The 57,671-nt window shown below is 62.4% G+C and carries 48 protein-coding genes and 1 pseudogene (2 of these 49 running past the window's edge); 32 read left to right on the top strand and 17 right to left on the bottom strand.

Annotated features, from left to right (window positions below):
* The 12 genes from IPM84_25175 to IPM84_25120 all read left to right on the top strand — a co-directional run.
* On the top strand, positions 1-474 hold the 3' portion of the coding sequence (locus IPM84_25175) for a polyphosphate kinase 2 family protein (GenBank protein MBK9095987.1). 417 nt of this gene lie to the left of the window's left edge; 474 of the gene's 891 nt are visible here — the last part of the coding sequence; its start codon lies off the left edge, out of view; its stop codon occupies positions 472-474.
* A gap of 20 nt (positions 475-494) precedes the next feature.
* Entirely contained in the window at positions 495-965 is a 471-nt protein-coding gene (locus IPM84_25170) for a ClbS/DfsB family four-helix bundle protein (GenBank protein MBK9095986.1), read from the top strand.
* 45 nt (positions 966-1,010) lie between these two features.
* Positions 1,011-1,508, top strand: a complete 498-nt coding sequence (locus tag IPM84_25165; GenBank protein MBK9095985.1) for an ASCH domain-containing protein — start codon at positions 1,011-1,013, stop codon at positions 1,506-1,508.
* Between the two features lie 172 nt (positions 1,509-1,680).
* Positions 1,681-11,625 (top strand): lamin tail domain-containing protein, encoded by a 9,945-nt coding sequence (locus tag IPM84_25160; protein MBK9095984.1) that lies wholly within the window; start codon positions 1,681-1,683, stop codon positions 11,623-11,625.
* Between the two features lie 345 nt (positions 11,626-11,970).
* Entirely contained in the window at positions 11,971-12,561 is a 591-nt protein-coding gene (locus tag IPM84_25155; GenBank protein ID MBK9095983.1) for a hypothetical protein, read from the top strand.
* Between the two features lie 156 nt (positions 12,562-12,717).
* Positions 12,718-13,323: a hypothetical protein gene (locus IPM84_25150; protein ID MBK9095982.1), complete on the top strand. Its 606-nt coding sequence runs from the start codon at positions 12,718-12,720 to the stop codon at positions 13,321-13,323.
* A gap of 255 nt (positions 13,324-13,578) precedes the next feature.
* Positions 13,579-14,046 (top strand): hypothetical protein, encoded by a 468-nt coding sequence (locus IPM84_25145; protein ID MBK9095981.1) that lies wholly within the window; start codon positions 13,579-13,581, stop codon positions 14,044-14,046.
* A 571-nt stretch (positions 14,047-14,617) separates the two neighbouring features.
* Complete coding sequence (locus IPM84_25140) at positions 14,618-14,995, top strand: hypothetical protein (GenBank protein MBK9095980.1); 378 nt, start codon at positions 14,618-14,620, stop codon at positions 14,993-14,995.
* Positions 14,996-15,245: 250 nt separating this feature from the next.
* Positions 15,246-15,515 (top strand): hypothetical protein, encoded by a 270-nt coding sequence (locus IPM84_25135; GenBank protein ID MBK9095979.1) that lies wholly within the window; start codon positions 15,246-15,248, stop codon positions 15,513-15,515.
* 932 nt (positions 15,516-16,447) lie between these two features.
* On the top strand, positions 16,448-16,798 hold the full coding sequence (locus IPM84_25130; protein MBK9095978.1) for a DUF2442 domain-containing protein: 351 nt from the start codon (positions 16,448-16,450) through the stop codon (positions 16,796-16,798).
* Between the two features lie 111 nt (positions 16,799-16,909).
* Positions 16,910-17,407, top strand: a complete 498-nt coding sequence (locus IPM84_25125) for a hypothetical protein (protein MBK9095977.1) — start codon at positions 16,910-16,912, stop codon at positions 17,405-17,407.
* Between the two features lie 177 nt (positions 17,408-17,584).
* Complete coding sequence (locus IPM84_25120; protein MBK9095976.1) at positions 17,585-17,803, top strand: hypothetical protein; 219 nt, start codon at positions 17,585-17,587, stop codon at positions 17,801-17,803.
* 88 nt (positions 17,804-17,891) lie between these two features.
* Here IPM84_25120 and IPM84_25115 read toward each other — a convergent pair whose 3' ends face one another.
* Positions 17,892-18,053, bottom strand: a complete 162-nt coding sequence (locus IPM84_25115; GenBank protein MBK9095975.1) for a hypothetical protein — start codon at positions 18,051-18,053, stop codon at positions 17,892-17,894.
* Between the two features lie 162 nt (positions 18,054-18,215).
* Between IPM84_25115 and gpmA the strand changes: the two genes are divergently transcribed.
* Together gpmA and ettA are read left to right on the top strand one after the other, a co-directional pair.
* Positions 18,216-18,971 carry a 2,3-diphosphoglycerate-dependent phosphoglycerate mutase gene (gene gpmA / locus IPM84_25110; protein MBK9095974.1) on the top strand — a complete coding sequence of 252 codons (756 nt, stop codon included), beginning with the start codon at positions 18,216-18,218 and terminating at the stop codon, positions 18,969-18,971.
* Positions 18,972-18,973: 2 nt separating this feature from the next.
* The gene (ettA, locus tag IPM84_25105; protein ID MBK9095973.1) at positions 18,974-20,653 is read left to right on the top strand and encodes an energy-dependent translational throttle protein EttA; all 1,680 of its coding nucleotides are present in this window, start codon (positions 18,974-18,976) and stop codon (positions 20,651-20,653) included.
* A gap of 237 nt (positions 20,654-20,890) precedes the next feature.
* Here the strand turns inward: ettA and IPM84_25100 are convergent, their stop codons facing one another.
* From IPM84_25100 to IPM84_25080, 5 genes are all read right to left on the bottom strand, one after another.
* The gene (locus tag IPM84_25100) at positions 20,891-22,759 is read right to left on the bottom strand and encodes an ABC transporter ATP-binding protein (GenBank protein MBK9095972.1); all 1,869 of its coding nucleotides are present in this window, start codon (positions 22,757-22,759) and stop codon (positions 20,891-20,893) included.
* A 127-nt stretch (positions 22,760-22,886) separates the two neighbouring features.
* On the bottom strand, positions 22,887-23,732 hold the full coding sequence (locus tag IPM84_25095; protein ID MBK9095971.1) for a restriction endonuclease: 846 nt from the start codon (positions 23,730-23,732) through the stop codon (positions 22,887-22,889).
* A gap of 63 nt (positions 23,733-23,795) precedes the next feature.
* Positions 23,796-24,632: a hypothetical protein gene (locus tag IPM84_25090; GenBank protein MBK9095970.1), complete on the bottom strand. Its 837-nt coding sequence runs from the start codon at positions 24,630-24,632 to the stop codon at positions 23,796-23,798.
* On the bottom strand, positions 24,632-25,147 hold the full coding sequence (locus tag IPM84_25085) for a site-specific DNA-methyltransferase (protein MBK9095969.1): 516 nt from the start codon (positions 25,145-25,147) through the stop codon (positions 24,632-24,634). Before IPM84_25085 ends, IPM84_25090 begins: the two co-directional genes overlap by 1 nt.
* Before the next feature lie 114 nt (positions 25,148-25,261).
* The gene (locus IPM84_25080) at positions 25,262-27,016 is read right to left on the bottom strand and encodes an ABC transporter ATP-binding protein (protein MBK9095968.1); all 1,755 of its coding nucleotides are present in this window, start codon (positions 27,014-27,016) and stop codon (positions 25,262-25,264) included.
* A gap of 272 nt (positions 27,017-27,288) precedes the next feature.
* Between IPM84_25080 and IPM84_25075 the strand changes: the two genes are divergently transcribed.
* The 18 genes and pseudogenes from IPM84_25075 (at position 27,289) to IPM84_24990 (ending at position 48,273) form a co-directional block, all read left to right on the top strand.
* Positions 27,289-27,819, top strand: a complete 531-nt coding sequence (locus IPM84_25075; protein ID MBK9095967.1) for a flavin reductase family protein — start codon at positions 27,289-27,291, stop codon at positions 27,817-27,819.
* A gap of 21 nt (positions 27,820-27,840) precedes the next feature.
* Positions 27,841-28,623 carry an enoyl-CoA hydratase/isomerase family protein gene (locus IPM84_25070; GenBank protein MBK9095966.1) on the top strand — a complete coding sequence of 261 codons (783 nt, stop codon included), beginning with the start codon at positions 27,841-27,843 and terminating at the stop codon, positions 28,621-28,623.
* A gap of 32 nt (positions 28,624-28,655) precedes the next feature.
* The gene (locus tag IPM84_25065; protein MBK9095965.1) at positions 28,656-29,237 is read left to right on the top strand and encodes a hypothetical protein; all 582 of its coding nucleotides are present in this window, start codon (positions 28,656-28,658) and stop codon (positions 29,235-29,237) included.
* Between the two features lie 10 nt (positions 29,238-29,247).
* Positions 29,248-30,033: an SDR family oxidoreductase gene (locus IPM84_25060; GenBank protein MBK9095964.1), complete on the top strand. Its 786-nt coding sequence runs from the start codon at positions 29,248-29,250 to the stop codon at positions 30,031-30,033.
* A 204-nt stretch (positions 30,034-30,237) separates the two neighbouring features.
* Complete coding sequence (locus tag IPM84_25055; protein ID MBK9095963.1) at positions 30,238-32,403, top strand: substrate-binding domain-containing protein; 2,166 nt, start codon at positions 30,238-30,240, stop codon at positions 32,401-32,403.
* Positions 32,404-32,433: 30 nt separating this feature from the next.
* Positions 32,434-33,978, top strand: a complete 1,545-nt coding sequence (locus tag IPM84_25050) for a sugar ABC transporter ATP-binding protein (GenBank protein MBK9095962.1) — start codon at positions 32,434-32,436, stop codon at positions 33,976-33,978.
* 3 nt (positions 33,979-33,981) lie between these two features.
* Positions 33,982-34,983, top strand: coding sequence for an ABC transporter permease (locus IPM84_25045; protein ID MBK9095961.1), 1,002 nt, complete (start codon positions 33,982-33,984; stop codon positions 34,981-34,983).
* Positions 34,984-35,127: 144 nt separating this feature from the next.
* The gene (locus tag IPM84_25040; GenBank protein ID MBK9095960.1) at positions 35,128-36,093 is read left to right on the top strand and encodes an ABC transporter substrate-binding protein; all 966 of its coding nucleotides are present in this window, start codon (positions 35,128-35,130) and stop codon (positions 36,091-36,093) included.
* Between the two features lie 485 nt (positions 36,094-36,578).
* A complete protein-coding gene (locus tag IPM84_25035) occupies positions 36,579-38,297 on the top strand; it encodes a hypothetical protein (GenBank protein ID MBK9095959.1) in 1,719 nt (572 codons plus the stop codon).
* Positions 38,298-38,366: 69 nt separating this feature from the next.
* Complete coding sequence (locus tag IPM84_25030) at positions 38,367-39,860, top strand: rhamnulokinase (GenBank protein MBK9095958.1); 1,494 nt, start codon at positions 38,367-38,369, stop codon at positions 39,858-39,860.
* Positions 39,857-40,952: pseudogene (locus IPM84_25025) on the top strand (DUF4432 family protein). Before IPM84_25030 ends, IPM84_25025 begins: the two are co-directional and overlap by 4 nt.
* Positions 40,942-41,766, top strand: a complete 825-nt coding sequence (locus IPM84_25020; protein ID MBK9095957.1) for a class II aldolase/adducin family protein — start codon at positions 40,942-40,944, stop codon at positions 41,764-41,766. Before IPM84_25025 ends, IPM84_25020 begins: the two are co-directional and overlap by 11 nt.
* 29 nt (positions 41,767-41,795) lie before the next feature.
* Complete coding sequence (locus tag IPM84_25015) at positions 41,796-43,580, top strand: aldehyde ferredoxin oxidoreductase family protein (protein MBK9095956.1); 1,785 nt, start codon at positions 41,796-41,798, stop codon at positions 43,578-43,580.
* 81 nt (positions 43,581-43,661) lie between these two features.
* Positions 43,662-44,258 (top strand): aldolase, encoded by a 597-nt coding sequence (locus IPM84_25010; protein ID MBK9095955.1) that lies wholly within the window; start codon positions 43,662-43,664, stop codon positions 44,256-44,258.
* Positions 44,259-44,277: 19 nt separating this feature from the next.
* Positions 44,278-45,942, top strand: coding sequence for a ribulokinase (locus IPM84_25005; protein ID MBK9095954.1), 1,665 nt, complete (start codon positions 44,278-44,280; stop codon positions 45,940-45,942).
* A gap of 146 nt (positions 45,943-46,088) precedes the next feature.
* Positions 46,089-46,496: a GNAT family N-acetyltransferase gene (locus IPM84_25000; protein MBK9095953.1), complete on the top strand. Its 408-nt coding sequence runs from the start codon at positions 46,089-46,091 to the stop codon at positions 46,494-46,496.
* A 1,086-nt stretch (positions 46,497-47,582) separates the two neighbouring features.
* The gene (locus tag IPM84_24995; protein MBK9095952.1) at positions 47,583-47,828 is read left to right on the top strand and encodes a hypothetical protein; all 246 of its coding nucleotides are present in this window, start codon (positions 47,583-47,585) and stop codon (positions 47,826-47,828) included.
* Positions 47,818-48,273, top strand: a complete 456-nt coding sequence (locus tag IPM84_24990) for a hypothetical protein (GenBank protein MBK9095951.1) — start codon at positions 47,818-47,820, stop codon at positions 48,271-48,273. The genes IPM84_24995 and IPM84_24990 overlap by 11 nt, the downstream gene beginning before the upstream one ends.
* On the opposite strand, the gene IPM84_24985 is transcribed toward IPM84_24990, so the two are convergent.
* The 11 genes from IPM84_24985 to IPM84_24935 form a co-directional block, all read right to left on the bottom strand.
* Positions 48,251-48,442, bottom strand: coding sequence for a hypothetical protein (locus IPM84_24985; GenBank protein ID MBK9095950.1), 192 nt, complete (start codon positions 48,440-48,442; stop codon positions 48,251-48,253). The two genes, IPM84_24990 and IPM84_24985, sit on opposite strands and share 23 nt — an antisense overlap.
* A gap of 185 nt (positions 48,443-48,627) precedes the next feature.
* Positions 48,628-50,064 carry a hypothetical protein gene (locus tag IPM84_24980; GenBank protein MBK9095949.1) on the bottom strand — a complete coding sequence of 479 codons (1,437 nt, stop codon included), beginning with the start codon at positions 50,062-50,064 and terminating at the stop codon, positions 48,628-48,630.
* A gap of 19 nt (positions 50,065-50,083) precedes the next feature.
* Positions 50,084-50,887, bottom strand: a complete 804-nt coding sequence (locus IPM84_24975) for an SDR family oxidoreductase (GenBank protein MBK9095948.1) — start codon at positions 50,885-50,887, stop codon at positions 50,084-50,086.
* A gap of 72 nt (positions 50,888-50,959) precedes the next feature.
* Positions 50,960-52,252, bottom strand: a complete 1,293-nt coding sequence (locus IPM84_24970) for an acetyl-CoA hydrolase/transferase family protein (GenBank protein ID MBK9095947.1) — start codon at positions 52,250-52,252, stop codon at positions 50,960-50,962.
* A gap of 30 nt (positions 52,253-52,282) precedes the next feature.
* Positions 52,283-53,332, bottom strand: a complete 1,050-nt coding sequence (gene ald, locus IPM84_24965; GenBank protein MBK9095946.1) for an alanine dehydrogenase — start codon at positions 53,330-53,332, stop codon at positions 52,283-52,285.
* 79 nt (positions 53,333-53,411) lie between these two features.
* A complete protein-coding gene (locus tag IPM84_24960) occupies positions 53,412-53,831 on the bottom strand; it encodes a CBS domain-containing protein (protein ID MBK9095945.1) in 420 nt (139 codons plus the stop codon).
* A gap of 159 nt (positions 53,832-53,990) precedes the next feature.
* On the bottom strand, positions 53,991-55,280 hold the full coding sequence (locus IPM84_24955; protein MBK9095944.1) for a PLP-dependent aminotransferase family protein: 1,290 nt from the start codon (positions 55,278-55,280) through the stop codon (positions 53,991-53,993).
* 50 nt (positions 55,281-55,330) lie between these two features.
* The gene (locus IPM84_24950) at positions 55,331-55,774 is read right to left on the bottom strand and encodes a universal stress protein (GenBank protein ID MBK9095943.1); all 444 of its coding nucleotides are present in this window, start codon (positions 55,772-55,774) and stop codon (positions 55,331-55,333) included.
* Positions 55,775-55,811: 37 nt separating this feature from the next.
* Positions 55,812-56,360: a 2-oxoacid:acceptor oxidoreductase family protein gene (locus IPM84_24945; protein MBK9095942.1), complete on the bottom strand. Its 549-nt coding sequence runs from the start codon at positions 56,358-56,360 to the stop codon at positions 55,812-55,814.
* A 60-nt stretch (positions 56,361-56,420) separates the two neighbouring features.
* Positions 56,421-57,176, bottom strand: a complete 756-nt coding sequence (locus tag IPM84_24940; GenBank protein ID MBK9095941.1) for a 2-oxoglutarate oxidoreductase — start codon at positions 57,174-57,176, stop codon at positions 56,421-56,423.
* 26 nt (positions 57,177-57,202) lie between these two features.
* Positions 57,203-57,671, bottom strand: the end of a protein-coding gene (locus IPM84_24935) for a 3-methyl-2-oxobutanoate dehydrogenase subunit VorB (protein MBK9095940.1). 722 nt of this gene lie beyond the right edge of the window; only the last 469 of its 1,191 coding nucleotides appear in the window; its start codon lies beyond the right edge, outside the window; its stop codon occupies positions 57,203-57,205.

The raw sequence follows: 57,671 nt of genomic DNA, 5'->3' as shown, positions 1-57,671 counted from the left end.
CCGGCCAGGGGCATGATCGCCGTCTTCAACCGCTCGCATTACGAGGATGTGCTGGTGGTGCGCGTGCATGATCTGGCGCCCAAAGAGGTGTGGAGTCAGCGTTATGAACTGATCAATCGGTTCGAAAAGCACCTGACGGCCAACGGCGTCGTCATCCTCAAGTTCTTCCTGCACATTTCCAAAGCGGAGCAGAAAGAGCGCCTGCTCGACCGTCTCAACACGCCGGACAAGCAGTGGAAGTTTGCCGTGGGCGACCTCAAAGAGCGCGCCCTGTGGGATCAGTACCAGGAAGCCTATGAGGATGCGCTCAACAAATGCACCACGGCCGCCGCACCCTGGTACGTCATTCCCGCGAACCGAAAATGGTATCGTAACTACCTCGTGGCCCGCATCATCCGCCAAACGCTCGAAGCCATGAACCCCCAGTTCCCGCAACCCGCCGAGGATCTGAGTCAAGTCGTTATCGAGGATTAGCTTTTTGGGGACGAAGCACGATGGGAATAGCCGACATTCTCGAACAGACAGAAGCCAGCCGTGAGCGATTGGAAGACGCGCTGGAGGGATTGACGACGGAGCAGATGAGCGCGCCGGGCGTGATGGGCGACTGGTCCGTCAAGGACATCCTGGCCCACATTGCCGTCTGGCAGTCACGCCTGGTGCGCCTGCTCTACCAACTGGCGCGCCAACAGAAACCGCAGTGGGACATGCGCGATGTGGACGGCATCAACGCCCAAATCTACGCGCAACAAAAGGAGCGGCCGCTCGACCAGGTATTGGAAGATTTCGAAGGCGTCTTCGAGCAAGTTTGTCTGCGCCTGGAAGCGCTGCACGAGCCGGACCTGGCGCGTCGCTTCGGTGACGCTAATCTGGCCCAGATCATCGCCGCTAATACTTACGAGCACGATGACGAGCACGCCGCGCAGATCAGCGCCTGGCGCAGTCAATTGCCGCCTGATGAAGCGTGATCTGCCGCTCATGACCTTCGACCTCCGCCAATGCGGGCCGCTGCCATGAACCAAGAGATCATCGAAGCCTTCTGGCGCGCCTACCTGGCCACGCTGCCGGCCGACGCACCGGCCCAAAACGCAGCCTTTGTGGCCGAGTCGTTCGGCGATAATCCCGATCTCGCCGACGAACTGGCCGCGCTGGTGCTGGTCGGCGTCAAGACAGCCACTTGTTCGGCGCTGTGGGAATGGGAGGCCGAAGGCGCTTCCCTCCCACAGGTTAGACTGCACACCATTGTGCTTGATGCGCAGGGCGCGCCGCTGTGCATCATCGAAACTACCGCGGTCTTCATTTGCTCTTACGATCAGGTAGACGCCCTGTTTGCCTGGGAAGAGGGCGAAGGCGACCGCTCCCTGGCCCATTGGCGCGAGGCTCATGCGCGCTTCTTCACGCGCACCCTGCCGGCCATCGGGCGCACGTTCACGCCTGACATGCCGCTGGTGTGCGAACGGTTTCGGTTGGTCTACCGACCAGGATCCGCAGGCGGCCCGCACATACGCTGAATGCTGGCGCTGCCTCTGCCAGTTTTCTCATGCACCTGTCCTGGCGCGAAAAGCGATCAGGCATCACCGTTAGTGTCCTCAAGACCGCGCCCCCCGCACTTCGATCGTTTTCCAAATCATCTTATCGTGCCCGTCAGAACTCACGCTGGTCAACCGGCAGGAGGGATTTCATATGCTGCCTGCGCCCCGGGTATCCCTGCTCATGGTTCTTTTGATGGTTGCCACCCACAGTCTACCGGCGGCTTCGTTCCAGTCAGCGACCGCGCCCAGTCAACAAACCGTGGTTATCAACGAGGTGGCCTGGGGCGGCACGGCCGCCAGCAGCGCCGATGAGTGGATGGAGCTTTTCAACCCCGGCGACGCGCCGCAAAGCCTCGACGGCTGGACCCTCTCCACCGGCGATGGTCGCATTGCCATTACTCTCGCCGGCGTCCTGGCGCCTCATGGCTTCTTTCTGCTGGAACGCACCGACGACACCGCGGTCAGCGACATCCCGGCCGACCAAATCTACACCGGCGATCTGCTCAACAGCGGCGCCTCGCTCTTCTTGCGCGACAACAGCGGCAGCCTGATTGACTCCGCCAACGGCAATGGTGGCGCCTGGCCGGCCGGCTCTGGCTCGCCCGGTTATTTCTCGATGGAACGCATGGACCCCACCGCGCCGGACAGCGATGGCAACTGGGCCGCCAACAACGGCGTCACTCGCAACGGTCACGACGCCAACGGCAACCCGTTGAACGGCACCCCCCGCCAGCCCAATTCCGTCTACCAACCGGCGCCCACGGCCACGCCAACTTCGCCTGCACCCACGGTCACGCCGACTGCCAGTGCCACGGTCACACCGACCGGCGCCAGCACGGTCACGCCCACCACCACGCCCACCGACGCCAGCACGCCGACGGTGACATCCACGCCCACCGCGACCGGGGTTCCCACGCCCACGACTGATCCGGGCGCGACCAACACGCCGACGCCGACGGTGACGGCGATTGCGACGGACACCCCCACGCCGACCGCCACGCCCGCGCCGCCCCATGCCATCGTCATCAACGAGGTGGAGTACGACACGGTGCAGGCGGGCAGCGACAGCGATTACGAATGGTTCGAGCTGTACAACACGAGCGGCGACGCGCTGGTTCTCAGCGGCTGGCGCATCGGCGACAACAGCAGCCAGGACATCATCCCCGATCTGACCATCGCCGGGCATGGCTTTGTCATCGTGGCCTCCAGCCCGCAGTTTCACGTCAACTACCCGGTCGTGCCCGCGCCGGTGGTGTTTCTGAACAACGCCATCGGTAACGGGTTGGGCAACAGCGGCGACCGCCTGCTGCTCTCGGACCCGGCCGGGCTGACGGTGGACGGGCTTTCCTGGGGTACCGACACCACCGTGCTCGATCCTTCCGTGCCGGTGGCGCCTGCGGGTCACTCGGCCGAGCGCCTCAGCGCGGGTTACGACACCGACACCGCGGCCGATTGGGCCAACCGCTTCCCGCCCGCGCCCGGCTGGGACGGCGGCGCGACGACGCCGACGGTCACGCCGACGGTGACATCTACGCCCACCGCGACCGGGGTTCCCACGCCGACGCCCACGACTGATCCGGGTGCGACCCATACCCCGACGCCGACGGTGACCGTCACGATGACTGCAACGGCGACGGCGACGGACACCCCAACGCCCACGCCATCCGCGCCGCCCCATGCCATCGTCATCAACGAGGTGGAGTACGACACGGTGCAGGCGGGCAGCGACAGCGACTACGAGTGGTTCGAGTTGTACAACACGAGCGGCGACGCGCTGGTTCTCAGCGGCTGGCGCATCGGCGACAACAGCAGCCAGGACATCATCCCCGATCTGACCATCGCCGGACACGGCTTCGTCATCGTGGCCTCCAGCCCGCTGTTTCACGTCAACTACCCGACGGTGCCCGCGCCCGTGGTGTTTCTGAACAACGCCATCGGCAACGGGTTGGGCAACAGCGGCGACCGCCTGCTGCTCTCGGACCCGGCCGGACTGACGGTGGACGGTCTTTCCTGGGGCGCCGACACCACCGTGCTCGATCCTTCCGTGCCGGTGGCGCCTGCGGGTCATTCGGCCGAGCGCCTCAGCGCGGGTTACGACACCGACACCGCGGCCGACTGGGTCAACCGCTTCCCGCCCGCGCCCGGCTGGGACGGCGGCGCGACGACGCCCACCGCCACGCCGACGGTGACATCCACGCCCACCGCGACCGGGGTTCCCACGCCCACGCCCACGACTGATCCGGGTGCGACCAATACCCCGACGCCGACGGTGACCGCCACGATGACGGCAACGGCAACGGCGACGGACACCCCAACGCCCACGCCATCCGCGCCGCCCCATGCCATCGTCATCAACGAGGTGGAGTACGACACGGTGCAGGCGGGCAGCGACAGCGACTACGAGTGGTTCGAGCTGTACAACACGAGCGGCGATGCGCTGGTTCTCAGCGGCTGGCGCATCGGCGACAACAGCAGCCAGGACATCATCCCCGATTTGACCATCGCCGGACACGGCTTCGTCATCGTGGCCTCCAGCCCGCAGTTTCACGTCAACTACCCGGTCGTGCCCGCGCCGGTGGTGTTTCTGAACGGCGCCATCGGCAACGGGTTGGGCAACAGCGGCGACCGTCTGCTGCTCTCGGACCCGGCCGGGCTGACGGTGGACGGGCTTTCCTGGGGCGCCGACACCACCGTGCTCGATCCTTCCGTGCCGGTGGTGCCTGCGGGTCATTCGGCCGAGCGCCTCAGCGCGGGTTACGACACCGACACCGCCGCCGATTGGGCCAACCGCTTCCCGCCCGCGCCCGGCTGGGACGGCGGCGCGACGACGCCCACCGCCACGCCGACGGTGACATCCACGCCCACCGCGACCGGGGTTCCCACGCCCACGCCCACGACTGATCCGGGTGCGACCCATACCCCGACGCCGACGGTGACCGCCACGATGACTGCAACGGCGACGGCGACGGACACCCCAACGCCCACGCCATCCGCGCCGCCCCATGCCATCGTCATCAACGAGGTGGAGTACGACACGGTTCAGGCGGGCAGCGACAGCGATTACGAGTGGTTCGAGCTGTACAACACGAGCGGCGACGTGCTGGTTCTCAGCGGCTGGCGCATCGGTGACAACAGCAGCCAGGACATCATCCCCGATCTGACCATCGCCGGACACGGCTTCGTCATCGTGGCCTCCAGCCCGCTGTTTCACGTCAACTACCCGACGGTGCCCGCGCCGGTGGTGTTTCTCAACAACGCCATCGGCAATGGCCTGGGCAACAGTGGCGACCGCCTGCTGCTCTCGGACCCGGCCGGGCTGACGGTGGACGGTCTTTCCTGGGGCACTGACACCACCGTGCTCGATCCTTCCGTGCCGGTCGTGCCTGCGGGCCACTCGTCCGAGCGTATCAGCGCGGGTTACGACACCGACACCGCGGCCGACTGGGCCAACCGCTTTCCGCCCGCGCCCGGCTGGGACGGCGGCGCGACGACGCCCACCGCGACCGCCACACCGACACCCTTGCCCGGCGCCGACACCTCGACGCCGACCGCGTCACCCGCGCCGCTGCCGCCCATCTCGCTGAACGAGGTGCTACCCGCGCCATTCGCCATTGACTGGAACGGCGACGGCACGGCCGACCAGAACGATGAATGGATCGAACTGTACAACGCGGGCGCGTCCCCGGTCAACCTGGAGGGCTGGCAGCTCGACGACCTGGCGAACGGCGGCACCGCCCCTTACACCATCCCGGCCGGACGCCTCCTGGGGCCTGGCGAGTTTGCCATCTTCTTCCGCAGCGAAACCGGCGTCGCGCTCAATAACACCGGCAGCGAGCAGGTGCGCCTGCTGGCCCCGGGCGGCATCCAGGTGGAAGACTACTGGTTCGCCAACCCCGATGTGGACTGGTCGTACAGCAAAGTCGTTGATGGCGGCACGGTTTGGACCGACGCCTACCCGCCGTCGCCGGGCGCTTCCAATCAACCGGCCACCTCCACGCCCACCGCGACCGCCACACTGACGCCAACGGTTGGTCCGACGCCGACGCTCACCCCAACGCCCACCCCCAACCCGTCCTGGCAAGCCGTGCGCCTCAACGAATTCCTGGCCGCGCCAGAAAACGTGGACTGGAACGGCGATGGCATCCTGGATGAAGATGATGAATATGTGGAGCTGCTCAACACAGGCGACATTCCCGTGGATGTGGGCGGCTGGCAGTTCGACGACATCGCCAACGGCGGCTCGACACCTTACACCTTTGCGGCCGGCACCCTGCTGCCCGCACATGGCTTCCGCGTCTTCTTCCGCAGTGAGACCGGCGTGGCGCTCAACAACACCGGCGGCGACGACGTTCGTCTACTGGCGCCGGATGGCCAGCAGACGCAAATTTTCCATTTCACGACGGCGGGCGACGATCAGGCCTGGAGCGCGTTGCCCGATGGCAGCGACACCTGGGTAGATTCCGTGCCGCCGTCGCCCGGCGCCAGCAATCAGCCCACGCTCGGCCCGGTCACGGTCAGCGGCGCGGTCTACCGCGGCCAGCCTGGCGACACCACGCAGCCGCTGGGCGGCGTCACTGTGCAGTTGTGGGCCGGCGCGCACGTCAACGCCTGGGATCGCTGGCTGCTCAACGGCCTGACGCGGCCGGATGGCAGTTTTCTCCTGGAACTCCCCCAGGCCCTGGCCGAATTCCCCTACTACCACCTGGTCGAGATTGACCCCGCCGGCCTGACCTCCGTGGCCGCGCTGGCCGGCAGCGGCGGCGTCGTGATGGACCCCAACTGGATCGCCATCGGCCCCACGAGCGGCGGCCAGTTCACCGGCTTCGCCTTCTGGGACGACGAGCCTTCGGCCACGCCGACCCCTCTGCCCGCCGCGGCCGTACTCATCACCGAAGTGGAGTACGACAGCATCGAGCCTGGCACTGACAGCGCCTGGGAGTGGGTGGAACTGCGCAACAACAGCGATTCCCTGCTGCGCCTCAGCGGCTGGTCGCTGACTGACAACCTGGGCACTGACCTGCTGCCAACCCTGGTGCTCACGCCCGGCGCCTTTCTGATCCTGGCCGCCAGCCCGACCGATTTCCTGGCGCACTACCCGGCTGTCACCGCACCCATCATCGCCATCGCCGATGGGCAGCTCGGCAATGGCCTGGGCAACACCGGCGACCTCCTGCGCCTGAGCGACGGCGCGGGCCGCCTGATGGATGCCCTCTCCTGGGGCGACAACACCGCCGTTTTTGATCCGTCCGTGCCCGATGTGGCGCCCGGTCACAGCCTGGCCCGCCGCGATCCGGCCGTGGACACCGATCGCGCCGCGGACTGGTTCGATGAAGCGTCGCCGTCACCCGGCCGCGGCCCGGTGTTCGTCACGCCCACGCCCACGAATACGCCGGAAGGGACGCCGACATCCACACCCACGCCGGCCACTCCCTTGACCGTGGTCATCAACGAAATCGCCTGGGGCGGCACCCTGGCCAGCGCCAGCGATGAATGGATGGAACTGTTCAACCCTGGCCCCGCGGCCGTTGATCTGGTCGGCTGGACCCTGAGCGATGGCGGCGATGTCACCGTCACCCTCAGCGGCGCGCTGGCGCCGGGCGCGTTCTATCTCCTGGAGCGCAGCGACGATACCACGGTCAACGACACGCCGGCCGATCTCATCTACGAAGGCACGCTGAGCAACAACGGCGAAGCCCTGACCTTGCGCGACGCCCGCGGTCATGTCGTAGATACGGCCAACGGCGACGGCGGCGCATGGCCGGCTGGATCGGGTTACCCCGATTACGTGACCCTGGAGCGCCTGGACGCGGCCTTACCCGACAGCGACGCCAACTGGGCGACCAATAACGGCTTGGTGCGCAACGGCCTGGATGCGGACGGCAACGCCATTCAGGGTACGCCGCGCCAGCCCAACTCGGTGACGTTACCCACCCCCACCGCCACGCCGACCGAGGCCGTGACACCCACCGCCACGCCGACGCCTGACCCGGCTTGGGCGGCCGTGCGCCTGAACGAGTTCCTGCCCGCGCCAGAAGCCGTAGACTGGAACGGCGACGGGGTGTTGGATGAGGATGACGAATACGTCGAACTGTTCAACAACGGCAGCACGGCGCTCGACCTGGACGGCTTCCAGTTCGACGACCTTGCCAACGGCGGCTCCACGCCCTATAGCTTCGCGGCCGGCACGCTGCTGCCTGCGCATGGCTTCCTGGTCCTCTTCCGCAGCCAGAGCGGGGTTGCGCTCAACAATACTGGCGGCGACGATGCGCGACTGCTGGCGCCGGACGGCCGCGAGCTGCAGGCCGTGCATTACGCCAGCGCCGGCGATGACCGCGCCTGGAGCGCGCTGCCCGACGGCAGCGATGCCTGGAGCGGGGACCCGCCGCCCTCGCCCGATCGCAGTAACTGCGCGGAGCCGGGATGTGGGACGCCAACCCCGACGCCTACCGCCACGGTCAGCGTCACGCCGACGCCTGACCCGGCCTGGGCGGCCGTGCGCCTGAACGAGTTCCTGCCCGCGCCGGAGAGCGTGGATTGGAACGGCGACGGGGTGCTGGATGAGGATGACGAATACGTCGAGCTGTTCAACAGCGGCAGCACGGCGCTCGACCTGGACGGCTTCCAGTTCGACGACCTTGCCAACGGCGGCTCCACGCCCTATAGCTTCGCGGCTGGCACGCTGCTGCCTGCGCATGGCTTCCTGGTCCTCTTCCGCAGCCAGAGCGGGGTTGCGCTCAACAATACTGGCGGCGACGATGTGCGTCTGCTGGCGCCGGACGGCCGCGAGCTGCAGGCCGTGCATTACGCCAGCGCGCACGATGACCGCGCCTGGAGCGCGCTGCCCGACGGCAGCGATGCCTGGAGCGGGGACGCGGCGCCCTCGCCCGGCCGTAGCAATTGCGCGGAGACGGGATGTGGGACGCCAACCCCGACGCCTACCGCCACGGTCAGCGTCACGCCGACGCCTGACCCGGCCTGGGCGGCCGTGCGCCTGAACGAGTTCCTGCCCGCGCCGGAGAGCGTGGATTGGAACGGCGACGGGGTGCTGGATGAGGATGACGAATACGTCGAACTGTTCAACAACGGCAGCACGGCGCTCAACCTGGGCGGCTTTCAGTTCGACGACCTTGCGGGCGGCGGCTCCACGCCTTACAGCTTCGCGGCCGGCACGCTGCTGCCTGCGCATGGCTTCCTGGTCTTCTTCCGCAGCCAGAGCGGGGTGGCGCTCAACAATACTGGCGGCGACGATGTGCGTCTGCTGGCGCCGGACGGCCGCGAGCTGCAGGCCGTGCATTACGCCAGCGCCGGCGATGACCGCGCCTGGAGCGCGCTGCCCGACGGCAGCGACGCCTGGAGCGAAGACACGGCGCCGTCGCCCGGTCACAGCAACTGCGCGGATGAGGATTGCACCCCGCCCACGGCCACCGTCACGCGCACGGCGACCCCTACGCGCACACCAACCCTGACCGCGACGCCGACGCCGCAGGGCACACCTGGTCTGCTGCGCCTGGGCGAGGTGCTGTACGATGGCACCACGCCTGACACCGAGGGCGACGAATTCATCGAGCTGTTCAACGCCGACCAGGGGCCGCTCGATCTCGGTTTCTACCGCGTGGGCGATGAGGAGACGGCCGGCGGCGGTGAAGGCATGTACCGCCTGCCCGCCGGGGTTCTGCTGACGCCCGGCCAGAGTATCGTCATCGCCAAGAACGCGGCCGCGTACCGGGCGCGTTTTGCCGCCTGGCCTGATTACGAGGTGCGCGTCAGCGGCGCCGATTACCCGGACAGCCCGGAGGTGCCCAACCTGGCGCGTGACACTGATTGGGGGCATGGCAGTTGGACCCTCTCCAACAGCGGCGATGAAGTGCTCCTGCTCGGCCCGGACGATCGCGTGCTCGACGCCCTCGCCTTTGCCGATGGCGACGCGGCCGGCCTGGGGTTGGCCGGTCATGCGCAGGCCGAACAGCCCTATTCCTTGCAGCGGGTGGGCGGCGCGGACAGCGATGATCTGGACGCCGATCTGCGCGTGGCGCTGCCCAGCCCGGGGTGGGTGGAACCCTGGCCGACGCCGGGCGCCGCGCCCACGCCCTGGATTTTGCCTGGCGGCTGGCAGGGCGTTTGGGGCGGGCTGCTGGCGCAGTCTGGCTTTGGCGACGGCGAAGGGGGGCCGGCCTATGTCCTGGCTCGCGGGCAGGCGGCCGGGCTGCATTTCCTGGCCCTGAACGATCCCCTGGCGAATTTGACGGCCGCACGCTGGCAGCAGACCCATGAGGCTGCGGCCGGCGTGCAGGGACTGCTGCCCCTCATCGGTCTGGCCGCTGACGATCTCGACCTGACCGGCGTGGATCAACTGCCGGGCGCGGGCGATCTCTGGTCATGGGCAGCCGGCCATCCTGCGACGTTGGTCAGCGCCGCGGCCGCGGGCTGGGAGGCGCACAGCAGCCTGGCAGCGGACCTGGTGTCCCTGCTTGAAACCAGCCCGGATGATGTGGGCGAGGCGCAGGCGATCACGTTGCCCTTTGCACAGGCCTGGACCAGCGGCCGGCGCACCGGCCTGGCGCCGCTGACCTGGACGTCCGCTGAGAGTTGGCGCCTCGGCGTGCTGGTGCCGGAACTCGGACCAACGCAGGTCCTGGATGCCTTGCGCAGCGGCCGCACCTGGCTGACCACGGATCGTGACCTGGGATTGATCATGCAGGCGGGCGCGCAGTGGTCGGGCGGGCTGCTCTCCAGCCAGGCGCCGGCCAGCCTGATCGTCCACTACGCGGATGACGAGGCCGCCACCCTGGAACTGCTCAACGGCGGCCAGGTTCTCACGCAAACCGTGGTGAGCGGGAACGCCGCGTGGGCGCTGACGCTGACGGTCGCGCCGGGCAGCGCGCTGTGGGCCAGGGCCATTCAGCCCGATGGCGATGTGGCCGCGGCCAGCCCGCTGTTCGTGGAAGGCCCGCTGCCCGCGCCCGGCCTGCGCCTCAACGAGATGATGGTTTCGCCGCGCTCGGATTGGAACCATGACGGAGTGGGAGATACGGACGATGAATGGATCGAAGTCGTCAACATCGGCCTGCGGCCGGTCAACCTGTTGGGCTGGCAGTTGACCGACATCGAGCCGACCGGCGCACAGGCTAGCACCTGGCGCAAGGGCACGAGTGAATGGTTGGCGCCCGGCCAGTACACCCTCTTCTTCCGCAGCGAGACCAACATCAGCCTGAACGATACCGGCGATTGGATTCGCCTGCTCGATGCGCAGGGCCGGGTGGTGGATCAGCTCCATTTTGCGACCAGCCCCGGCGCCGATCGCACCTGGGCGCGCACGCTGAACGGCGGCGGCGCGTGGGTCAACGACATGGCGGTCACCATTGGGCTGCCCAACCTGCCGGGCACGGCCACGCCAACCCCAACCCCGAAGGCGACGCGGCGGCCGCCTACCCCCACGCCCGCGCCCATTCGACTCATGGAGGACATCGGCGCGGCGCGTGCATTGCCGTTGAACAGCCGCGTGGTCATCAGCGGGCAGGTCACGGCGCGGTTGGGCAGCCCGGACAAGTCCGCGTTCTATGTGCAGGCGGGCCGGTACGGCATCCGCGTGGAGATTGCGAGCAGCGGCGCGTATCCGCCCCTGGGCCTGGGCGACCATGTGCAGGTGAGCGGCCGCCTGGGCACGGAACGCGGGGAGTTGAAGCTGCGGTCGGGCAATCCGGCCGATGTGGCGCGGCTGGGCGCGGGCGCGGCGTTGGCCGCGACGCCGCTGCGCAGCGGCGCGTTGGGCGAGGCCTGGGAGGGCGCGTTGGTGCGCATCAGCGGGCAGGTGGTGGAGTTGAGCAGCGGCGCGATGGTGCTGGACGACGGCAGCGGGAAGGTGCGCGTCTTTGTCTCCTCCACCGCGCCCTTCAAGCGGCCGGCCGCGCGCCGCGGGCAGCGCTGGGTCGTCACCGGCATCGTCAGCCAGTACGGCAGCAAGGCGCCCTTCACCGACGGCTACCGCCTGCTGCCGCGCTCCGCGCGCGACTTCCAGCAGATTGTGACGACCCGGTCAGCCGCCGCGGTCAGGCTGACCGCGCGCGGGCTGAGAATCACTGCTCGCGAGATCGAGTAGCAGGGCAACGCCAGCCGCGCTCGGCGCATCGTTCTCACCCGTCAGGGCAAGGCCCGCCGCGCGCATCATGGAGGCTGGCAGTGGTGGGGGGCATGGAACAGAGGCCGATTGTTGACAGGGATTGACAGAGACACAGAAACCCAACGAGTTGCGCCCTGAGAAGTGTTAGGTTACAATCAACCCATGATCAAGAGCTTTGCACACAAGGGGGATGTGGATTACGAGGACTATCACTGTGAGTCAACTGGCGTGATGACGCATGACTCGCCGTCAAATTTCACATGAGGTGGGGCAACCTCGATGCCATGATGACCGAGTAGTGTAATCGTAATGAAGAAACGCTACGTGCTGCTGCTGATTCCTAGCATTCTCGTTCTTGCGGCTCTTAGTCTAGACCTGGGGCTGGCCTGCGAAAATCTTCTCGTTTATCCGATATACATGGTTGGTGGCCTTTTTGGCTTGCTGGCTGTAATAATTGGTATTGGTTTAGGTGTGCGCGCTGGCCGCAAAGGGCTATTCTTTGTCGTGCTGTGTGTAGCGGTCATCGGAGCCTATGCGCTGCTTCCAAATATCTTGGATTGGCGTCAATCACTAGAGTTTGTATGGAAGCGCGCAGGCTATATGGAAGTTGTTGACCTTGTGCGTGAAGGAAATATAAAGCCTGGAGATAAGTCATTAGCTGAGATAGATTCTGACCATCGATATTTGCTGCCCTGTACTAGCCAAATCGCCATCGAAGATAACAGCAGGGGCTTGTTTGTCATTTTCTTTACGTCAAATCGCATGTTCGGTGAATTCTCAGGCCATATGTATGTGGAGGATGGGCAAGCTCCATCTGTTCAACAATTTCGAGAGCTCCGAGCACTCGGCCCGGAGCAATGGTCTCACATCAAGCGCGTTGATGCAAATTGGTTCTACGTGATTTGGAGCCATTGAGATTGCCCACTGTGCCAATGAAGCGTGAGACACTTCAGCGGCTGAATTTAGTGTACAATTCAGTCGAACGCTTGCCGAGATCGGCGGGTGGTTTGCAAAAGACGACAGCGGTTGGCGCCGCGAAGACAACCGCTTCTACGAAAGAATCTATGCATCATGGTCGCAATTCCTGGGTTACTACGGTTATTTGCCCAATATCCGAAACTCGGCGGTCTGTTTGGTCTCGTCGCCGCAGTGGCATTTGCCTACTTGGGATTTGTGAGCTGGAATGAAGTACAGAAGATGCCCGATGCGCCTATTAACGTCTCTGTGACGCAAGCGGCTGCGCTAGTCAATTGGGGCGAGAGCGCCTGGGTTACTCTTCAGCACATACAATGGGATTGCGAGAATATCGTTCACAGCTACGTGAGTCGTCGCAGTTACCGAACCGAAATCCTGTTTACGGATGAAACCAACTCCGTATTGGGCGTGGCGCTCTTTTCACGATCCAAGAGGTTATCATGCGCTGAACTGACCGACACCGAGCTAACCGGCGTCTTATCTCGAATCGAAGATCGTTTCTACGAAAGAATGCCTGCCAGAGGGTTCAATCTCACACGCTACAATGGGACAACGATGCGCGTGCATCTGTGTACTTTTTGTGGCCGAGACAATTCGACGCTCGGAGTCATTTGTGGTTTGGTAATGGCTCCCCTAGGTTTGAGCATGTATCCGCTGTGTCTGAGCCTTAGAAAGCACTATCTGGCGAAGGGGATTCTGTAATGTGTCCTTTCTCGTGGTAAAGTTGCCACTTGTTCGCGAGAAAAGAGCGCCAGTGATTCGCGGCGAAAGGGAGCCACGCGTTCGCGAGGATGTGGAGCCAGGCGCGGGCCTGCCGAACACGGCGCGCGCCGGCGGCTCGACTGAGCTTACCGAAGTCGGCGGCGGCTGGCGCGTGGCGTTAGCCGCTTGGCGCCGCCATCGCGCCAAAGGTCTTTGCAAACGCCGTAAGTCAGGTCCGAAGTGAGAAAGTCATAGATGACAGATACTCTTGCAACGTGTCCACGCGATGGGTTTCCCCTCATCTACGTCAACGGAGGGTGGGAATGTGCCGCCGAATATCTCGATCGTTGTTTGGGACAACAACCGATTGCCGACATAGTCCAGCGCGGCGGAACCGTATACTATCTCTTCGAAAACGGGCATGAACTGCCGATGCTGTGCTTCTGCTGCGGAACGCCTTTGGTTTATGGCGATATAGATAGAACGCGCCGTGATATGCAAGGGCGGCGACTGGAATCTATGTCGTGCGACATAGTGACCACGCAAGCAGGGAGGGAAGCGGTTGAATATCGGCTGGAGTTTTCCAAGAAGGGGTTGCTCAGACCGGGCGTGCGCGTGGCAATTGCCTTGCAAGCTGCTGCCAAGTTGCGACATCCTTCGTATTGTCCGTATCGGGACAAGGTGTCAACACCTGCCAGTCAGCGAAAGAGAAGACGCAAATGAGCGGCCCGCTCGACTGCGCCAATGAAGGCCGAGACAGTCGAGCGCTAGTCAGTGAAGCGCCAAATCTAATTGTCCGCTTGCGCGATCCCAAAGCCAAACCATACCCTCTGATGTACCGCCTGCGATCAGATTGTCATCGGGTGAGAGAGCCACGCTGAGGCCAAAGAAGCCAAGAGCCGTTTTGGTCGTCAGAGTTGACAGAGGCGCTCGGTCGTGGGCGCGCCACACGCGCACGGTATCCGTGCGACCTCTGCGGTGCATGTTTGGAATGATCGGTCGCTCTGAGTTCGGGTTGCGCGATTGACTCGGTGGCATTATACTGCCTGTGTCGCCTGTTTTATGAGGATTGAAGCCTGCACGCGGGCAGGTAGATTGCAGCGGACCGACCGCGCGGTCCGTTATGAAAGGTCAGAGGCAACCGGCCCGCCGCTGAACCGTGGACGTTAGGCATCCGATGTGACACTGTGAGCCAAACGGCGCGATGACGTACAGCTAATCCTCACGGCTAACATACAAAAAACAATACAACGTTGCGCGGGAACAGCAGCAGCGGCCCGCGTATGGAGGCGCAATGGAGATCAGGATAGATTTCTACTCGAAAGAAGAAGTCTCCGTTCAGATGGACTTTACAGGTCGATACCCATTTCCTGCCAACGACACCGGTGAACTATTCGTGTTCTCGTGTTTTACGCTGAGACAATTCGCTAACCTCGGACAGCACGATGTGGCAATGGTGTTGGCCGCTTTGTTGACCAAATTTGGCGTTAAGACAACTACCCAGCTTGCCGAGGGCAGCTTTGAGTTTCCCGATCCCCTAGCTCTCCGTCTCCTGATGGGTTTTTCGGGAGTAAGAATCGGTGTGGATTATAGAATCCTGAGGAAGCAGATCATGCCTATCCTGCCCAGGCTTGTAGATTTCCGAGGCGAAGGAAAAAATCGTTCATTGTGACCATGCCGCCATTTCAACTTCGCACAAGGGGTTTTGGAGTCTTTGGGCGGGACCTTAACTATTTTGCGTTTCATTCGGTGATTGCTTTATATGGATATCTCGCAAAGAAACACATCGGTGATGAAGATTTTGTGGGGCAACTCTTGAAGACCGGGAAGTGCTGCGGTCAGTTACATATCACCCAGGGAGTGCCGATAGGCGATCAAGTCGCACTGGCAAACTCGGTCCTTAAAGAAGTCGGCGTACTGTCATGAAGGACGGCAAAACCGAACAAGTCGAAGGTGTGAAGCCCATGAACGAAAGTGAAACCCCAAAGTCAGCCAAGCGTACACAGCCGAACTGGCCCTTGCGCATCTCTTTGTTTGTTACGTTGGTTGCGGCCTTCGGTTATGGACCCAAAGTACACTGGTCGCTGTTTCCATTGCTGATTCAAATTGCCTTCAACCTCGCTTTCTACTTTGCCGTTGCATGGCTGGCGCGTGCTGGTTGGCGACTGATATATCGAGCGATACGCAGGTAGTTACGGTAACGGGAGGATGTGTGGCCGGTATTCTCAGTTCCTTCATGTCCCAACGAATTGCTGTCGCTTCAGATCTACGTGAAGGCAAGTGCGGAGGGGCGATAGACGATGCAATCTTGATTCTGTCTGGTGCAATCAGCGCCATCGCGTCGGAAGTCTAGCCTGGTGACAGAATTGATTGGAAACGCATTACGGAAGTACTTGTCAAATATGCCAGTAACTCACCGCATCCCTCGACGGTCAGTGCTCCTATTCTGTGTCAAGGGGTCGAACTGAACCAGGCAACCAGACTGACTCTGGAACCCAGGCTTCTCGATTATGATGAAGCCCGAATACTCGTAAATGCAGATGTTGACCGACACGAAATCGGCATCCAGCATTTCTTCCCGCAGATCGACTTAAAGACGCTTCGCAAATACAGTTATGCGAACCTGTTCTACACGGAACTTCGATCGAGGATTGTGCATCAATATCAAGCAATGGATAAAGCCCAACTTGAGCCAATGACACGACGGAAAGCTGCAGTAAGCTATTCGAATGTAAATTCGTCCCGACGGATTGTCTTTCATTTTGTCTGGTTGGCGGAAACATTTCAGTCAGTTGCCGCTAATCTCGATCTAGTGCTCGAGACTTTACCTCTATCGCGGCCGGTTAGTTGGTGGATTGATGGCCAGCTCAACTGTGCCAATGAAGGCTGAGACAGTCGAACGGCCGGAATTCGTGTACAATTCAGACTTGGGGAGTTGTGCCGGTCAGGGCAAGCCAGTCTCGCGGCGTGGGTAGGTCAGGTGTGGGCGCACACCGGCCGCCGACAGTCACCGCGGCGGGCGGTTTCGATGAAGTCGGCGGCGGCTGGCGCGGGTCGTTGGGCAAATTTGCCAGTGTAGGAAAGAGGATGGACAAATGCCGACCATAATCAGAGGACTTGACCAATGAGAATTGCAGAAGTTTTTCCACAAACTCAGTGGGTGCTGCGCATTGTTGCGGAAGACGGACGAATGGGCTATTTCGATGTCAGCCCTTATCTCGAATACGAGGCGTTCGAAGAGTTGGTGAATCACAGGGAATTCATGAAGATCACAAACGGCAAGTACTTTGTTGAGTGGGACTGCGGTGCGGATTTGTCAGTGGACACCATCGAAGCGCAATGGGAAGTTGTTGATAAGGTGCTGAATCCGACCGCGCCAATGAAGGCCGAGACAGTCGAACGGTCAGAATTGGTGTACGATTCGGACAGGGGGAGTTGTGCCGGTCAGGGCAAGCCAGTCTCGCGGCGTGGGTAGGTCAGTGTGGGCGCACACCGGCCGCCGACAGTCACCGCGGCGGGCGGTTCCGATGAAGTCGGCGGCGGCTGACGCGTGGCGTTCGCCGCTGCTTCTCGCAGGTTCACCAACATGACACCGATTACCATCGACGCCGAAGACTTGGTCATGGCATTCGAGAATCATGACGCTTATGTGCGCCACTTTCTCGACCGCGAATCCGGCAGTGTCTTCTTCATCCACGAAGACTATTCGGATGAAGAAGATCGGGAGCGGCTTGAGATCGAGCCGGATCGCTATGTCCTCGTCGAGCCATTGCGCTCTTCGACCAGCTATCAAATCATGCAAGACTTCGTTGACACACTGCCCCGGGGCACAGTTCAAGCCGAGCTCACGTTGGCGCTCGAAGAACACAGGCCTTTTCGCCGGTTCAAAGATACCCTGTCGAAGTACCCATCAGCTCGAGACGACTGGTTCCGCTTTCATGAGCGGGCCGTGCTCGCGATCGCTCAAGACTGGCTTGCCGCTCATCAAGTTGATGCCGTGGTGAAACGCATGACCGCCGAGGGTGAGGAGCCGCTCGACGGCGAAGGCGCAGGGGCGCTCGCAGGGGAGGAGGCCAATGGCTAAGAAGATGCCCACATCGCGCGGGCGAGCGCTCAGAGAGCCGGTCGCCACTTATGGCGGACCCGGCGGGGAGGTCGTGCTCTATCGGGACGGGTCAACTCCAAGAGCGGCCCGCAGTTCCGCACCTGGGCCACGCAGGTTCTGCGCGACCATCTCCTCAATGTCAAGAATCATTCGTTCGTGGACGGGAACAAGCGCATCGGTACGGCGCTGTTCCTCCGGTTTCTCGAGAAGAATGGGGCACTCCATCTGACGGACGGAACGCACCGTCTCTCCGACGAAGCGCTGGTGGCGTTGACCCTGTTGATTGCCGAAAGTGCGCCCAAGGAAAAAGAGGGCGTCGTGCGCCTGACGGCGTATTTGCTTTGCGATCGTGAAAAGAACCGACCTCGCCAATGAAGGCTGAGACAGTCGAACGCGTGAGCGCATCGTTCTTACCCGTCAGGGCAAGCCTGCAGCGCTCATCTTTCGAGGAAATTATCAAGCCTTATTCGTCCACAAATGATTCGAAAATCACCAACAATGAGGCGTCGCCGAGCAGATCAGCCAGGGTTTGGCGGCTCTGACTGGCAAGCGCCTCATTGTAGGCGATCTCGTCCGCGTTGATGAAGCGATGCGGCAGCGGTAGATCAGACAGGAGATGGGTCACCAAAAGGATTGGATTGGATTGGATTGGAATTGAGTCCGTTTACTTGAAAAATATGGGGAGCTATGCGATAATGACAACGTAAACTGGCGCCGGCACAGGCGGGTTGTCGCGACCTGCCCGACACGACGCCATCGCAAGCGAATCAGCAAGGAGTTGAAGATCGTGACGACTAAAATCGTTTTGTTACGGCACGGACAAAGCACCTGGAACCTGGAGAATCGTTTTACGGGCTGGACCGATGTGGATTTGTCCGAGCAGGGTTTGCAGGAGGCGCACAACGCGGGCAAGGTGCTGCACAGCGAGGACTATGTGTTCGATGTGGCGTACACCTCGGTCCTCAAGCGTGCCATTCGCACCCTTTGGATCACCCTCGATGAGATGGACCTGATGTGGATCCCGGTTCATCGCACCTGGCGGTTGAACGAACGTCACTACGGCACGCTGCAAGGACTCAACAAGGCCGAAATGGCAGCTCAATTCGGCGAGGCGCAGGTCAAGGTCTGGCGTCGCAGCTATGATGTGCCGCCGCCAGCGCTGGAATTGACCGACCCGCGCTATCCTGGCTTTGATCCGCGCTACGCTGGCTTACCCGCGAGCGACATTCCGGCCACGGAATCGCTCAAGCTGACGCTCGATCGCGTGCTGCCCTACTGGCACGAAACCATCGCCCCGGCCATCGAGGGCGGTCAGCGTGTGCTCATCGCCGCGCACGGCAACAGCCTGCGTGCGCTGGTCAAGTACCTGGACGACGTACCGGAGGATGTCATCACCGAGCTGAACATCCCCACCGGCTTCCCACTCGTCTACGAGTTGGATGACAATCTCAAGCCAATCACCCACTACTACCTGGGCGACGCCGAGGCCGCGAAAAAGGCGGCTGAAGCCGTCGCCAAACAGGGCAGCGGTGGGTCAAAATAAGTATGACCAATAAAGTTATCTATTCGATGGTGGGCGTTGGAAAAGTCCACCCGCCGAACAAGCAAGTCCTGCGCGACATCAGCCTGGGCTATTTCTATGGCGCCAAAATCGGCGTCATCGGCCTCAATGGCTCCGGCAAGAGCACCCTCCTGCGCATCATGGCCGGCGTGGAGACGGAATATGTTGGACAGACGGTGCTTTCGCCGGGTTTTAGCGTCGGCTTCCTGGAGCAGGAGCCGCAGCTCGACAACAACAGAACAGTGCGCCAGATCGTAGAAGAAGGTGTGCAGCCGGTTGTGGATGCCCTGCGTGAGTACGATGAAATCAACGCGCGCTTCGAAGACGACATGACCGCGGATGAGATGGACTCGCTGCTGGCGCGCCAGGCCGAGGTGCAGGACAAGCTGGATGCCACGAACGCCTGGGACCTGGACAGCCGCCTGGAGTTGGCGATGGACGCCTTGCGCTGCCCGCCCGCTGAGACGCCCGTCAACATCCTTTCCGGCGGCGAACGGCGCCGGGTGGGGCTTTGCCGCCTGCTCCTGCGGGCGCCAGACATCCTCCTGCTCGATGAGCCAACCAATCACCTGGACACGGAATCGGTGGCCTGGCTGGAAAAGCACCTGCAGCAGTACCCCGGCACGGTGATTGCCGTTACTCATGATCGTTATTTCCTGGATAACGTGGCCGGTTGGATTCTGGAACTGGATCGCGGCTATGGCATCCCCTGGAAGGGCAACTACTCCTCCTGGCTGGAGCAGAAGCAGCAGCGCCTGGCGCAGGAGGAGAAGAGCGCATCGCAGCGCCAGAAGACCTTGCAGCGTGAACTGGAGTGGCTGCACATGTCGCCCAAGGCCCGGCAGGCGAAGGCGAAGGCCCGTGTCAATCGCTATAATGATCTGTTGACGCAAGACCCGGAACGCGCCCGTGAAGAGCGCGAGATCTACATCCCGCCCGGCCCGCGCCTGGGTGACGTGGTCATCCGCGCGGAAAATGGCGCCAAAGGCTATGGCGAGCGCCTGCTGTTCGAAAATCTGAGCTTCGATGTGCCGGCAGGCGCGATTGTCGGCATCATCGGCCCCAACGGCGCCGGCAAGACCACCCTCTTTCGCGCCATCATCGGGCAGGAGACGCTGGATGCAGGCACGCTGACCGTGGGCGCGTCGGTCAAGCTGGCCTACGTGGATCAAACGCGCGAGGATCTGGACCCCGACAAAAGTGTGTGGGAAGAGCTGAGCGGCGGTCAGGACAGTATCCAGCTTGGCGACCGCGCCATGAACTCACGCGCCTACTGCGCCCGTTTCGGTTTCAGCGGCAGCGACCAGCAAAAGAAGGTCGGTGCGCTCTCCGGCGGCGAGCGCAACCGCGTACACCTGGCCAAGCTGCTCAAGTCAGGCGCCAATGTCATTCTGTTGGACGAGCCAAGCAATGACCTGGACGTGAACACCCTGCGCGCCCTGGAAGATGCGATCGAAGGTTTCGCCGGCTCGGTGCTGGTCATCTCGCACGATCGTTGGTTTCTCGACCGCGTGGCAACCCACATCCTGGCCTTCGAGAATGACAGCCAGGTCTTCTGGTACCCCGGCAATTACAGCGACTATGAAACGGATCGGCGCAAGCGCCTGGGCGCGGCGGCCGAGCGCCCCCACCGCGTGACTTATCGCAAACTGCGGCGGGCCTGAGCCGCTCTGAACCACAAAACAAGAGGCGGTCTCTCAGCGAGACCGCCTCTTGTTTTGTATTCACTTGGATTTTATCGGGGGATCACAGCCAGCGCTTGTTACCGGCCATTCTGGCAGGGGACTGTACAGATCATCAAGCTCTTTCTTGCGGGAGGCTGCGATCATTTCTGACCACAGCCTCATTGTGGCAGACGAAGATAACGATACAAATGACGAATCTGGCGACATTTGGATGCCTTATGATGGAGCGACAGCGACCGGGTCGAGCCGCTCTGATTCGACCAGGTCGTGGTCGTCGGGTCGGGCGGCCAACTGCTCGATGTAAGCCAGGGACTGATGACGGAAATAGGTGTTGTACAGTTCGGCGTAGTGTCCGCCGGCCTGCATCAGGTCGTCGTGACGCCCCTCTTCGATGATCTGGCCCTGGCGCATGACGATGATGCGATCGGCATGTTTGACGGTTGACAGGCGATGGGCAATCACGATGGCCGTGCGGTCCGCCATGATCGCGTCCAGACCATCTTGAATTTGCGCTTCGGTGAAGGGGTCAACGCTGGCCGTGGCTTCATCCAGGATGAAGATGGCCGGATTCTTGAGCAATACCCGCGCCAGGGCCACCAGTTGGCGCTGGCCCATGGAGAGATTGGCGCCGCGCTCGCCCACGTCGGTCTGCAAGCCAAAGGGCAGGTCGTTGAGCCAATCGCCGTGGCTGATGCCCGTCGCCGCCTGCCTGACCTCATCATCGCTGGCCGTGGGGCGACTGTAGCGGATATTGTCGCCCACCGTGCCCGAAAAGAGAAACGGATCCTGTGGCACCAGGCCGATATGGCTGCGATAGGCTCCCAGGTCGAAATGTCGAACATCACGGCCGTCCACCAGCAACTGTCCGCCCTGAAATTCATAGAAGCGTGTGATCAGCTTGGCGATGCTGCTCTTGCCCGCGCCGGTATGCCCTACCAGGGCCACGGTTTCGCGCGGGCGAATGGTCAGGGAGAACGCCGGCAGCACCGTTTCCGTACCGGTGTAGGTGAAGCGCACATTGCGAAACTCGATCTGCCCCGCAACCTGGGACACCGGTTCGGCGGCGGTCTGCACCACCTTCGGCGCGGCGTCAATCAGGGCAAAGACGCGCTCGGCTGAGGAAAGACCGTCCTGGAATTGGCTCCAAAACGAGGCGATGTTGATCAAAGGCCACCAGAAGAAGCCCACCGCCTGCATGAACAGGTACCAACTACCTGGACTGACCGCGCCGCTGCGCGTGGCCTGGCCGCCCAGGTAAAAGAGCAGCGCCACGCCCAGGCCGGAGGAGATGCCCATGATCGGGAAGATGGTGTTGAGTGTCAGACCACGGCGCAGGCCGACCTGGTAGGCCTGGCGATTGTTCGCGTCGAAGGTCGCGTACAGGGCCGGCTCCTGCCGAAAACTTTTGGCGACCATGATGCCGCTGATGGATTCCTGGATCTGCGCGTTGATCTTGGCTGTGACGCGGCGCGCCCGCTGCGTCACCGTGCGCGCAATGCGGCGAAAGCCGAGCGCAATGATGACGGCCACAGGCGCCATCCCGAACAACAGCAGCGTCAGCCAGCGGTCAATGCGCAGCAGCCAGACGGCCAGAAACAACACCACGAGCACCTGGCTGATCAGGTTGACGGTCAACGTCACCACTTCGGAGAAATCCTGGGTGTCAGAGGTGACGCGGCTGACTACCTTGCCTGACGGGTGGTCATCATAAAAGGACATATCGTGCTGAATGGTGGCGTCGAAGACATCCTGGCGCAGCTTGAGCACCACACTGCCGACGACACGCGCCGAGAAAAGCTGTTGGATGTAGTTGAACGTCCAGGCTGTCACGCCCAGCAACAGGATGCCGGCGGCAAAGAGGAACAGGTTCTCGTTGGAGAACTGGCGCGTCAGGCCGTCAATCGCGTTGGCGACGATGATCGGCCCCCCGCTGCCCGCGGCCGAGTTGAGCGTAATGGCCGCAGCAATCAGCGCCATCTGCCGCGCATACGGGCGGAAGTACGCAGCAATGCGGCGAATCAGATCGCGATCGGTATAGTTGCGGTCGTAGGCCTCGCTGTCGAGGCCATCAAGAACAAAACCCATAATTCAACTCTTTCTTGACACCAGGCGTGAATCTTCGTGGCGCCGGGAAACGATTTCGGCCAGGGAGATATAACGCAATGTCGGCGCTTGCATCCGCCAGCTCCTTTTCGCCGACTGGCGGTTGTCGTTAGATGGCCAGGTCAAATGGCAAGTCGGAAATATCCCGTAGTCGGTTGCCTTGAATCAATTCATTGAGCGTATCGGTAACGGCTTCGTTTCCGATTGACCTGGCCGCGGCTGTCAACTCAGGGAGGGCAAAGTGATAAACGCAGTCAATGTCGCCGGTGCCGAGTGCCAATGACGCAATGCGTGATGGCATCGGCTCCGCGGTAACAACGGCAATGTGAGGAGTTCCACCCTTGCGGTTGCGGATCAAATTGAGGCCCTCCGTGCGCGCATTTTGCGAACGATCGCTGCGTAGGGTCAATTTGCACGAGATGCTGGCATGAAGGATAGGCTTAGCCTTGTCAATGATATCGGCGCGCAAAGGAGTCAAACGTGGTTGTCCTTCGGCGGTTACAATCGTACCGTGCTCGTTGATGGCAGCATCGGATACGGGCGCCCGCGCCACAATAATGTCGGGCGTCACGACGTAATCGCCCAGCGACGTGCGCAATTCGGGCGAGTTCTTGATCAACTCGCTCAATCTGGCGATATGTTCATACTGGGCATACTGGGAGATCGCGCCTTCCAGGGAAAATTGCCAGTCACCTGGCCGCAGATGATTAAGCAAGCTGAAAGCGTCGCGTAGAAAATCACGCGTCACAACTTCAAACTGCTTACCGGCGGTCTGTCCAGGTATCTCGCGGCCACTGACCGGTATCTGAATATTCGTCATCAGTTGGCGTGCTAGCGAGACGCTCAAATCACTCGCTACGTCAGCGATACTCGGTTTGTTTCCTTGTTTCTGGTAGATCACGCTGTGGCAAAGGTTTCGGTGATATGTTTGCCGCAATTGAAGTATGGTGTTCATCGTTACTCCGGCTTCCAAAGGCCTAATACGTATTCTTCGTGCATTCGCTGCTGAATCTGAGATTCACGATTTACATGGTTTCCCGCTGGCATCATACGGCGATCGCGATCCAATCCGCACACTGATTTGCGGCACCTCAAACCCGATCGAACGCGCAATGTCAGCCAAACATGCGCCAACCTCGATATCCTTGTTGCGGATTATCGAGGTTCCGACAACAATAATAGCTGCTCTACCAGGTTTGAGTACACGATACATCTCCCGAAATGTGCGTGTCATTTCAGAGTAGTAGCGTCGTACCACTTGACCCTTACGTGCGTCCAACTGAGCGATCTGCTGGACTATCGCCTCTGTATAAGGTGCAAGTTGCTCGAATTGTGCTTCTACGATAGCCTCTCCACCAATGTAGTCACGGCGTCGCTGGCTCAATTCCTCGACGGGATACCCTAGCCATACCAGCGAAAATTTGTGCGCTCGCATATAGTCAATGGCGTTGGACGCATACGGTGGAGAAGTCACGATGAGATCAACTGTCCCATCTGGAAGCGGCATTGCCTGTGCGTTTCCTAACCGAACCTGTGCATGGTTTGATCCCGGCCCCAATTCATTGATGCCATCGAGGTTTTTCCGCAGCCGTTTTGCGAATTCCTCGACAGGTGACCGTAGCATCTTGATATGGTGTTGCAGGTTTGGAGTCCCGGTTTCGACAAAGCTCTTCCCTTCCAGTAGCGCTCCGGATGGCGCGTAAATAACTTTGGCGCGATGAGGTCGTGTATGACCCAGATCGCGAGCCAATGATACTCCACCCGACTTCGTAATAATGATCGAGGAAAAGGCCAGAAGCAGGAATGAGCGGGTGGCGTCATCCGCAACGGTTCTAATCTCGCGTAACAGGGCCATCAACTCAACCTGAGTTTCTCGTGCAAACCAATAATCAATAAACTCGCGTGTTTTGTCATCCCGCTGAGACCAAAAAACTCCATCAACTGCACAGCGTTTTCCTTGGCCGCACGACTGGCTTCGCCAATGACATGATGCCCAATGCGCTTGGTCTCATCGTAATCAATCGGCGTTACCTTGACCTGCGTCAACAAGAGAGCGAGCGGGTCAATGTCAAAGCCAATCGCCTGTCTTCCAGCAAGGAACGCCTCAACAACCGTCGTACCAGAACCTGCCATTGGATCGAGCACAACATCCCCGGCACGCGTCAGCGTCTGGATGAAGAGCCGCGGCAACTGAGGAGGAAATTTAGCTGGAAACGAATGAAATGTATGCGAGGCATAACTGCTGTCTTCGTCATGAAATCCCAAATCTTGGGACAATGCCCAAAGCAGCGCTTCTTTGCAGGAGTCCTCTATTGGCTGCGGTTCAGTTGTGGGGGGAGCGAAAGGAAAGATCAATTGCGTTACCGTCATGTTGCGATTCTCAAAGGATTATCATTAACAGTCAAACTCCGACTCTCACAGTTGCAGTCATTGTGGCTGGTAGGTCAATAACGAAAAAGCTATTGATGATTCGCGTTTTGCCCATTACTCATACCTCGCAAAAATGCGCCGATAATCGGCGCTGCGCGCCAGCAGATCCTCGTGCGTGCCCTGGTCCACCAGCTCACCGCGGCGCAGGACCAGGATGCGGTCGGCCCAGCGAATCTGGCTCAACCGGTGCGTGATGAGGAAGGTGGTGCGCTGGCGGCTGATGCGGCGCATGGCCTGCTGAATCTGGTCCTCGGTCGCGCTGTCAATCGCACTGGTGCTGTCATCCAGGATCAGGATGCGCGGGTTGGTCAGGAAGGCGCGGGCGATGGCGATGCGCTGGCGCTGACCGCCAGACAAGGTGACGCCGCGCTCGCCCACTTCGGTGTCGTAACCCAGGCTGAAGCTCTGGATGAAATCGTGCGCCTGCGCCTCCTGCGCCGCGTGTTCGATGGTCGCCTGGTTGGCGTCGGCAACCCCGAAAGCGATGTTCTCGGCCAGCGTGCGTGAAAAGAGGAAGATGTCCTGCTCGATGGTTGAAATCTGCGAGCGCAGCGCCTCCAGACTCCAGTCGCGCACATCCACGCCATCCACCAGCACCCGGCCGCGCTCGACATCGAAGATGCGGTTGATGAGGCGCGTCAGGGTGGTCTTGCCGGAACCGGTCTGACCGACGATAGCCACGGTCTCGCCCGGATGCGCCACAAAGCTGATGTTGTTCAGGACAGGCTGCCCGTCATAGCCAAAGCTGACGTTCTCGAAAACCACCTCACCGCGCATCGGTTGCGCCAACCCGGTTACGTTCTCGTCCAGGTCGGTTTCGGTGTTGATGATGGCCAGGATGCGCCGCGCGCTGGCGATGCCCAGTTGCACCAGGTTGAAGCTGAAGATCGAGATGAACGTGGGGAAACGCAGGGTGCTGAACAGGCCGATGAAGCCGAGGGCCTGACCCAGGGTGATCGCGCCCGCGTGCCAGAGCAGCATCCCATGCACAAATGCCCCGGCCCAGCCCAGGCTGAACATGAGCATCGGCAGGTAGCGGGCCTGAATCTCGCCCTGGCGCACAAAGTGGTCGCGGTAAACCCGCGCATTGTGTGTGAACTTTTCCCACTCGAAACGTTCCTGCACGTTAGCCTTGACCACTTCGATGCCGGTGATGGCCTCGGTCAGGCCGGCGTTGAGCGTGCCAAACTGGTCACGCATGGCCAGGCTGACCGGACTGAGCCGCCGGTTGTAGTCATAGATCGTGAGCGCCAGGGCCACCAAGAAAAGTAAGGGCACCAGCAGCAGTTCGCTGCGCAGGCGGGCGATCAGCACGATTGGCACGACCACGGCCATGGCCGAATCGGTCAGGAGCATGACCCCGGGGCTGAACATCAGGTTGAGGGTATGCACATCATTGGTGGCGCGCGCCATCACGTCACCGATGCGCTGGCGCCCGTGGAATGTCTGGCTCTTGCCCAACAGGCTGACATAAAGTTCATCGCGTGCGTCGCGCTCCACCCGCTGCGCCAGGAACTCGACCGCGTAGTTGCGGGTGAGGCCGGTCAAGCCCTGACCGACTGCCGAGCCGGCGATGACCAACGCCAATGAGAAAAGGGCCGGCAGTTGCCAGCCTGGCGTGGAAATCACATCGAAGCCGCGTCCCACATAAACCTGGATGCTGCTGTAGAAGAAATTGTTCAGCGCGGCCGCGGCAATTGCCAGCAAAGGAAACCAGGCATAGCGCAGTTGGTGCGACATGATCCAACGCAGTGGCCCACCGCGGTTGAACCGGTATTCATTTTCGAGCTTGAACTCGCGCTTACTCACGCTGCCTCCCAGAATCCCCAAGCAGAAGGTTCAGAACGGCGTTCGCCGCGTCGGGAGAGTATACCATAGCCACGCCCCTGCCTGCAACGCTGGCTGCCCACCAACAGGAATTCCAAATTCCCGACACAGGTTGTTCGACCTATTTTAGCGTTCCGGCACGGGTCTGGTAAAATAGCCTTAGCGCATCACAGGATCTGAGGCTGTGACGCCTCACCCATTCGACCTCAAGTGTTGTTCGTGCTTTGAGTGAAGGATCCATGACTGAATCATCCATGACTCCCGATTCCCGTGCTTTTCGTAACACCATTGGCCTGTTTGCCACCGGCGTCACCGTGATAACGACCGAGATCAAGGGTGAGGTTCACGGCATGACCGCGAACGCAGTCGCCTCGCTCTCGCTCGACCCCATGCTCCTGCTGGCCTCTGTGGGGAAGAAAGCCCGCATGGCCGGCCTGCTGCAGGAAGCATCCACCTTTACGGTCAATATCTTGCGCGCCGATCAGGAATCGCTCTCGACTTTCTTTGCCGGCGGCTGGAAAGAGCCTGAACCGCCACCGTTCCAATTTGCCGGCTGGAAAGAGCAACCGCAGATGGGCATGACGCGTCTGGAGAACGTGCTGGCCGCGATCGCCTGTGTCAAACATGAGATTTTGGAGGGCGGCGATCACTGGATCATCGTCGGTCGCGTCGTGGCCCTGCATCAAGGCGAACCCCCACGCTCGCCCCTCCTTTTCTACGGCGGGCGTTACTACCAGTTGGATGTGACGAAAGAACATCCGGCTCCGCCCCGCCGGGACATGTAAATCAGCGGAGAGAGGGAGATCATGTTCGAGACTATCCACTACCAGGTGACGAGCGCCATCGCGACGATTGTGCTCAATCGGCCGGAGAAGTTGAACGCGCTCAACGAGCGAATGACGCACGAAATGCTTGAGGCATTCAACCAGGCCGCCCAGGATGAGCATGTGCGGGTGATTGTGCTCACCGGGGCCGGCCGCGGCTTCAGCGCAGGGCAGGACCTGGAGGACTTGCAGCATCGGTCCGACGATGTCAGCATCGGCGATCACCTGCGCCGCGGTTACAATGCCCTGGTGCTGCTCATGCGCACCATCGAGAAGCCGGTCATCACCGCCATCAACGGCGTCGCGGCCGGGGCCGGCATGAGCATCGCCCTGGCTGGCGATTTTCGCCTGGCCAGCGACCGGGCCAGCTTCATCCAGGCCTTCATCAGGATTGGCCTCATCCCGGACAGCGGCTCCACCTGGCTGCTGCCGCGCTTGATCGGCCCCACGCGCGCCCTGGAGTTGATGACCACCGGCGATCGCCTCAGCGCGGCCGATGCCCTGGCCTGGGGTCTGGTCAACCGTGTCATTCCCGCGGAGGAGTTCGAGGCGACCGTCGCCGCGTGGGCGCGGCGCCTGGCCGAAGCGCCCACCCGTGCGTTGGGGCTGACCAAGCGTGCCTTCAACCAGGCGCTGACCAGCACGCTGGCCGAAGCCCTGGAAGTTGAAGCCGTTCTCCAGGACGTGGCCGGCGCCACCGCGGACAGCCGCGAAGGGGTGCAAGCCTTTCTCGAAAAACGCGCCCCGGTTTTCACGGGGCGTTGAGCGCGACCACCCCGTTCACGAGGAGCAGCACGATGCCCAGCCCACTTCCTGCCAGCCTACCCGCCGATTTGCAGGCGCGCCTGGCCGCTGCCGGTGTCCGTGACACCACCGATTTGCCTGCGGCGCTCGATCGCGACCCTGCCCTGCGCGCCGCCTGGATGAGCTTCCTGGCTGAATACCAGGATGAGATTGTGCAGGCCGCGCTGTTGGCGTTCTTGAGCGCGCCTGACTTCGACGCCCTGCAAACGCTCGCCGGCCAGGCGCCGTTCATTCTGGAGGAGGGCTTCAGCGAAACGGTCAACGAGGTCATCGCGCAGGCAGAGGAGGCCGAAGAAACCGATTTTGCCGAAAGCGTGCGCCTGCGCCTGGCGGGGTTGCGCCAGATCAAGGCTGGCATGGCTCTGTCGCCGCTGGCCCAGGCCCTGATGGCTTTTGTGCAGGCGCCCGATGACGCCGCCGCGGGCGCCGTGTTTGCGGCTCAACGCCAATTGCTCCTGCCCCAGGAAGCGCAGCGCAGCCTGGAAGATCATATCCGCAGCAACGACCCGACCGCGCAAGATCACCTGGCCGGCCGGCGCCGCCTTCTGCATCGCCTGCGCCAGGGCGAGCCATGAGCGGCCGCTGATGCCAACCTCCTGGCATGGGCAAACGATCCTCATCACCGGGGCGGCCGGCGGTGTGGGGCGGGCCTGTGCCCAGCTTCTGGCGGCCGAAGGCGCGCACCTGGCCCTGGTGGATCGCGATGGTGCCGCGCTGTCTGGCGTGGCAGCCGCCCTGGGCAACCAGGCCACGGTGGCTTGCTGGGCGCTGGATGTCACCGACGCTGCCGCGGTGCAGGCGCTCGTCGCCGTCGCGGAGGCGCGCCTGGGGCCATTAGCCGCGGTCATCCACGCGGCCGGCATTCTGCGTACCGGCTTTGTTCAGGCCACACCACCGGCCGATTTCCACGCACAGATGACAACCAACTACCTGGGGACGGTTCATGTCTGCCTGGCCGCGCTGCCTGGCATGATGGCGCGTGGGCGTGGGCGTCTCATCACCCTGGCCAGCATCAACGCGCTGCGTTCGTTTCCGCAGTTTGCCGCGTACGCGGCCAGCAAAGCGGCCGTGCTCAGCTTTGCTCAGACCCTGCGCGATGAATTGGCGCTGCAAAAGAGCGACGTGCGCATCGCAGTGGTATGTCCACCGACGATCCGCACGTCGTTGGTTCTGAATCTTCCTGACCCCCCGCCCATTTATCGGCATTTTCCCTGGCTGACGCCGGAACAGGTGGCGCGCGCGATCCGCCGTGCGCTGGACGGGGATCAATTCCTGGTCTATGTCAACTGGCAGTCGTGGGGAATCCACTGGCTGACACGCCTGGCGCCCCGCCTGACCGACCGCCTGGTGCGACGTTGGAGTCAGGGGTGATTTTCTTGCCACGAATGGCACGAATTTCACCAAAGAGGCGCCCAGCCCACGCAGGTGGGCTTCGCAGCCGTTGCAGCGACTTACAGTCGCCCGGCCGAAGAGCAATTTGACAGCCTCGCACCGGCATGATAAAATCCTATCTATGAAAACGTTACCATGATAACCTTATCATGAGGACGCCAGTGCAGCCAGCCTGGGGGGAATGTGGCGACGATTGTTGATGTAGCCAAACGCGCAGGAGTGTCAACCGTCACGGTGTCGCGCGTGATCAATGAGGCGCCCAACGTCAATGTGACCACCCGCGCACGGGTGGAGCAGGCGGTGCGCGATCTCGGCTATGTTCCCAACGTCGCGGCGCGCAGCCTGCGTTCCAAGCGCACTCGCTCCCTGGCGCTGATCGTGCCAGACATTACCAACGCCTTCTGGACCACGGTCTCACGTGGGGTTGAAGACGCGGCGCAGAGTCAGGGCTACTCCGTTCTGTTGTGCAACACCGATGAGGATCTGGTCAAGCAGCAGCGCTACCTGGATGTCATCGTCAGCCGCCGCGTGGATGGCGTCATCATGGCGCCCTGTGACGCCGACGCGGCCAAGCTGGCGCCGTTGCGCAATCATCGCATCGCGACCGTGTTGATTGATCGGCGCATCATTGGCTGGGACCTGGACATGGTGTATGGCGATTCCTTGTCTGGCGCCTATGCCTTGACCAGTCACTTGATTGATCTCGGCCACCGCCGCATTGCCATGCTGTCAGGGCCGGAGGGCGCGCCCACAGCCGAGGATCGCATCGTTGGCTACTGCCGGGCGCTGGCAGATGCCGGCATCGAACCTGACCCGTGCTTGATTCGCCGGGGGGGCTTCAACTGGCGAGCCGGTGATGAGCTGACCAACCAGCTCTGGCGTGAGGGCAACACGCCGACGGCGATCTTTGCGGCCAACAACGCCATCGCCATCGGTGTAATCGGGGCCTTGGGCAAACTGGGCCTGCGCATTCCACAAGATGTAGCGTTGGTCTGCTTCGACGATTTACCTCACGCCGTCAAGTTTTTCCCCTTTCTCACCGTCATTGCGCAGCCGGCCTACGACATGGGGGCCAACGCGGCCCAACTCCTGCTGAGCCGCCTGGAATCGCCCGTACCCTTGAAGCCGCGGCGTGTGGTGTTGCCGGTGCGCATGGTGGTGCGCTACTCGTGTGGCAGCACCTTGAAAGAGCCTCAACATTCTACGCTGAGTCTGCCCCTGGAGGGTCTCGTCCCCCCCAGGGAGTTCCTGGTCAAGCCACTGGCGCCGGAGGAATCTGCTGGATTGGCGGGACTGGAAGCCGGCCGCACGACCGATGGACGCCGGCGCCACGGCCGGCGCACGGCGCCGCTGGCGCCGGACAAACCGGATCTGGGCCGTCTACGGCAGGTGTTCAATTTCCGTGAGGCAGATCGTCCGCCGCGCGTGGAGCTGCGTATCGGTGGGCGCAATGTGTACGAGTATGTGTTGGAACGACCACTGAAACAGGAGGTTGCGGCCGGCCGTTCCGGCGCCTTCGCTGCGCCTCCTGAGGCGCAGGTCGAGTTCGCCCAGCATGTGGGCCTGGATGCGATTGGCTGCGAGTTTGCCTGGCACGCCGAAACCTGGGCTGACGATGCTGTCGTCTCTGTCACCGATATGGCGCGGTTGGAGCCTGCGCCATTGGCCTGGCAACTGGGCCAACTGGAGCGCTATCTGCGGGCCGCGCAAGGCGCCGGCGTGGGGGTCTTCGCCAGTTTCAGCGGCTGTTTTGCCAATGCGCTGCGCTCGTTGAACGGCCGCGGCGCGGCTGATTTGCCTCTCCTGGAGCGGGTGATGGATTTGCTGGCGGCGCATGGTGAACGCCTGATCCGCGCTGTTTGCGATCGTTTCGCCGATGATTTGGCCTTTGTCTTGATCGCCGATGACGTGGCCAACGACCAGGGTTTGGCTTTGCCGCCGGAGTTATTTGCCCAACTGGCGCCAGGCCGCCTGCAACGCCTGATTGCCCCGGTGCTGGAGCACGGCGTGCCCGCGGTGCTTCATTCCACCGGTCAGGTGGCGGCCGCGCTGCCCTTTGTGCAGCAGGCCGGTTTCCGGGCAATTCACGGCCTGGATCCGGCGTTCAATGACCTGGATGCGCTGCACGCGGCCTGGGCGGGCAGGTTGGTTCTCATGGGCGGCATCTCCGAAACTCTGCTGATCGAAGGACCGCGTGAGAAGATCGAGGCGACCGTTGCCGAGACGTGCCGGCGCTTGGCGGGGCAGGGAGGCTACGTGCCCGGTTCGCCCCGCGGAATTTCGGACGCTATCCCGCCCGCGAATTTCGTCGCGATGATCGAAGCGACCCGGCCGCGATCCCAGCCGTAGATTGTCACATCAGGGCAAGGAGGACGACGCATGAGTGAAACCCTCGTGGTGATGGAAGGGATTGACAAGAGCTTTCCTGGCGTTCATGCGCTGGATCAGGCGCACTTCGAACTGCGTCCCGGCGAGGTGCATGCCCTGGTCGGTGAGAACGGCGCAGGCAAATCCACCCTGATGAAGATTCTCTCCGGCGTCTACCGCAAGGACGCGGGCCGCATCTATTACAGGGGCCAGGAAGTGGACATCCCCAACCCACGCGCGGCGCAGGACTTGGGCATCAGCATCATTCACCAGGAATTGAACCTGATGCCGCACCTGACCGTGGCGCAGAACATCTTCATCGGCCGCGAACCGCGGCGCGGCGTCCGCTTCCTCGTAGACGACGATGCGACCAACAAGAAGGCCGAGCAGCTCTTCGAGATGATGCACCTGAAACTGAACCCGCGCACGAAAGTGGCCGATCTCACCGTCGCCATGCAGCAGATGGTAGAAATTGCCAAGGCCCTGTCGTTCAACTCTGAAGTGCTCATCATGGACGAGCCGACCGCCGCGCTGACGGAATCGGAAATAGACGATCTTTTCCGTATCGTGCGCCAACTGCGGGCAAAGGGCGTGGGCATCGTGCATATCTCGCACCGCCTGGAGGAGTTGAAACAGATCTCCGATCGCATCACGGTGATGCGCGATAGCCGCACGATTGACACCGTCAACACCAAAGAAGTGACGATTGACCAGATCATCAGCCTGATGGTGGGCCGCACGATCTTCGAGTCCACCCCGGAGCTGCCGGAAAGGCCCAGCCAGGATATCGCGCTGGAAGTGAAGGGCCTGAATCGGGGCAGGGTGTTGCGCGACATCAATTTTCGCCTCAAGAAGGGCGAAATCCTGGGGTTTGCCGGGCTGATGGGCGCCGGTCGCACCGAGGTGGCGCGCGCCATCTTCGGCGCCGACCCGTACGATTCCGGCCAGATGGTCATCAAGGGCCAGTCGGTGCAGATCAGGCATCCGCGCGACGCGGTCAGGCATGGCATCGCCTATCTGTCTGAGGATCGCAAACGCTACGGCCTGGCGCTGGGCCTGGACGTGGAAACCAACATTGCCCTGGCCTCGCTGCGTAAGTTCATCAACGGGCTGGGTTGGGTCAACACGAACCGGACTCACAAGACGGCGCAGGAGCACGTCCAGGCGTTGGCCATCAAGACGCCCGGACTCAGGCAGCGTGTGCGCAACCTTTCCGGCGGCAATCAGCAGAAAGTCATTGTCGGCAAGTGGCTGACCGCCGATACTGACATTCTGATTTTCGACGAGCCGACCCGCGGCATTGATGTCGGCGCCAAGAGCGAGATTTACCGGCTGTTGAACGAGTTGGCGCAGCAGGGCAAGGCCATCATGATGATCTCGTCGGAACTACCCGAAATTCTACGCATGAGTCATCGCATCGTGGTGATGTGCGAGGGTCGGATCACCGGTGAGCTGACCGCGGCTGAAGCCACGCAGGAACGGATCATGAAATATGCAACGCAGCGCGGCAGTATTGTTGACGCAGCCGCGGCGACGACCGCAAGCGAGGAAGGTTGAGCCATGACTAGCAAGACAACACCTGCGACGACCGCCAAACGAGTGCTGATCCGCCCCGACGCCATGCAGAAGATTTTGGCCTTTGCCGGCCTGATCGTGATCTTCATCGGCTTTTCGCTGGCATCGCCCTACTTCCGCCAGTTCGACAACGTTGTCGCCATTCTGCTTTCGACCGCGGTCAACGGCGTGCTGGCCCTGGGCGTCACCTTTGTCATTGTCACCGGCGGCATTGATCTCTCCATCGGCACGGTGTTGACCTTCTCCGCGGTGATGAGCGGCGTGTTCATCGTTGACCTGGGACTGCCGGTAGGGGTCGGCGTCATCGGTGGCCTGCTGGCGGGCACCCTGTGCGGCATGGTCAACGGCATCGTCATCGCGAAGATGAAGATCCCGCCCTTCATCGCCACCCTGGGCATGATGATGATCACCAAAGGCCTGTCGCTGATCCTGTCACACTCCAAGCCGGTCTATCTGCTCGATACCCCCGCGTTCAACCAGATTGCGATGGGGTCCATCCTGGGCCGCCTCATTCCCGGTTTTGATATTCCCAACGCCGTGCTGATTCTCTTCGGCGCCGCGTTGGTGGCCAGCCTGATCCTGAGCAAGACGATCCTGGGCCGCTACACCTTTGCGATGGGCAGCAACGAAGAGGCCACGCGCCTCTCCGGCGTCAATGTGGACACATGGAAGATCGCCGTCTACTCGCTTTGTGGCCTGTTCGCCGGTTTAGGCGGCGTGCTGATGGCCGCGCGCCTCAACTCCGCACAGCCCGCGTTGGGCGCCGGCTATGAACTGGACGCCATCGCCGCGGCGGTGATTGGCGGCACCTCGCTGAGCGGCGGTGAAGGCACCATCCTGGGCACCATCATCGGCGCGTTCATCATGAGCACGCTGACCAACGGCCTGCGCATCATGGCTGTGCCGCAGGAATGGCAGATGGTGGTGACCGGTGTGATCGTCATCTTCGCGGTGTACGCCGACATCGTGCGGCGCCGGAACACGTAGGCGCGGGCAGGGGTGACGGCAATACTCTGTTGGTTGTTAGGGGATCGTTCAAGTGATGAGCGGTTGGAATTCATGCTTGAGCATCCCTGAGGCCCATTGTGGGCTTGACAATAAGTTTCGTTGCACACAGAAGGAGCAGAACGTATGAAGAAGAATTGGTTCGTTGTACTGACCCTGTTGGTTGTTGCATCGCTGCTGACCGGGTGCGGGACCGCCGCCCCCACGCCAGCCGCCTCCGGGGATATTTACATCCCTGTGATTTCCAAGGGCTTCCAGCATCAGTTCTGGCAGGCCGTCAAGATGGGCGCTGAGCAGGCCGCGAAGGATTACAATGTGAAGATCACCTTCGAAGGGCCGGAATCAGAAAGCCAGGTTGACAAGCAGGTTGAGATGGTGGAGGCTGCGCTCGCCAAGAACCCCAAGGCGCTCTGTCTGGCTGCGCTCGATAGCAAGGCCCTGATCCCGCTGCTGGAGAAGGCCAAGGCCGCCAACATCCCGGTTGTCGGTTTCGACTCCGGCGTGGACAGCGATATCCCGGTCGCAACGGCCGCCACCGACAACATCGCCGCGGCCGCGTTTGCCGCGGACAAGATGGCCGCGTTGATCAACAACGAGGGCAAGATCGCGGTCATCGTGCATGATCAGACCAGCCGCACCGGCATTGACCGCCGCGATGGCTTCGTCAATCGCATCAAGGAGAAGTACCCGAACATCACGATCGTGGATGTGCAGTACGGCGGCGGCGACCATGCCAAGTCCACCGACCTGGCCAAGGCGATCATGCAGGCCAATCCTGATCTGAAGGGCTTCTTCGGCGCCAATGAAGGCTCGGCCGTCGGCGTGATCAACGCGGTCACGGAGATGAACAAGAGCGGTAAGATCGTGGTGATCGGCTATGACGCCGGCAAGCTGCAAAAGCAGGCTGTGCGCGATGGCCTGATGGCTGGCGCCATCACCCAGGACCCGGTCGGCATCGGCTACAAGGCTGTCGAAGCCGCGGTCAAGGCGATCAAGGGCGAGAAGGTCGAGAAGAACATTGACACCGGGTTCAAGTGGTGGGATAAGACCAACGTGGACTCGGAAGAGATGAAGCCGCTCCTGTACGATTGATCGTCAGGGAGAGCGTTAGGGAGCGATTGAAATCGCGCCTGACGGGCGTTCCGCCGCCAGGTCGGCCTGCGCCGACCAGCGCGTCCACGCAGGTGGACGCCCGGCGGAACGCCCCTTCGCCCCGAATTCATTCGGCGGCGTCTTCGCATCGTCAGGGAGAGCGATTGAAATCGCGCCTGACGGGCGTTCCGCCGCCAGGTCGGCCTGCGCCGACCAGCGCGTCCACGCAGGTGGACGCCCGGCGGAACGCCCATTCGCCCCGAATTCATTCGGCGGCGTCTTCGCATCGTCAGGGAGAGCGATTGAAATCGCGCCTGACGGGCGTTCCGCCGCCAGGTCGGCCTGCGCCGACCAGCGCGTCCACGCAGGTGGACGCCCGGCGGAACGCCCCTTCGCCCCGAATTCATTCGGCGGCCATGAGCCGCGGCTCGCCCTACTGACAAAAATGGCTCATGGACAACGACACAATTGCAGGGAGACCAACCATGCAAAAAGCGATGGCTCTTTCCGATTCTGTCCCCGTAGTCGCGCACAACACCCCCGCGATCGGCGTGTTCGTGGCCGGCGACCCGCGCATTGATGCCGCCAGCCGCCAACGCTGCCGCAACATCTGCCAGATGGTGGCTGACATGCTGGCCGATCGGGTCAAACTTCCTGACGGCTCGGCGGTCAAAGTCGTCTGGTCGCCCACCCTGGTGGACGGCGAACCGCAGGCGGATGCGGTCGCCAAGCAGTTTCAGGACGCCGGCGTCAAGATCCTGGTCTGTACACCCGACACCTGGGCCTTTCCGCAGCTCAGCGTGATTTCGCTGCTCGCTCAATTCCCCAGGGATACCCCGATCAACTTCACCTGTGGAAATTCCGGCCCCAAACCTGGGGTCGTCTTTGCGCACGCGGTCAACGGCGCGCTGGCGCAGTACGGCAAGCTCTCGCACCTCAACGTAGGCTCATGGCCTGACAGCGGCATGAACCCGCCGATGAGCGAGGGCACGGCGCAGGCGCTGGTGGATTGGGCCTACGCGGCCGTGACTACCCAGGCGCTGAAGGGGCGCCGCGTGGTCATCTTCGGCCATGACAGCATGGGCATGGAAACCGCGCTCGCGCACGTCATCCCCACGCGGCGTCAGTTTGGCGTGGAAATCACCCGCCTGGACATGAAGCTGCTCTCCGACATGCTCGCCAGGAAAGCCTATGACGCGGCCGAACTCAAGGCGCTGCGGGGTTTCGTGGATCATCACCTGGGCCAACGGCTGGAACTGCGCGACCAGGTGGACTCGGACCGGTTCGATCAGAGCCTGGCGCTCTACCTGATCACGCGCAATCTGTTGACTGATCTGAACGCGGTGGGCGGCGGCTTCATGAGCCAGCTCGAATGGGGCTCCGATCTGCGGGGTATTCCGCTGCCGGTGGCCGACGCCATGGAGTCCTTCTTCAACTCGACCTTCGATCACAACGGCCGCAAGACGCCGGTCCCCTTCGCCACCGAGGCCGACATGCAAGGGCTGCTCACCATGCTCTTCATGTCCGGTTTGACCGGCGGCGCTCCGCCCCTCTTCATGGATTTCCGCAAGGTGTGGGAGCCGTGGGAATTGAAGGCGCTGGCGCAGAAACTTGATTTCAGTCTGCCCGACGCGACCTGGGCGAACAAGGGCCTGGTGGATGGCGATAACTCTGGCAGTGCGTCGTTCGATTGGGCCGCGGCGCCGGGCGCCAGCGTGGACGAGATCATGGCCGCCGTCAGTATGCCGCTGGCCGATTCCGGCTACTTCCCCGGCATGGGCAACTCGGTCACCTTCATCTCGCCGGGTGGCCTGACCGGTATTGCCGGGCGCCTGACTTTCAGCGATCTCTGCGGCATTTTCAGTATGAGCTGGGACGAGGCCAGTTCGGCCGGCGTGCCCGAACCGCTCGCCACCGCGCTGTGCAAAGCCACCACGCCGCAATGGCCGCACACGTTTGTGGTGCCCAAGTACGCCACGATGGGCGAGTACAAGCATCTGCCGCCGGCCAACCATTTTCACATGGTGCAGGGACTCAGCCCGGCACGGCTGCAATACTGGATGGACTTGAACTGCGTCCTGTCGCAGGCCAACTGGAGCGCCCGCCCAGCGTTCATCGAAGGGGTGGATCGGCCGCTGCCGTTGCTTTACGCCGCCAACGGTGGTGAAAACAACGCCAAGCTGATGCTGGGACGGAAGCTTTGACACGAAAAAGCCCAAACGCAAAGACGCCACGGCGCAGGGGCGCAAAGGCTTTCCCGATCGAGGAGAACCGTGAACCGGTCTACACGCAATTACCTTGCGCTTGACCTCGGCGCTTCGGGGGGGCGGGCCATCGTCGGTCGCTTCGACGGAGAACGCCTGACGCTGGTCGAGCTGCACCGCTTCGCCAACGGGCCGGTGCAACTGCCGCGCGCCGACGGGGGAACCAGTCTGCACTGGAATATCCTGGGCCTGTTCGCCGAGATCAAAGAGGGGCTGCGCCGGGCCGCGGCCGCCGGCAACGGCCCGCTGACCAGCCTGGGCATTGACACCTGGGGGGTGGATTTTGGCCTGCTGGATGGCCGCGGCCAACTGCTCGGCAACCCCTACCACTATCGCGACAGCCGCACCGATGGCATGATGGGGGCTGCGTTCCGTCGCGTGCCACGCGAGGAGATCTTTGCCGCAACCGGCATTCAGTTCATGCAGTTGAACACGCTCTATCAGCTCCTGGCCCTGGCCGAACGCCAGGACCCCGGCCTGACCGCGGCCGCCACCCTGCTGCTGACGCCCGATCTGCTCAACTACTGGCTGACGGGCCGGGCGCTGAGCGAGCGCACCATTGCCAGCACCACGCAGTTTCTCGATCCCTACCGCGGTCAATGGGCCGTTGACCTGCTGGCGCGGCTCGGCCTGCCGACGCACATCCTGCCGCCCATCGTGGAGCCGGGCACGGTCCTGGGCGATCTGCTGCCGCACGTGGCCGCGGAAACCGGCGCGCAGGGCGTGCTGGTTGTGGCTCCGGGCTGTCACGACACCGCGAGCGCGGTGGCCGCGGTGCCGGCAGAAGGCGCGCATCACGCCTACCTCAGCTCCGGCACCTGGTCGCTGCTGGGCGTCGAAACGCAGGCGCCGGTCATCAACGCGGCCAGCCTGGTCGCCAACGTGACCAACGAAGGCGGCGTGTGCGGCACCGTGCGCCTGCTGAAGAACATCACCGGGCTGTGGATCATCCAGGAATGTCGCCGCGCCTGGGCCGCCGCGGGTCGCCCCCTGTCGTGGGATCAGATCGTGGCCGCGGCCGGGGCAGCCATGCCGGCCACGGCCGTGATTGATGTGGACGCGGCCGAGTTCGCAGCCCCTGGCGATATGCCCGGCCGTGTGCGCGCCTTTTGTCAACGCACGGGCCAGCCTGTGCCAGATACCGCCGGCGCACTGGCGGCCGTGGTCTATGAGAGCCTGGCGCTGAAGTATCGCAGCACGCTGGCGCGCATCGAGGGGTTGACCGGCCGGACGGCCGCGCCGCTGCACATCGTGGGCGGCGGCAGCCAGAACCGCCTGCTCAATCAATTGGCCGCCGACTTCACCGGCCGGCCGGTCATCGCCGGGCCGGTGGAAGCGACCGCCATCGGCAACATCCTGATGCAGATGCTGGCGACCGGCGCCCTGGCCTCCCTGGCCGAGGGTCGCGATCTCGTGCGCCGCTCCTTCGAAGTCGAGGCGTTCGAACCGCGGCCGCGCCCCGACCGGGATGAGCGGCTCGGTCGCCTGGAAGCGTTGACATGAAACGAACGAACGTTCATTTGACACCCGCCGTCTTTGGCGAGCGAGAGCGACTGCTGGTGGAATGTGGGCCGCTGACGGCCAGCACGTTTCGCTACGACAGCGGCGTCTGCGCGCTGCGGCTGCGCAACGAGTTGGGCGAGTTGGTCATGCTGCCGTTCCAGGGTCAACAGATCTGGTCGGCCGCGTTCGGCGGTCGCGATCTGACCATGAAGTCCATGTTCAGCGCGCCGCGACCGACGCGCAATTATCTGGAGACCTACGGCGGGTTCCTGATTCACTGCGGCGCAACGGCCATGGGCGTCCCCGGCGCGACACGATAGCCATCCGCTGCATGGTGAACTGCCCAATGCGCCCTACGAGCGCGCCTGGCTGGTGCTGGGGGAAGATGCGCAGGGGGCGTACCTGGGGCTGAGCGGCGAGTACGAACATATCATGGCGTTCAGCCATCACTACGTGGCGCGGCCGGAGGTGCGCCTGGTCGCGGGCCGCGGACAAGCGTTCATTTCGATCACCATCGAGAACCGCAAGCGGACGCCGATGGAGACGATGTACCTGGCGCACATCAACTTCCGGCCGGTGGACAACGGGCGCTTGATCTACAGCGCGGCCTGCACGCCGCAGACGGTGCGCGTGCGCCGCAGCATTCCGTCGCACATCAGGCCGCCGGCCGGGTACGCTGAGTTTCTGGAGGAGCTGGCGCAGCATCCCGAACGCCACCATGTGCTGGCGCCCGGCCTGGCGTTCGATCCTGAGGTGGTGTTTTTCATTGATTATCTGGCCGATGCGGACGGCTGGGCGCATTCCCTGCAGGTTCACCCCGACGGATCGGCCGACATCGTCTCCCACCGGCCGGCGCAGCTCGATCATGGCGTGCGTTGGATCAGCCGCACCGCTGACCAGGACGCGCTGGGGCTGTGTTTGCCTGCCACGGCCGAGCCGGAAGGGTACACGGCTGAGAAGGCCAAGGGGCATGTGCGGCAACTGACCGGCGGCGCAGCGCTGCGCTTCGAGATGACGGCCGGCTACCTGGCGCCCGCTGAGGCGGCGCGGTTGATCGAAAAAATAGGAGAAACGACAACACATGGCACTTGAAGTACCTTACCCAGACCTTGCCGAGCTCATCGCGGCGATTGGCGAAGCGGGCCAGCGCCTGTCCGAGATCGAAGCCTCGGAGGGCGCGGCCGGCAACATCTCAGTTTACATCGGCTGGCCGCTGGAGCCGCGGCGCATCTTCCCGCAGGCCGAGACCATCGCCCTGCCCGAGGCCGTGCCTGAGCTGGCCGGCCGGCTGTTCCTGGTCACCGGTTCGGGCCGGCGACTGCGCGACATCATTCACGACCCGGCCGCCAACCTGGGCGCGCTGGTGGTGAACGAGGGCGGCGCTACCGGCGCGCTCTACACCTCCCAGCGGCGGCTCTTTGCCCGGCTGACCAGCGAGTTCAACTCACACCTGGCCGTGCATCGCCAGCAGATTCGGCGTTCGGGCACCAACTTCCATGCGGTCGTCCATGCGCAGCCGGTGCATATCGTCCACTTGAGCCACATTGCCGACTACCGTGACGAGACCTATCTCAACCGCCATCTGCTGCGCTGGCAGCCAGAGACGATCATCACCCTGCCGGAAGGGTTGGGTATTGCGCCTTTCTTCCCGCCCGGTTCGGCCGATCTGATGACCGCGACGCTGGCCGCGCTGCGCGATCATCCGGTGGTGTTGTGGTGCAAGCACGGCCTTGTGGCGCGTTCGGACCAATCGGTGAAACGGGCCGCTGACCGCATCGAATACGTGGAGACGGCGGCGCGTTACGAGTTCATGAACCTGGTCAACGGCAACCGCGCCGAGGGCTTGACAGCCGAGGAGATCAGGGCCATCGCGGCCGCGTTCAATGTCAAGCAGAGCTATTTTTGATTTATGCCAGAACAAAGAGGTAATGGGCGATGAATGGTTGGAACGGCAGCGTGGTAGATATCAACCTGACCAACAGGGAGACCAAGACGTATGCGCTGGACATGGACATGGCGCAGCAGTTTCTCGGCGGCCGCGGCCTGGGCGGCCGGCTGCTGTGGGACCTGGTGGGGCCGGAGGTGGCGCCGCTGGCGCCGGAGAATGTCCTGATCTTCGCCGTCGGCCCGCTCACCGGAACCGGCTACCAGACCAGTAATCGCTTTTCGGTCAGCACCAAGAGTCCACTGACGGGCACGATCCTTGACGCCAACAGCGGCGGCTTCTGGGGCATGCAGTTCAAGAAGACCGGTTACGATGTGCTGATCGTGCGCGGCCGCGCCGATCATCCCGTCTTCATCGAAATCACGCCGGCGGGGGTGAGCATCCAGGACGCGGCGCCGCTGTGGGGTTTGCGCGTGAAAGAGGTGACGCAGCGCCTGGGGCAGAACAACAACCGGCGCAATGTCCTGTGCATCGGCCCGGCTGGCGAGAACCTGGGGCTGATGGCGGCCATCATGAACGATGGCGAACGCGCCCTGGCCCGCGGCGGCCCCGGCGCGGTGATGGGCAGCAAGAATCTGAAGGCGGTTGTGGTGGAAGGCAAGACGCGGCCGGAGATCGAAGATGATGAGCGGTTCAAGTTCCTGCTCTACGAAAGCCGCAAGATGCTGCGCGCCAGCCCGCTCACCAGCCAGGCGCTGCCAGAATTTGGCACCGCGGTGGTGATGAACCTGATCAACGCCATCGGCGCGCTGCCCACGCGCAACTTCCAGGCCGTGCAGTTTGAGCACGCGGAGGCCATCTCCGGCGAGGCGCTGCGCGACAGCTACCTGGTGGACAACGCGGCCTGCTGGGCCTGCCCCATCGCCTGTACGCGCATCAGCAAGACCGACAAGGTGGCAGGCGAAGGGCCGGAGTACGAATCGGTCTGGGCGTTCGGCGCACAGTGCGGTATCGGCGATCTGGCCGCGATCATCGAAGCCAACTCGCTGTGCAACGACTTTGGCCTGGACACCATCTCGGTCGGCTCCACCATCGGCTGCCTGATGGAACTGAGCGAGCGCGGGCTGGTGGACAGCGATCTGCGCTTTGGCCGGGCCGACCTGCTGGCGGGGGCAGTGGAAGACATCGCGCTGCGCCGCGGCCTGGGCGCGGACATGGCCGAGGGCAGCCGGCGCCTGGCCGCGAAGTACGGCGCGCCAGAGCTTTCGATGAGCGTCAAGGGGCTGGAACTGCCGGCCTACGACCCGCGCGGCATGCAGGGGCAGGGCCTGCTCTTCGCCACTTCGAACCGCGGCGCTTGCCACATGCGCGGCAACATGCTGGGGCTGGAGGTGCTCGGCCTGCCCAAGCTGATTGACCGCTTCCAGGTGCAGGGCAAGTCGGCCTACGTCACGCTGCATCAGAACAGCGCGGCCGCGATTGACTCGCTGGTGCTGTGCAAGTTCACCAACATGGCGGTGGCCGATGAATACTTCGCCCGCGTGCTCAGCGCGGTCACCGGGCTGCCCTACTCCACGGGCGACCTGATCCGGGCCGGCGAACGCATCTGGAACCTGGAGCGCCTGTACAACCTGCGCGAGGGCTTCACCGCGGCGGACGACACGCTGCCCAGGCGCCTGCTGGAAGAACCCGCGCCGGCCGGCCCCAGCGCCGGTTGGACGGTGAAGCTGGAGCAGATGCGCCGTGAGTATTATCGGACGCGCGGCTGGGACGCGGCCGGCGTGCCGAAACCGGCCAAGCTGGCCGAGTTGGGGTTGGAGAAGTTGACCGCGTGACCCGTATGTGATGATAGGCGGTGAAATCACGCCGGAGGCGATGACCGACGGGGTAGGGAGCAATTTATGATTGACGAACGCATCTTCAAGCAATTCCAGGAGATTGGCCGTGATCTGTACGTGGCCGGCCTGATCAGCTCGCACGGCGGCAACTTGAGCCTGCGCCTGGGCGATCGCCTGGTCATCAAACGGCGGGGCGCGATGTTGGGCCGCCTGCAGCCGCACGACCTGGTGGAAACCGACCTGGAGCGCAACGACAGCGGGGTGGCGCTGGCCTCCACCGAGCTGCTGGTTCACCGCGCCGTCTACAAGGCCACGCCAGCGCTGGCGATCGTTCACTGTCACCCCCGCGCGGCCATCGCCTATTCGCTCTCCCGCGATGAGATCGTGCCGATTGACAACGAGGCGTCCTATCTGCTCAAGAAGGTGCCGGTGATCTACGAGGAGTTCGCCTCCGGCACGCCGGAGATGGCAAAGAACGTGGCGCAGACGTTGTCGAAGTACAAGATCGTCATGCTGCGCGGCCACGGCAGCTTTGCCATCGGCCAGACCCTCGACGAAGCGTTCTTTTGGTCCTCCGTACTCGAAGAGGCCTGCCAGATCAGCGTCTACGCCCGGCAGATCAACGAGCCGTTCATCGAGTATCGCAAGGGCAGCGACGCGTATACGAAGTGGTAGGGTGGGGAATGGGGGCATCGTGAACAGAACATACACCATCGGACTCGATTACGGGACGCAGTCGGCGCGGGCGCTGTTGGTGCGCACGGATGGACTGATTGCGGCCACGGCCGTCTGTGACTATGCGGACGGTGTGATTGATGAACATTTGCCAGGCTCACGCCGCGCGCTGGGCGCAGACTGGGCGCTGCAAAATCCGGCCGATTGGCTGACCGTGCTGGAAGCGATCGTGCCGCAGGTGCTGGCCGCGGCCGGCGTGGCCGGAGAACAGGTCATCGGCATCGGCGTGGACTTCACCGCCTGCACGATCCTGCCGACAACCGCGGACGGGACGCCGCTGTGCCAACTGCCGGCCTGGCGCGAGACGCCTCATGCCTGGCCCAAGCTGTGGAAGCACCACGCCGCGCAGCCGCAGGCCGACCGCTTCAACCAGGTGGCGGTTGCGCGTGGCGAAGCGTTCCTGGCCCGCTACGGCGGCCGAGTTTCGTCGGAGTGGCTGCTGCCCAAGGCGCTGTCCATCCTGGAGGAGGCGCCCTCGGTCTACGATGCGGCCAGTCGCATCATCGAGGGCGGCGATTGGCTGGTCTGGCAGCTCAGCGGGCAGGAGCGGCGCAACGCCTGCGCGGCCGGCTACAAGGCGTGCTGGACAAAGGGCGAGGGCTACCCGTCGGCTGATTTTCTGGCCGCGCTGCATCCGCGTTTCGCCGCGGTGGTCGAGGAAAAGCTCAGCGCGGAGGTGCTGCCGGCCGGCGCGTACGCCGGTGGGCTAACGCCGGCCTGGGCTGGCCGCTTGGGCTTACCGGCCGGCGTCGCGGTGGGCGTCGCGATGATTGATGCGCACGCGGGCGCGCTGGGCATGGGCGTGGGGACGCCGGGCGTGCTGGGGATGATTATGGGCACCAGCACCTGCCACATGCTGCTGGGCCGCGAGGCCGCGCTGGCCGAAGGCATCAGCGGCGTGGTGGAGGATGGCATCGTGCCGGGACTGTTCGGCTATGAGGCGGGGCAGGCCGGCGTGGGCGACATCTTCGCCTGGTTCGTCGAGCATGGCGCGCCGGCCGCGTATGAGGATGAGGCGCGCGCCAGCGGCGTGAGTCTGCACGAGCTGTTGAGCGCCAGGGCGGCGCGGTTGGCGCCCGGCGCCAGCGGGCTGCTGGCGCTGGACTGGTGGAACGGCTGCCGCACGCCGCTGGTGGATGCAGACCTGACCGGGGTGATTTTCGGCTACAGCCTGAACACGAAGCCCGAAGAGGTCTACCGCGCCCTGATCGAGGCCACGGCGTTTGGCACGCGGCTGGTGATCGAGACCTTCACGAGCCAGGGGGTGCCGGTGGAGCGCCTGGTGGCGACCGGTGGGTTGACCAAGAACCGGCTGCTGATGCAAATCTATGCCGATGTGACGAACCGGCCCATCGAAGTGGCGGGTACAGAGCAGGCGACCGGCCTGGGCGCGGCGATGCTGGGCGCCACGGCCGCGGGTTCGGCAGCCGGCGGCTTCGACAGCCTGGGCGACGCGGTGGCGGCGATGGCCAGCGTGCCCGCCGCTTCCTATCAGCCGGACGCAGGCGCAGCCGCGGTCTATGAGGTGCTCTACCGGCAGTACAGCCGCCTGGTGGATCAGTTTGGCCGCCGCGCCGACTCGCCGTTGAAAGCCCTGCGCCAACTCAAGCTGCGCAGCATGTAGGAGCAGTTTTCGCCACGAATTTCACGAATTTTCACGAATTGGTTTTTCGTTTTCGTGTGAATTCGTGTCATTCGTGGCAGGAGTATCCTCTGCCCACCCGCATTGTAGTCATTGTCACGCTGAGACGCGCTGCGAGGTGAAAACCCATGCCAGACATCCGGTATCGAGTCCACGAGAAGATCAGCGTCGAGCAGTTCATTGACCTGCTCCAGCGCTCCACGTTGGCCGGTCGGCGACCGCTCGACCGCGCCGAGCGCGTGCAGCGCATGCTCGACAACGCCAATCTGATCGTCACCGCCTGGGATGGAGACAGGCTCGTCGGCGTGTCCCGCGCGGTGACCGATTTCAGTTACTGCTGTTACCTCTCGGACCTGGCCGTGGATGAATCATACCAGCGTGCGGGCATCGGCAAGGAGCTTGTGCGGCGCACGCGGGAAGCCGCGGGGTTGGAATGCACCCTCCTCCTGCTCTCCGCGCCCGCGGCGATGGGGTATTATCCCAAAATCGGGTTCGAGAAACTGGAAAACGCATTCGCCATCAAGCGCGAGGCGTAGGCCCACCATGGGGCAACCCCTTGAACTCCTGCTCGACAGGAAATTCGGTTTGCAGCGCAATCCCATCGTGGGGCTGGCGCATCGGCTGGCTTGTCTGCACAACCGGGCGGGGAGGATAGGCCTGTAGGCCTGGGCATATGCTATTATGCTATAATGTAAGCATCTTTGTTTTCCATTTGGATAGCAAAGGGGCAGCCGAAGCGATGAGTAATGGCTTCTTCCCGCCGCGCCAAGCCAAAGGAATGAAACAGGAAATATCATGACCACCAGAGGGAACCATCTATCATGAACGCCCTGTTCTCCGATACTCATCCTACCGTGGAGACTCTGCAAATCCAACTCATTCCGCTGCCAGCAAGGGCAAAGTCATCATCGAGACGGAAGGGTGTTCCCGATATTTCATGCTCGGCTTGCTGGATGTTGTCGACCCTGCCAGCCTGAAACAACGTCTCGACGATTTGCGGCGCGTTGCTCAACGACCCGTATTTCAAAGATGTGCCTTCCGCAACCACAGGCGAAACCGCCCTGGCGTTTCACGCCAAAGACGACCTGCCCGAAGTGCGGCGAGGTTCTTGGAAAGCGAGGGACTGCGCTATTTTGCGGTAGTCACAGACATGTCCGCCAGAACCTCCGCCGCTCGCCCTGGCGCGGTCAAGAGTTTCGCGGGAAATCGGCGCCGCTGCCCTACAAACGCAATGAAACGCCAATTGCCCAACAATGGGGTAGCCGATGCGCCAATCCGCGTCTCTCCTCCGCCTCAACACGGAGTCGCGACTACTTCACCTGGACGCGCGTCTGTACGGGCCGTGAACCTGTGGAACTCCGTCCACCTGGTTCAGGATATTGACGACAAACGCGCCGGCGGTACGGCGTGTATTACACAAAAAAAGCCGCTCCCGCTATAGGTTCGGAGACCGTAGTCCCCAACCACGGCATGGGCCAATTTTGTCCGCTGGCAGCTCTATTATAACCCAACGATAGGTTTTGCAAAATAGCGTGTTTCGCACACAAGGCTTTTCCCTGCTGAACGGAACACCAAATGACATGAACAGGAAATATCATGACCACCAGAGGGAACCATCTATCATGAACGCCCTGTTCTCCGATACTCATCCTACCGTGGAGGCTCTGCAAATCCAACTCATTCGGCGCATGCCCGCGTGGAAGAAACTCGCCATCGTGAATGACTTGAACGAAACCGTGCGAACGCTGGCAATCAGCGGGATCAAGCAGCGCCATCCCGCCGCCACGCCCGGGGAAGTTCGCCGCATGTTGGCAGAATTGATACTCGGCGAAGATCTGGCGCGCAAGGTGTACGGCTATGCAAAGTGAAATCGCGCGAGTCGTACTGCTCGTCACACAAGCGCTGGAGCAAATCGGAATCCCCTACGCAGTGGGCGGCTCGCTTGCCAGTTCTCTGCATGGCGTCATGCGCGCCACGCTGGACGCGGACATCGTGGCAGACGTGCAACTGGCGCACATCCCAACGCTGGTCGCGCGCCGCGGATGCCGCCGCCGACGGAATGATCGCGAGCGCCATCGTTCATCTGAGGGCAAATTCCTCATCTACTACGAAACCGCCTTCCAAGTGCCGACATTCATCCGTAAACTGCGCCCCTTCGACCATCTGGCTGGCGCTGGCGACGCCAGCCGTCCGTCATTACGGCGGGTGCTGCCCGCAAGCGTCTACGTGACCCGCCCCGTCTGGACACCATCAGGCCAAACGTGGAACTGGTCGCGCCTGGGCCGTGCGCTCAGGGAGCGCCAGGTCGCCTGATATTCCTGGGCGCTCGAAAGAAGTCTGCGGCGATCTCGACCTCGCTTATTTGCGCACCTGGGCCAATGAACTCCAGGTCGCCGATCTGCTCGCACGCGCCCTTGATGAAAAGTAAATCGCCGCCCTGCACGATCCACGCGTGGACGCGCTGATCGTCCCCATCGGGCAAGGGGAACTGGTGTGTAGAGTAGTGGATTGACAGTTGCTATACATTGGTACACGGATTCACGCGGACGGACACGGATGTAAAAACGATCGGTGTCAATCCGTGTACCAGTAGCCGGTGCGAAAGCGATGCCGGTTGGCGCAGACCGACGGCTCGACCGAACTCGTGGAAGCCCTTGCGGCGGTTGCTCAGCGTAATACGAGCGGCAGGTGCAGCGAACGTTGGTTGGGGTAGTGGCCGCGATAAGCGTCCCACATCGCCTCGGTGAACGGGTCCCAGCAGCGATAGCCCTCATGGGGTTCGGTTGCCATGTAGCGGTCCTGGTAATCGAACAGCGCGTCGTGCTGCCAGTCGTCCGTGGCGTTCATGATGTGAGCCGCCAGCACAAAGCCGGCCCAGGCAGTGGCTGTGCAGCACTGGCGGTAAGCCGCGCACCAGGGCCGGTTGTCGCCGGCCGGCTCCGTCGAATGGGAGATGCCCCATTCGGCCAACCCCAAATCGGCCTGCGTGTACTCCTCCGCGTAACAACCGCGCGTGTCGGGCGCATGCGAGCGTTCGATGTCGGCCTGGGTCACGAAGAAGGTCTGCCCATCTTCCGAGAACTCCACGGCGCCTGTGCCATTGCCGGGGCCAATGCCGCGCATGGCGGCGTCGTTGAGCAGCAGCCCGGCGAAGAGAATGGGCCATTTGCGCCCACTGGTCTGGCCGCCGGCCGGCGGCCAGTTGTGATTGCCGCCATCCTGGGCCACGCCGTACAGGTCAATTCCCAACTGCACAAAACGAACCAGCAGCGTTTCTTTGGCCGCGTCGCTGAAGTTCAGATGCAGCATGAGCGCGCCGATGCCAACCTGAGTGGACATCTCGCGACCGTAATCGGGCATGTTGTCCAGGGGATGCAGGAAACGGGCCGGCCAGTTGGGCACATGGTCAAGCCAGGGGCGCTCGAACAAGCGCTCGACCGCAGCCAGGTCGGGCGTGCCACTCACCGGCGGCAGCCGGCTCAGCAGGGCATGGTTGAGCTGGCTGCGATTGAAGCGGATCGTTTTGTCGTTTCCACTGTAGGCAGGCCGAAAGCTGCCGGCCGGCGGGGGCGCAGGGAGGACGGTCAGGATGGCGGCGGTTTGCAACTGCGGCAGCGCGCCGGCCTGCGGCACACTGATGCTGGACACCAGCGATGAGTTGGCCGGTACGAGCAGCGGGTTGAGCGCAGACAGGTCCTGCTGGTTGGGCCGGGCCACGTTCAGGGCCGCGTCGAAATAGGGGCCAAAGTCGCCATACATCGCGCTGTCGTAGCCCTGGATTTGGCCGCTGCGGGGCGAGGGGTTGATCATGGAGCCATGCAGGGTGCGCGTCCCAGAAATGATGGACGCCGGGGAGATCTGGATGATCGTCACCGGGCCGGCCACCCAGAAATCTCCGTTGGCGAACTGGCCGTAGGGGTAACTGTCGTCGAACGTCCACGTAATGCCGAATTGAGAAATCTCGGCGGCGACGGGCGGAACGCGGGCGATCGGCCCGGCTGCCGCACCGGTCATGTCTCTCAGGAGAAAAGCGCACAGACCCAGGACCGCCAGCCATGCTGTCAATCTCAAGGCATGACGAAGGCGCTGCCCGTCTTTCTGCATACCGGCCCTCTCATTTTTCTCATTGACACAGTTGCTCGCTGATTTCCCACAAGCGACGGCGTGTGGTTTCATCGTGTGTCTGAGGCGCTGAGGGCACGGCTCGCAGATCATCGAAATACGCGCCGGTGACTGTTTCCACCTCGGGCGCAGAAGCCAGGTAGACCGAGGTGCGTGCGCCTTCCGCAGGCGTCGCGCCGCCGATGCCAAAGCCGGTCTGCAGCAGTTTGGTGCCAATCACGCCGGGGTGGAGACAGTTGGCGGTGACGCCCGCGCCGGCCAGGCGCGCGGCCAGTTCATACGTAAAGAGCACGTTCGCCAGCTTGGAATGCGCATACGCCCGGTAGCCGTTGAAGGCCCGCTCGCTCTGCAAGTCGTCGAAGTTGATGCGGCCGCGCTGGTGCGCCACAGAGCTGACCGTGATGATGCGCGCCGGCGCGCTCTGCCTCAGCAGGGGCAGCAGTTGCTGCGTCAGCAGAAACGGCGCCAGGTGATTGACTGCAAAGGTCATCTCGAAACCGTCCTCGGTGAGTTGGCGCTCGTTCATGAACACACCGGCATTGTTGATGAGCACGTGCAACTGCTCATACTTCGCCTGCACCGCGGCCGCCAACTGGCGCACCTCGCGCAGGGAGGAGAGGTCCGCGGCCATGAAATCCACACGGTCGTGGCCGGCAGCCTTCTTCAGTTCGTCAACCGCTGCCTGTCCCCGCGCCGCGTTGCGGCCGTGCAAAATGACCGTGTGGCCCTGCATCGCCAACGCCTGTGCAGTCGCCTTGCCAATACCATCGGTCGCGCCGGTAATCAACATCGTTTTTTGGTTCATCGTCCGTCCCCTACCTTTCTTGTCGTCATTTGACGACCGATGTTTCACCATCGTCACATGCTCGTTGGCGGCTCAGATGTAGTGCTGCTCCCTGGCCCAGGCGGTCAGTTGATCGCGGAACTTGGGATGGGCGATCTGAATCAGGTTCAGGCAGCGCTGGCGGATCGTCTTGCCATACAACTCAGCCACACCGTACTCCGTCACCACGTAGTGAATATGGTTGCGGCTGGTAGTGACACCGGCGCCCGTTTGCAGCGTAGGGACGATCCGTGAAACCGTATCGTTCTTGGTGGTGCTGGGCAGGGCGATGATGGGACGGCCGCCCTTGCTGCGTGACGCGCCGTAGATGAAGTCCAACTGGCCGCCGACGCCGCTGTAGAACTTGGTGCCGATCGAATCCGCGCAGACCTGTCCGGTCAGGTCCACCTCGATGGCGGAGTTGATGCAGACCATGTTGTCGTTCTGCGCGATGATGAACGGATCGTTGACATAATCCTGCGGGTGGAATTCGACGATCGGGTTGTTGTCCACGAATTCATACAGGCGCTGGCTGCCCAGGATGAACCCGGCGACGATTTTGCCCGGATGCAGCGTCTTGCGCTCGTTGTTGATGATCCCGGCATCCACCAGGGGGATGACGCCATCAGAGAAAAGCTCGGTGTGAATGCCCAGGTCACGCTTGCTGCTGAGGAAGTGCAGCACGGCGTCGGGAATGGCGCCAATGCCCATCTGCATGGTCGCACCGTCGGGGATCAGATGCACGATATGCTCGGCGATCCGCTTCTCCAGCTCGCCCGGTGTACCCTGCGGCACTTCCGGCAGATGGTAGCTGACCGGCACCATGTAGTCCACCTTGCTGATGTGGATGAAGCTGTCACCCAGGGCGCGGGGCATGAATTCGTTGACTTCGGCAATGACGATCTTCGCGTTCTGGGCGGCCGGTTTGGTCAAGCCCACCTCGACCCCAAACGACAGGAAGCCATGTTCATCGGGCGGCGAGCAGTGAATCAGCGCGGCATCGAGCGGCAGTTGGCCGTTACGGAACAAGCGTGGAATCTCTGATAGAAAGACCGGCGTGAAGTCTGCGCGACCCTCGTTGACCGCGCTGCGTACGTTATGGCTGATGAAGAGGGTGTTGACGCGCAACTTACCTTCCATTTCCGGCGCCACATATTTGGCATCACCAATCGTCAGGACTTGCACGATTTCGACATTCTCAACCTCGCCCGCGGCTGCGCGATCCACCAGCGCGCTGAGCAGTTGTTGGGGAACGCTGCAGTTGCCGGTCAAGAACACACGATTCCCTGATTTGACGGCCTGCACCGCCCTTTCGGCCGGAACGATCTTGTTCCAACAGCGCATCATCCAATTATTCATGAATTACATCCCAAACCCTTAGGAACTCATCGTGTACGCAGCTGCCAGGCCGGGCAGCATGATCTTGCCGGCCCGGATGTTGACGCCACGCGCCAGCGATGGTGATTTTTCGATCGCCGCGTCCAACCCTTCGGAGGCGATACTGTAGATGTACGGCCAAGCGGCATTGTTGAACGCGTGCGTGGCGGTGCGCGCCACGATGCCGGTCATATTGGGAACGCAATAATGGATGACGCCTTCTTCGATGTAGGTGGGGGCCGTGTGCGTGGTGGGGCGTGTGGTTTCGACGCAACCGCCCGTGGTCACCGCGACATCTATGATGATGGAACGCCGTTTCATGCTGCGCACCAACTCGCGCGAGATGAGGACCGGCGAGCGGGCGCCCGGCACCTGGATCGCGCCCACAACCACATCGGCAAAGCGCACCATCTTGTCCACATTGAGGGGGTTGGACATCAGCGTAATGACGCGGCCCATGAAAAGGCTGTCAATGTAATGCAGACGCTTGATGTCTTTGTCCAGCAGGTAGACGTTGGCGCCCTGACCCAGGAAGACGCGGGCCGCCTGGGCGCCTACCACCCCGCCGCCCAGGATGACTACTTCGGCCGGCGCGACGCCTGGCACGCCTCCCAGGAGGATGCCCTTGCCGCCGCTGGTGTTTTCCAGCAAGCGCGCCGCCACCTGTGCGCACATGCGACCGGTGACCTCGCTGATCGGCTGCAACACCGGCAAGGAGCCGTCGTCCTCTTGGATGGTTTCATAGCCAATGGCTGTGACGTTGTTGTTCAGAAAGCTCTGTACCCGGCTCTTGCGCGCGGCCGGCAAATACAGAAACCCACAGACAATCTGATCGCTGCGCAGCAAACCGGTCTCTTCGGGGGTCGGGCGTGCCACTTTGAGCAACAGGTCGGCGCGGGCAAATGCCTCATCCGCAGAGTAGACCAGGGTGGCGCCGGCACGGCGGTAATCCTCGTCGCTGTAGCCGCTGCCCACACCTGCGCCCTGCTCCACGTAGATGCGATGACCTTCGTCGTGCAGGGTCTGCACATTGGCCGGCGTGATGCCCACTCGATACTCGCTGGCCCTCCGTTCACGCGGACTCCGATATCCATATGATCTGTTCCCTTTATTCCTTTATTTTATTCCTTTATTCTTCGCTCCACTCGCGTACGACCAAGCGGAAAATGTCTGTCTCAGTCACCATGCCGATGACGGCGCCGGCGTCATCTACCACCGGCAGGCCGCCAATTTTGTGCGCCAACATCATTTTTACCGCTTCGACCACCGATGTGTCAGCCGTCACCGTAAACGTCCGGTGTGTCATGGCGTCGCCCGCGGTCAGCCAGGTGGTGGCGGCGGCATCGTACGGGTCCACTGCAGTGGCCATGGACGCCACGCGCACATCGCCTTGCGTCAGGATGCCGACCAATTGCCCTTCGTCGTCCAGCACCGGTAAGCGGCGAATCTGGTTGCTTTCCAGCATCGCTGCCGCCTCATCCAGGTCAGCCTCATAGTGAATCGTGAGGGCGGGAGCGCTCATAATGTCACGCACGAAATAGGTCGGCATGTTCGTCTCCTCTTGCAGTCGTTCACAGCCAGGGTCATTGCTGAAACCCGGTCTTTCGCAAGGACAAGACGAAGGACGAACGGTCAGCAATCTTGATCCTTCGTCCTTCATCCTCGATGCCTCGTGACCAGCCAGCGATCGGGCGCCGGAGGGCATTCTCTAGTTCATGCTCATGGCCGGCACTGGTGTGACCACGGGCGTCATGCGCCCGCCCATGCGCTGCTCGATGGCACGCGCGAGGCGGCGAATTCCCTCTTCGATCATCTCCGGCTCGGCGTTGGAGAAGTTCAGGCGCATGGTATTGAGTTGTCCGCTGCTGCGTCCGGCCGCATAGAACGCATGGCCCGGTACGAAGGCCACCTTTTCTTTGATGGCGTCCTGCAGCAGTTCCTCCGCGTTGATCTCCGGCGGTAATTCCACCCACAGGAACAACCCGCCGCGCGGGTGCGTCCAGTGTACACCGGCCGGGAAGTAGCGCTCCATGGCGGCCAACATCACATCGCGACGTGCGCCATACACCCGGCGCAAGGTACGTACATGTTTCTCCAGGAAGCCGCCTTTGGCTACCTCGTATGCCACCATCTGATCGAAAATACTGGTGTGTAAATCCATGCCCTGCTTGGCCTGCACGCACTTCTGAATCACCTCAACCGGCGCCACGATCCATCCCAGGCGCAAACCAGGCGCCAGCGTCTTGGAGAAGGTGCTCAGGTACAGGATGTTGCCCCGGAAATAGCCGTGACCATCACAAGCCCGTGATTCCAGATGCTCACAGTCCAACTGCACCAGGGTGGGCAGATGTTCCCCTTCGTAGAGCAGCTCGCCATACGGGTCATCCTCGATGATGGGCACCCCGTAGCGGTCGGCCAACTCCACCAGTTCCTGCCGGCGATCCAGAGAGAGTGTGACACCGCCCGGGTTCTGGAAGTTTGGCAACACGTACATGAACTTGACGCCCGCGCGCAGCGCCTCTTCCAGTTGATCTACCTGCAGCCCGTTGTCATCAATGGGTACCTCGACGTACTCGGCCTGGTAAGCATTCCAGGCCTGCAGCGCGCCCAGGTAGGTTGGGCGTTCCACCAGGATCGTATCGCCCGCGTTGATGAGCAACTTGCCGATCAGGTCAAGGGCCTGCTGCGAACCGGAAGTAATCAATACATTATCTTCTTTGGCCAGGATGCCGTAGTGCGCCATTTTCTCGACGATGAGTGCGCGCAATGGCTGATAGCCCTCGGTGGTGCTGTACTGTAATGCCTTGCTGCCTGACTGGACAAGAACCCTGTCGGCCGCCGCGCGAAAAGCCTCAACCGGGAACAACTCAGGCGCCGGTAGGCCCCCGGCAAACGAGATCATGTCTGGCTGTTGGGTAAACTTCAGCAGCTCACGGATGATAGAACCACCCATCCGTTGATTGCGCTGTGCGTACCGTCGTTGCCACGGTGTGGTCATAGTTACACTCCTTTGTGTCTATCTTTTGCTGTGCCGGGACGCGTCTGTTCCTACTTGCCGGATGCGCGAATGAGCAGTACCGGGCAGGGCGCAGCCTGCAGAACCTTCTCAGCAACGCTGCCGTACACCCAGCGGCTGATGCCGCCCCGCCCATGCGTTGACATGACGATCAGGTCAATGTGCTCGGCCCGGGCATAGTCGGTGATGGCATCGGGCACGGGGCCGTCCAAAATGGCGGTCTGGAAAGAGATGCCCTTTTCGCGCAGCTCACCGGATACTCCCTGCAAGTATTGCATCGCCTGGTCGCGCAGTCCGGGTATTTCGGCCACGGTCCCGGAAAGCACCAGGTCAGGCGCAATCAACTGGTAGGGCGAGATGATAATTCGCAGCAGGGTGATGTTACTCTTGAACTCCAGCGCCAGGGCCTCCGCGTGGTGCAGCGCGGCTTCTGCCAGCGCTGAGCCATCCAGCGGCACGAGAATGTTGTGATACATATGCATTTGCCTCCCATCATTGAAACGCGTCCAGGCGTCAGGCCGGAACGCGTATGGCACACTCGGCGCCACGCCGCAGAGCCACTTTGTTTGGCTCCAGAAAGCGCCGATTGCGTTCCGGCAGATGGGCCAGCAAGGCCCGATCGAGAGCCTCCAGCGGCAGCAGGTCGGTGGCCTGCAGCAGGGCGCCCAGCATGACGACATTGGTTAATTTGATATTGCCCAGCGCGCTGGCAATGTCATTGCCCGCCACCGGGATGACGTTGATGTCGCTGCGCGTAACCGCGCGCGTCACCAATGAACTGTTGTAGATCAGGAACCCGCCCGGTTTGACCAACGGTTCGTATTTGTCCACCGATGGCAGATTCAGGGCAATCACGGCGTCAGGGTTGCGCACCAGCGGCGCCCCAACTTCTTCATCCCCAACCACCACGATGCAGTGCGCGGTGCCGCCGCGCATCTCCGGCCCATAGGACGGGATCCAGGTCACCGCTTTGCCTTCATCCATGCTGGCATAGGCCAGTAACTGGCCGGCGAACAGGGCGCCCTGTCCCCCAAAGCCAGAGAAAACGATCGAGAATTCCATTTTGTGTCCTCCTTGTATCCTCCTTGCATCCCCATGTGCAAGAAATCAACTGCAAAGCGCCTAATTTAGACGCGCCACGGCATCCACCACCTTGTAATCGCCCAACGGATAGTAGGGCACCATCTGATTCTCGATCCAGGTCAGGGCTTCGGCCGCGGTGGTATGGTTGTTGGTGGGACATGACGACAGGATTTCTACCAGGGAGAGTCCTTGCCCGGCCAACTGAGCCTGGAACGCGGTGCGGATGGCCTTCTTGGTGCGGTTGATTTCGCGCACGTTGTGTGTCGAGCGTCTGACGACGTACGATGTGCCCGGCAGCCCTGCCAACAATTCGGCCACGCGCAGGGGATAGCCGGTCAGGCTGACATCGCGCCCTTTCGGTGATGAGGTGGTGACCTGGCCCAGCAGGGTGGTCGGCGCCATCTGGCCGCTCGTCATGCCGTACACCGCATTGTTGACGAAGATCACCGTGATTTTTTCGCCGCGCGCCGCGGCATGAATGATCTCATTCGTACCGATGGCCGCCAGGTCGCCGTCACCCTGGTAGGTAAAGACGATCTTGTCCGGCTGCGTTCGCTTGAGGCCGGTGGCCATGGCCGGGGCGCGTCCATGCGCCGCCTCAGCCATGTCTACATTGAAGTAGTTGTAGGCAAAGACCGCGCAGCCCACGGGCGCCACGCCAATCGTGCGCTCACGCACGCCCAACTCGTCCAGCACCTCGGCCACCAGGCGGTGAATGATGCCATGCGTGCAGCCGGGGCAGTAGTGCGTTGCCACATCGGTCAGGGAATCGGGGCGCTGGTAGACCAGCATCATCTCATCGAGCGCCAGGGTTTGCGTTGTCATGACTTCACCTCCGCCAGGTGTACGGACAGGGTAGCGGCGTTGGTCGTTTGGCGCAGCGCAGCGCCCGGCTGACCACTGCCATTATGACCGTTGTGTTTGTAGCCGTTGTTGTGTCCGCTCATTTGCACCGTGCCATACAGGGAGACCAGGGTGTGCAGGGCGTTCAGGATTTCGTCCGGCAGCGGAATCGAGCCGCCCATGCGGCCGTAGAAGTGGACCGGGGCGCGCCCCTCCACGATGGCTTTTACGTCGTTGAGCATCTGGCCGGCGTTCATTTCCACCACCAGGATGGCTTTCTTGCCCGCGGCCAGCTCGCGCAGGCGGTCTTCAGGGTAGGGCCACAGCGTCACCGGGCGCAGCAGGCCCACGCGGACGCCCTGCGCCCGCGCCTGGCGAATGGCTGAGGTAGCCACGCGCCCCATGGTGCCAAAGGCCACAATCAGGTATTCGGCATCCTCGGTCATG

The sequence above is a fragment of the Candidatus Amarolinea dominans genome (assembly GCA_016719785.1).
Classification (GTDB): Bacteria; Chloroflexota; Anaerolineae; order SSC4; family Amarolineaceae; genus Amarolinea; species Amarolinea dominans.
The sequence above is the reverse complement of the archived record's forward strand: the minus strand, read 5'-3'. Positions and strand labels throughout refer to the sequence as shown.

Bases quoted from the DNA above. Each gene is read 5' to 3' on its own strand.
- IPM84_25135 (MBK9095979.1), top strand. From the start codon at position 15,246: ATGAAGGACGGCAAAACCGAACAAGTCGAAGGTGTGAAGCCCATGAAC.
- ettA (MBK9095973.1), top strand. From the start codon at position 18,974: ATGACCAATAAAGTTATCTATTCGATGGTGGGCGTTGGAAAAGTCCAC.
- IPM84_24990 (MBK9095951.1), top strand. From the start codon at position 47,818: ATGCAAAGTGAAATCGCGCGAGTCGTACTGCTCGTCACACAAGCGCTG.
- IPM84_25050 (MBK9095962.1), top strand. From the start codon at position 32,434: ATGAGTGAAACCCTCGTGGTGATGGAAGGGATTGACAAGAGCTTTCCT.
- IPM84_24995 (MBK9095952.1), top strand. From the start codon at position 47,583: ATGAACGCCCTGTTCTCCGATACTCATCCTACCGTGGAGGCTCTGCAA.
- IPM84_25000 (MBK9095953.1), top strand. From the start codon at position 46,089: ATGCCAGACATCCGGTATCGAGTCCACGAGAAGATCAGCGTCGAGCAG.
- IPM84_25075 (MBK9095967.1), top strand. From the start codon at position 27,289: ATGACTCCCGATTCCCGTGCTTTTCGTAACACCATTGGCCTGTTTGCC.
- IPM84_25035 (MBK9095959.1), top strand. From the start codon at position 36,579: ATGCAAAAAGCGATGGCTCTTTCCGATTCTGTCCCCGTAGTCGCGCAC.
- IPM84_25165 (MBK9095985.1), top strand. From the start codon at position 1,011: ATGAACCAAGAGATCATCGAAGCCTTCTGGCGCGCCTACCTGGCCACG.
- IPM84_25090 (MBK9095970.1), bottom strand. From the start codon at position 24,632: ATGGCCCTGTTACGCGAGATTAGAACCGTTGCGGATGACGCCACCCGC.
- IPM84_24955 (MBK9095944.1), bottom strand. From the start codon at position 55,280: ATGACCACACCGTGGCAACGACGGTACGCACAGCGCAATCAACGGATG.
- IPM84_25160 (MBK9095984.1), top strand. From the start codon at position 1,681: ATGCTGCCTGCGCCCCGGGTATCCCTGCTCATGGTTCTTTTGATGGTT.
- IPM84_25150 (MBK9095982.1), top strand. From the start codon at position 12,718: ATGGTCGCAATTCCTGGGTTACTACGGTTATTTGCCCAATATCCGAAA.
- IPM84_25130 (MBK9095978.1), top strand. From the start codon at position 16,448: ATGAGAATTGCAGAAGTTTTTCCACAAACTCAGTGGGTGCTGCGCATT.
- IPM84_25095 (MBK9095971.1), bottom strand. From the start codon at position 23,732: ATGAACACCATACTTCAATTGCGGCAAACATATCACCGAAACCTTTGC.
- IPM84_25140 (MBK9095980.1), top strand. From the start codon at position 14,618: ATGGAGATCAGGATAGATTTCTACTCGAAAGAAGAAGTCTCCGTTCAG.
- IPM84_25070 (MBK9095966.1), top strand. From the start codon at position 27,841: ATGTTCGAGACTATCCACTACCAGGTGACGAGCGCCATCGCGACGATT.
- IPM84_24945 (MBK9095942.1), bottom strand. From the start codon at position 56,360: ATGGAATTCTCGATCGTTTTCTCTGGCTTTGGGGGACAGGGCGCCCTG.
- IPM84_24940 (MBK9095941.1), bottom strand. From the start codon at position 57,176: ATGATGCTGGTCTACCAGCGCCCCGATTCCCTGACCGATGTGGCAACG.
- IPM84_25020 (MBK9095957.1), top strand. From the start codon at position 40,942: ATGGCACTTGAAGTACCTTACCCAGACCTTGCCGAGCTCATCGCGGCG.
- IPM84_24980 (MBK9095949.1), bottom strand. From the start codon at position 50,064: ATGCAGAAAGACGGGCAGCGCCTTCGTCATGCCTTGAGATTGACAGCA.
- IPM84_25015 (MBK9095956.1), top strand. From the start codon at position 41,796: ATGAATGGTTGGAACGGCAGCGTGGTAGATATCAACCTGACCAACAGG.
- IPM84_25060 (MBK9095964.1), top strand. From the start codon at position 29,248: ATGCCAACCTCCTGGCATGGGCAAACGATCCTCATCACCGGGGCGGCC.
- IPM84_25125 (MBK9095977.1), top strand. From the start codon at position 16,910: ATGACACCGATTACCATCGACGCCGAAGACTTGGTCATGGCATTCGAG.
- IPM84_25145 (MBK9095981.1), top strand. From the start codon at position 13,579: ATGACAGATACTCTTGCAACGTGTCCACGCGATGGGTTTCCCCTCATC.
- IPM84_24975 (MBK9095948.1), bottom strand. From the start codon at position 50,887: ATGAACCAAAAAACGATGTTGATTACCGGCGCGACCGATGGTATTGGC.
- IPM84_25065 (MBK9095965.1), top strand. From the start codon at position 28,656: ATGCCCAGCCCACTTCCTGCCAGCCTACCCGCCGATTTGCAGGCGCGC.
- IPM84_24950 (MBK9095943.1), bottom strand. From the start codon at position 55,774: ATGTATCACAACATTCTCGTGCCGCTGGATGGCTCAGCGCTGGCAGAA.
- IPM84_25170 (MBK9095986.1), top strand. From the start codon at position 495: ATGGGAATAGCCGACATTCTCGAACAGACAGAAGCCAGCCGTGAGCGA.
- IPM84_25100 (MBK9095972.1), bottom strand. From the start codon at position 22,759: ATGGGTTTTGTTCTTGATGGCCTCGACAGCGAGGCCTACGACCGCAAC.
- IPM84_25040 (MBK9095960.1), top strand. From the start codon at position 35,128: ATGAAGAAGAATTGGTTCGTTGTACTGACCCTGTTGGTTGTTGCATCG.
- IPM84_24970 (MBK9095947.1), bottom strand. From the start codon at position 52,252: ATGATGCGCTGTTGGAACAAGATCGTTCCGGCCGAAAGGGCGGTGCAG.
- IPM84_24960 (MBK9095945.1), bottom strand. From the start codon at position 53,831: ATGCCGACCTATTTCGTGCGTGACATTATGAGCGCTCCCGCCCTCACG.
- IPM84_25045 (MBK9095961.1), top strand. From the start codon at position 33,982: ATGACTAGCAAGACAACACCTGCGACGACCGCCAAACGAGTGCTGATC.
- IPM84_25085 (MBK9095969.1), bottom strand. From the start codon at position 25,147: ATGACGGTAACGCAATTGATCTTTCCTTTCGCTCCCCCCACAACTGAA.